This is a genomic window from Spirosoma sp., assembly GCF_026391055.1.
Lineage (GTDB): Bacteria > Bacteroidota > Bacteroidia > Cytophagales > Spirosomataceae > Spirosoma.
Genome location: NZ_JAPLET010000010.1, coordinates 287,696 through 345,366, shown reverse-complemented (window position 1 = coordinate 345,366; position 57,671 = coordinate 287,696). Strand labels below are relative to the sequence as shown.

Here is a 57,671-nt window from a genome sequence, read left to right as displayed (position 1 = left end):
ATGGCCTACATCCCAGACCAGTTGATCGTCAGGGGTATTGAAAACGTAGTGAAGCGCAACGGTTAACTCAACTACACCCAAACTAGCGCCGAAATGGCCGCCATAAACAGATACATCATCAATGATGAACTGACGTAATTCATCAGCAACCTGGGGTAAACGGGATTTATCTAGTTTACGAAGATCTTCGGGCGTATTGATGGTGGCAAGAAGACTGCCAGGGGTAATCAGCATGGTGGTAGCAGCTAAGCGTCTGTCTTACAACAACACACGTTCAGAATTCATTGTTCTATTGATGACGTGCAAATATATTCGTATAACGAAGCTACTACAAATTTTATGAATTATAAAAAATCTAAGCCTTCGGCTACCTGTATACTTACGTAGGGACCGAAGGCTTAGATTTTTAAAAGAATAGTAAATACCTGCTCTGTGCTCAATAAGGGGCAAAAACAAGATTCTATTTCGGAAAAATCGCTCTAACTAGTTGCGTTGACTAGCCCGGAAAAGTTTTTGTTTCTCTTCACGCGTGAGACTTTCGTAGCCAGACCGTGATATTTTATCGAGAATCATATCGACCTCATCCTGATCGGGCGTTGAGGCCGATGCAGACGATGCACCGGCTGCCGATACATACGAACTGGCTTGTGTGCTGGCGTTGCTTCGCTGCCGATATGACACCTTAACCGCTGGCTTCGGTCTAAGCAGGTTGCTCCAGCCATCCACTAGCCAGTAGATAGGACGTCCGAGATCAGTACCATTCTGAAGTAACTTAACGTACACGAACCCCATCAGCGCACCGCCCAGATGAGCCAGATGACCGCCTGCGTTCGATCCGGCCGTTTGGGCTACCGAAAGAATAATAAAGAAAAAGACAATGTATTTGATGCGTACCGGTCCAAAGAAGAGCAGATGGAAGGTGTAGTTAGGCAGCAAGGTGGCAGCCCCAACCGCTACCGAAAAAGCAGCCGCCGATGCACCCAGCATACGTGCGCCATCCGCCTGGCTCTGGAAGAAAGGTACCAGATTGTACATCGCCAGATAAAGCAACCCACCGGCAAGACCTCCCATAATGTAAAGACCCATGAGCCGCCGATTACCCAGGTATTCGTCAATCAGGCGACCGAACCAGTACAGAAACAGCATGTTATAGAGAATATGAAAAATCTCTTCATGCGAGAAAAAGTACGTGAATAGTGTCCAGGGTTTGCGTAAAAACGCATGTATTTCACCCGGAACCATTAATTGGTTCGTAATGAAAACATAAGCGCCCGTATTTTCGGCCATTGTCAAACTGACTTTCGTCACCAACAGTACCAGAAATATAACGACGTTAACTAATATCAATTGGACCAACGTATTGTTGGGCTTATTGAATTCGCTCCGAAAATCATCGAACAACCCGCTCATTCTTTAATAAAACGTTTTTCGTTGTGAACCCCAGTATTTTATCAGTATAAATGCAAACAGCATGCCGCCAATATGGGCGAAATGAGCAACGTTGTCGGCCTGTGTCCGATACACGCCCGAGTAAAGCTCAAAGGCCCCGTAAAAGATAACGAGATACTTCGCCTTTACTGGTATAGGTGGAAACAATAAAAAGAGTTGAGTGTTCGGAAACAATAATCCAAATCCCATGATAACTCCAAAAATTGCTCCCGAAGCGCCTACCATTGGCTCATCAACCTGATTGGAAAAAATTCGGTTGACAATGGCAACACTGTCCTGTATGTTTTTACTATCGTTTGGAAAACTTTTAAACTTGTCAATAAAAGGCGTTAACCGATCGTAGTATGAAACCGCATGCTGGTCGACAAAGCCAAGAAAGTTATCGTAACCAGGATTATCTCTATAGGCTTGTACTGTTTCATATACATCGTGTACTTCATAATAGTTTATACCCGAAAATAATAGCGCAGCACCCAGCCCGGTAAAGAAGTAAAAGAATGTAAACCGCTGTGCTCCCCAAGTTCGCTCCAGCATAGGGCCAAAAACGACCAGACCAATCATGTTACTGAAAATGTGGTTGAAGCCACCATGCAGAAACATGTGCGTTAATAACTGGATTGGATTGAATTTATCGGATAAAAATGAGTGCAGTCCAAATTGGTCAATGATTGCATCATTTGTAACCAGAAAAACTATTACGTTTAGAATTAATAACGCGCGAACTACTGGAGTGAGTGAAAACATTTTATAATGACAAGTTATGCCGATTAAAGCAAATATCAGCGAAATAGACCTGCAATTTTATCCAACGACAACACAACCGTTACTGGCTCGCCGGTAGGTGTGTAGCTTGGGTTAGCAGATGCGAACAATTGATTGACTAAGGCCTTTCGCTCCGTAGTGCTCAGGCGATTTACATAACGCATAGCCGACCGGCGTGCCAGTGAACGGGCCATGGATTCAATTCGATCTAATTTCAACCGGCCTGTATCGGCCCGGAGTTGTGCCAGCAGGTTAGCAAACAATTCCTCTTCATTTTCGCCCATGATCAGAGCAGGTACACCCCGGATGACAAACGTATTGGCACCCAGTTCATCAAACTCAAAGCCCAAATTCGTCAGATCATCGCGCAGGTCAAGCGCTAACTGAAAATCTACCGGCATTAGCGTTATCGTTTTAGGAAACAACAACTGCTGCGAGGCTCCATTTCGTTTGGTGAGCGATGCATGAAACTGATCGTACAGGATTCGCTCGTGGGCCCGACGTTGGTCGATCAGCAGCATACCAGACTTGATGGGGGCCAGTAAGTATCGATTCTGTATCTGAACAATGTTATCATCATCAACCAGTACAGGAACATCTTGTTCGGGCGATTCCAAACTTACCTGTAACTGATTGGCCCGGCTCCCCAGCGTAATGGGTTCACTTTCTGCTGCTGGCGGCTCGGGAGTAGCCGGTGCTGGTTTCGCCGGTCCCAGCCAATCGCCTTTCTCCTCCGGCTGCGCTACCGAGCCCGGTGAGGGGCCTGCGTTGCCTGCCACGCCTTCGTACAGCGTTTGCCAGTTATTGACAGAAGGCTTATGATCTGCTTTTCGAGGCATATCGAAACTACTGCCCGCAGCTTTGTCCAGCGATTCATTTCGTAAAGACGTTCGCTCATTAACTGGCTGCTGCGTTGCTCCCGATGCCCAGGATGGTGAAATAGGTCGTGCCGAACCCGGTCCGCTTGTGGTGGGCTTACTATCGGCACTACCATTGCGATTGGCATTGATATCAGCCGATGCAGGCTTTGGACGAACACCCGCCAGAAAATTAACATCCGAATCGAAGTCGAGGGAAGGGGAGAGGTTGTAAAGCCCCACCGCTTTCCGAACGGCCGCCATCATGATGGCATACACCGACCGCTCGTCATCGAATTTTATCTCCGTCTTTGTCGGGTGAATATTAATGTCGATATGCGACGGGTCAATATCGATGAACAACACGTAAAAGGGATGGCTACCTTCGGGCAGTGTACCCTCGTAGGCGCCTACTACCGCATGGTGCAGGTAATTGTGCTTGATAAATCGATTGTTAACGAAGAAGAACTGCTCGTTGCGGGCTTTCTTGGCCGATTCGGGTTTGCCAATGTATCCATGCACGGTTACATACGGGGTTTGTTCTTCGCAGAAGTTCAACTGCTCGCGGTAGCTCTTTCCGAACATATCAACAATACGTCGGCTCAGCTTTCCGCTGGGGAGGTTGTAAATCTCCTGGTCATTATGAAACAGAGAAAACGCAACTTCCGGGTTGGCGAGGGCCACTCGCTGAAATTCGTCGATAATATGGCGCATCTCCACCGAATTCGATTTCAGAAAATTGCGCCGGGCGGGTACGTTGAAAAATAAATTCTTGATCAGCAGGTTCGTTCCGGGTAAACACGAAATAGCTTCCTGTGCCTTAATGTCGGAGCCTTCGATTCGGATGAGTGTACCCAACTCTTCTTCAGCCCGACGCGTGCGCATTTCAATTTGAGCAACGGCCGCAATCGACGCCAGCGCTTCACCCCTGAAACCCATTGTCCGAATTCGGAACAGATCGTCCGACGAACGGATTTTAGAGGTGGCGTGGCGCTCGAAACTCATGCGGGCATCGGTTTCAGTCATGCCGACACCGTCGTCCACAATCTGAATCAGGTTACGGCCTGCTTCCCGAACAATGACCTGCACGGATTTCGCTTTCGCATCTACCGAGTTTTCCAGCAACTCTTTCACTACCGAAGCGGGGCGCTGAACAACTTCACCAGCCGCAATCTGGTTAGCAATCGAATCGGGTAGTAGCTGAATAACGTTTAACATAACGAACGGATAGATCTCCTCAAACGGCTAGGTGCCGTATCTACAATATACAAAAATAACCCGTTAAAAGGCCGTATAATTCAACAGAATGAGAGGGAAATTCCCTGAAAACATAAATGCCGCTGGTATGAAACGATTTCGTCCCAAACCAACGGCATTCGAAGCCTTCAACTAAAAATCGTTAGACTTTGATCTCAACGTCAACACCACTGGGTAGTTCGAGCTTCATGAGCGCGTCTACCGTTTTAGCACTGCTGCTGTAAATGTCTACCAGACGCTTGTAGGTGCACAGTTGGAACTGTTCCCGAGCCTTTTTATTGACGTGGGGCGACCGCAGAACGGTATAGATCTCTTTGTTTGTTGGCAGAGGGATGGGGCCGCTTACGATAGCACCCGTCGACTTAACCGCTTTCACGATCTTCTCAGCCGATTTGTCAACCAGCATGTGGTCGAACGACTTTAGCTTAATGCGAATTTTTTGGCTCATTGTGTTTTGGTTCGTTATGTGAATATGCCGCCGAAAGAACCATTTACTCCAGCGACACAAAAAATGGGCAGTTGATCAACCGACCAACTGCCCAATATCCTGAAAAACTTATTTACCTTTTTCTTTTGCTACAACGCTGTCAGCAATGTTCTGCGGAACAACTTCGTAGTGAGCAAAGGTCAGGTTAGCCGTAGCACGACCCGACGACATGGTACGCAGATCCGTTACGTAGCCGAACAGTTCTGAAAGAGGGACGTCAGCCTTGATCACCTGCGATCCAGCTTTCGTATCCATGCCCTTCATTACACCCCGGCGACGGTTGAGGTCACCCGTAATTGGACCGGTATATTCTTCCGGCGTCAATACTTCAACAGCCATGATTGGTTCGAGCAGTTTCGGACCAGCCTGACGGGCAGCTTCACGGAAGCCTAAACGAGCGGCCATTTCGAACGACAGTGAGTCGGAGTCAACGTCGTGGTACGAACCATGGAACAACCGAACTTTCATGCTTTCGAGGGGGAAGCCAGCTAATGGGCCATTTTTCAGCGACTCGTCAAAGCCTTTCTGAACGGCAGGAATAAATTCACGGGGAATTACACCACCTACGATACCATTAACGAACTCCAGACCTGGCTGAACAACACCGGTTTCATCCTGTTCCCGTGGTCCGAGTTCAAATACGATGTCGGCAAACTTACCGCGACCACCCGTTTGTTTCTTATAAACTTCACGGTGTTCAACGTTTTTCGTCAGCTTCTCTTTGTACGCTACCTGTGGCGCACCCTGGTTAACTTCCACCTTGAACTCACGACGCATGCGGTCGATGATAATTTCAAGGTGAAGCTCACCCATACCACGGATAATGGTCTGGCCGGTTTCTTCGTTCGACTCAACTTTAAGGGTTGGGTCTTCTTCGATCAGTTTACCGATAGCTTTCGAGAAGTTATCCTGGTCGGCCGATTTCTTAGGCTCGATGGCGTAACCGATAACGGGATCGGGGAACACCATTGATTCCAGAACGATTGGGTGTTTCTCATCCGACAGGGTATCGCCCGTCTTGATGTCTTTGAAACCAACCACGGCACCGATGTCACCAGCTTCCAGACGCTCGATCTGGTTCTGCTTGTTAGCGTGCATCTGGAAAATCCGGGAAATCCGCTCTTTGTTGCCCGAACGGTTGTTCAGGATATATGAACCAGACTCCAGAACGCCCGAGTACGAACGAACGAAGCAAAGACGACCTACGTAAGGGTCGGTAGCAATTTTGAACGCAAGGGCTGAGAAAGGCTCCGTTGACGAAGGCTTACGAGAAATCTCTTCGCCAGTGTCTGGATTTGTTCCTTTGATGCTTTCCTTGTCCATTGGCGATGGCAACAGAGCCATCACGTAATCGAGCATGGTTTGCACACCTTTGTTCTTGAAAGATGAACCGCAAAGCATCGGAACGATTTTCATGCTGATGGTTGCTTTCCGCAGAGCCGCCAGAATTTCGTCTTCCGAGATCGATTCAGGATCTTCAAAGTATTTCTCCATCAGGGAGTCGTCGAACTCAGCAACGGCTTCCAGAAGTTTTTCGCGCCATTCGGTAGCTTCATCCAGCATATCGGCTGGGATGGGTACCTCCTGGAATGTCATACCTTTATCATCTTCATTCCACTGGATACCGCGGAAGTTAACGAGGTCAACTACACCTTTGAAGTTCTCTTCTTCGCCGATTGGCAACTGAAGGGGAACAGCGTAACTGCCCAGCATTTCCTTAACCTGCTTGCACACGTTCAGGAAGTCGGCACCGGAGCGGTCCATTTTGTTAACGAAGCCTAAACGAGCAACGTTATAGTTGTTGGCCAAACGCCAGTTAGTTTCCGACTGAGGCTCTACACCGTCAACGGCACTGAAAAGGAACACCAGACCATCCAGTACACGCAGCGAACGGTTCACTTCAACCGTGAAGTCAACGTGGCCTGGTGTATCGATGATGTTGATGTGGTACTTATTAGCGCGGTAGGTCCAGTCAACAGTGGTAGCGGCAGAGGTAATTGTAATACCCCGCTCCTGCTCCTGTTCCATCCAGTCCATCGTTGCGGCACCATCGTGTACCTCACCAATCTTGTGGCTTACCCCGGCGTAATAGAGAATTCGTTCGGTTGTTGTCGTCTTACCCGCATCAATGTGGGCAGCGATACCGATGTTTCTCGTGAAATTTAAATCGCGAGCCATTAGCTTGTTATACTGAAAGTTATGTTTTTCTACTATCGAAGAAAGAAGCGCCTGCACATTGCTGGAAGGCCTCTTTGCGAATCAGGACGCAAAATTACTGAAAGTCAACCACAAATCAAATCGAATCGTAAAGAATATACTGTTAACGAACCGCTTGTGTTATAAATAAGCCTTGCCCGTACAATTACAGAGTGCCTAATTGTAGCCACGCCAGTAAGCGTAAAATAATAGGTAGTATCAGGCCACTATAACACAGATTAAAATTTACATTTTGTTAACGATTTTCTTGTTTTGTGAATATATGTCTCTATATTCGTTAGAGTAAATAGACCGTAACTTGAACCTTCATGAAAAACCCGTATGTAGCCCTGCTACGTACTGCCTGGACGTATGCACGATACGAAAAGCGGCAGTATGTGCTCGTGTATCTCCTCTTTATCCTGGCTAATATTGTCAGAGCTGCTTTTCCTCTATTATTTGGCTGGTTTGTTGGTGAACTTCAAAAACAGCAGACGGATATTCCCCGCCTGATCTGGATGTATGCCGGGGCTCATCTGGGTCTGATGTTGCTGGACTGGTCTTTTCATGGTCCGGCCCGCGTCATGGAACGCCGACTGGCTTTCAACCTGAGCCGGAATTTTCTGGATGAATTGTTTCATCAAACGCTGCACTTGCCCGTTAGCTGGCATAAGGAACACCATAGCGGTGATACCATCAGCCGAATCCGGAAAGCTTACGATGCGTTGAGAGGGTTTTTTCAGGGAGGATTCGTCTACCTCAACGCCTTGTTCAAGCTGATATTTTCCTTTGGTGCCATGCTATATTTTTCGCCCCTATTCGGCATTATAGGCTTGGGTCTGGGGGCGTTGACGGTCTGGGTCATTCTCCGTTTTGACCGTCCATTTATTAAGGCCCTCGACGAAACCAACGAACATGAGCACGTCGTTTCGGCCAGCCTCTTCGATAATCTGTCGAACATTATTACAGTTATTACCCTGCGGTTGGAGCAACGTATACAGGTTAGTTTCGGTCAGAAAGTAGACGCCGTTTTCCCGCCTTTCCTAAAGCAGGTCAAGATCAATGAATGGAAGTGGTTTGTGGCGACGCTGCTGGTGACGCTGATCTACATTGTTATGTCAACGGGCTATATCTATCAGCATTACGTGCCGGGCCAGGTGTTCCTGATTGGCGGTCTGGTAACGCTGCTGGGGTATGTAAACCAATTTACGAGTGTATTCAATGACGTTGCGTTTCAGTATACGCAGATCGTTCAGTACAACACCGACGTTCAAACAGCGCGAGGTATTGGCGAGGCTTACGCCCAGCATGTACGCCCTGAAGAGGAAGCCCTGCCCAAAAACTGGAAAACGATCAGCATCAGTGGCCTTAATTTCTCGCACGGCCGCACTTTTGGCACATCGAAAAAAGCGGCTAACCTGAGTGAACTGCAAATCAGTTTGCGCCGGGGCCAGCGCATAGCCTTCATAGGTGAGAGTGGTTCAGGGAAAAGCACCCTGCTAACGCTCCTTCGGGGATTGTACCAGCCGGAGCCGGGAATGTCGGTTTGGGTAGATGGTGAAGAACTGTCAGGTCTGAATGCGGTCACGAATACGGTAACACTGTTTCCGCAGGAACCGGAAATATTCGAAAATACGATTGCTTATAACATCACGCTTGGCCTGCCGTTCGATGATGAAACCATTTCGCGTGTTTGCCAGGTAGCCCGTTTCAACGAGGTGGTGCATCGGCTACCCAATGGGCTGGAAACAAGCATTCAGGAGAAAGGCTTGAATTTGTCCGGGGGACAACGGCAACGGCTGGCACTGGCACGGGGTGTATTGGCCGCCCGCACCAGCGACATTGTACTGCTCGATGAGCCAACCAGTAGCATCGACCCCAAAACGGAACTGGCGATCTACCGTAAACTACTGAATGAGTTTACCGACAAAGCGGTTGTCTCAACGCTTCACCGCCTGCATTTACTACCCCTGTTCGACTACATCTACATCATGCAGGACGGCAAAATCATTGATGAAGGCAGCTTCCAGGAGTTACAGGTGCGGAGTGATGTATTTCAGGAGATGTGGGCGCACCAGAAGGATGTCATGGAACAGCCGGTGCTTGTGTAACGGATTGATGGGATAAACTGGAACGACTTCACAAGAGTGGATCGAAAAGCGATGGTAGTTAGTTTGAACGTGCTAACGCCATCCGCTTTTCAATCCGCCGGTGCGGGGTCTCTGCTCTTTCTATGAGGAGCTATGCGGAAATCCATCCGACTGTTCTGCGCCAGGCATCATAGTCTTCCTGCATTTGTTGCCTTTCGTTTACCGTTGGTAGTTTTGCCTGCTCAACGTTCATCCGAGCTGTTAATTCGACCAATTGCTCATCAATTGTGTTTAGCCCTAACTTCTGACGGCGTTGATCAACCTTCTCGACAGAATCATCAAGCTGATAGCACACCAGTCGACCCTGTCCGTCATCTACAAACTGAGTACCATAAAACTGGGGTTGGTTTTCATACATCGCGATTCGGTCGGCCAGAAAAGCTAGATTGGCTGGATCAATCGTCCTTGTTTTTGCTTGCTCGTTCATCAAGGCAAGCGAGCGTTTCATGAATGAAGGCAGGCTGATCGCATGCTGGACAATTAACCAGGCTGCCTGACTCGCTTCCTCGCCAACTTGTTCCTGAGCCGGCCAGCCAATCTGAGTAATCATTTCCTGAAGTCGCCGGGCATTGTCAAGATGCACGTCCTCCATTTCCGGATTATACCCACCAGTTAGCTTTCCTTCTTCAGCAAGGCGTTGTCTAACGTCAAGGTCGTTTCTCTGCCGTTCTATCAACTCTTGTGCAATGTCAGGATACAACATCTTTATCAGATAGAATGGACAGTTTCTGGACGGGCTATTTAGTTAATTTATCAATATGATTAATAATCATCTTGACCTGCTTCTCTTCACTTCTTTGAGAAAGAATCTTCTTCAAAATTTCATGTCTCTCCTCTTCCGGCATCTTTTCAAATGATTTGAGAACGTCTGCTTCTTTAAAAGTGTCTAAAACCTGTTCTTCTGTTATCTGTTCTTTTATATTCAGTAAATAAAGTGTCACAGTTACCGTATCGCCACCAGTTTTATTAATTGCACTCCTTATTTCCTGATTTATAGAAATAAGTTTGTCTTGACCTGTGATTGTAAACAGGTTTTTAGTTTCCAGTTTGTATTCGTCAATATAGCCTGAGACTTTAAGATCTCCCCACTTTCCTGCGATGTGTTTGGTGTTTGGAATTTGAATGTGATACGTCCAGGCACCTTTCCCTGACTCATATTTCAATTCAAGTTTTTCGTCCTTTACCAGATAGTCCATTTTTGTCGCTTTCGTCTTTTCGCCTTTATATCCAACGACTTTGTTTACTAGGGCCAACCAGAATGAATGAAATCCGTGGGGTATTTCCTATGTCGCACGAATACTGAGTTGGAAAGCTTAAAACCTGCCTTAATAAGTACTTAATGGATTATTAGCCAACGACCACGGGTGTTGATGGCCCACAAGATGGTTGAAAAGAGCGAACGACTCGCCTACCTTTACACTCCCTGCCTTTAGAAGCCTGCATCCTGTTAGCGGTAAGTTACCAATGTAGAGCAAACACGATGCTGAGTTAAAGTTGCTATATCTATGCAGCAACCAATTTTAACTTTACAGTTTATTCTGCCCTATATTATTTGTCCCGCAGTTTTCTAGAGACAAAGCTTATTATTTTGGGCAACGTTTGGTTTATAAAAGTCAGATCACTATATTCTGGAATTGCCTTCGATGGATTTATTCTTTTCCAAACACGGTCTGCTAATTTCGATGAACGAACAATGTAGTTTTCTTTTCTTTCCGCAAGAGCAATGCCATATTCAAAAGGCATCCAAGGTGAAATACTGTATTTGCCATCACCTACAGGCATTTGTTCTTCGTGATGCCAAATAGCTAGAAAAAAATCACACGCTTTAATTTTTCTCATAACCTCATCAAGGATAATCTCACCTCCAGCATCTTGATATTCATCTAGGTGATATTCATGTTTTAAAGCGTCTTGAATTAATTTGACGTGAGCTGTAGCACTGTATGGATAGGAAAGAAAAATTCTCTGTTTAAAGTCTTTTTTATTTCTAATTTTTACTATTTTTAGTAATTCTAATGTTAATTTATTGTAATATTCTTGATCAACGTTTTGCTGTAATTTATTTATTCCTTCATCTATCCTCGATTCATAATTAAGTTTATCATCATTACCTTTCATTGTTTTTGCTTCAGTCAATAACGGGATAGCATTATAATTTTTTTTGGGATATAAAGGTGCACCAATTTTGAAGTCATAACGTGATATATCATAATCTATGTCGCTAGATATTTTTATTTTTTCTCTCACCCATAAATATAAATCTTTCGAATCAATAGTCTCATTCCCTTTATATTCCAGAAGGCCCTCCCAAATGTTAGTATCTTGTGTATTTTTTCTCAGCAAACCAGTTATAATGTTGAAGTTTGCATTCGCAATCAAGTCAAAAATTGACGATAAGGCACCTGGTATGTCTTTATGGTAAATCCCGATATGAACTAACTTTTCCCATGACTCCACCTTGGGGAAGTAAATTCTTAATGTTCTCTCTTTTGTATCTGAGAAAAGAAGATATTTTAACTTCATTTTCTCTAAGGAATTAGGATACAAATTTGTTTGTATTCTGTTTAATAAATTAGGTGGTAGACTTATTTTTACTCTATTTTTAGAATTTTCTGAAACCACAGTTACGGTTTCCTGATAATGTATGATTTTTTTCTCAAGTGGAGTCATATAGAGCTGAAGCCTATATTCCCCATTTTGTTTCTCCCAAAATATTGATTCTCCACAATAAGCAATAACTCTCTCAAAAATTTTCAAAAATCTATAATCACTTACAGGAAAAACGTAATCGTATATTCTGTATTTTTGTTTTGCCCATTCGTATGTTTTGTCTTCTCGTAGATTTGATGTTGATAAATCTAGCAGAAGGTTAACAGTATGCTGGCTTTGATGATTAATAGATGAAGATTCCTGCGTAACTATATTGATTTTCAAGGATGATAATGCACTCACTAGTTTCCTCACAACCCCTACGCCGTCCTTCATTGTGCAGCGTAAAATAGCTAGCTCCGTGCTCGGATCATAAGGCGTAACAATTACTTCACAATGAGATGCCTCTTCGACGAATGGAGAAATTAACCCTATTCTAACTGTTGTATTCGGTATAAATCCTAGATGACCTGTATGAAATGGTGGAACGATTATTTCATTGTTGTCTAATTCTCTTAAGTAATCAAGTACAATCATGGTTTAGCAGTGTGGCTAGTTAATAAGATCAAATTGCGACTTTATACTTTCATGCTGCAAGCAATTTAGCATGCTTCTGCCCATAATAAAATTATTCGCATAAAAATGTGAAACCTTTAAAAATTGGTCAGAGCGCGAAGCTTGGCTATGCTGCTAATCCGCCTTTCGCTGATGTTCAGACTGCCAATCATAACTTCATACTTCGTCAAGCTGTTCCTGTTGGGGCGGTTAGCTTGTCTATCGAAGCCGCCATGCACACACTACTTTGGCAATTCACCCAACACCACCATGAGTGTTGATGTTAGGCTGAAAACCCTTCTTCGGGCCGTGCGGCCTGTCGCCCGATAGCCGCCCACGTGGAGCGTTTTTCTGGTTGCTTACCTACTTTATTCCTTCTCTTTTCTCAATGCTTGGAAGTTGTTTTTTATACTCATCTACATTCCATTTGATACCCCACTGCTTCACATAATCGGCCAAAGGGCCTAAACCAACCTCAGCCCGTCTTCTATCAACGTTATCAGGGTCTTCCAACGGTAAAATGTAAGAAGCACCAGTACTATCCTCGCCGATTTGACTTCCATAGGTCTGCTGCCTTTTCTCACCTAAGGCAACTCGGTCTTCCAGCAATGCTAACGCACTTGGCTCTGCCTTTTTATTTTTTACAGCCTCGCGCATCATAGGTAAATACTTCTGTTGAGTAGTCAAATCCGCGTGTTGGATTACCAAAAATAAAGTGCTGTTGGCCTGCGGCCCAACCTTGTCTGCTCCAACCCAGCCGTACTGGTCCAGTACATCTTTAACTTTTAGAAGATTTATGCTGTCTTTATATTCTATAGTCTTCCACAACTCACTAACTTCTTTGGAGTCGAAGCCGAATTTTTGGCCCAATTCGTTTATTTTCAAACGGCCTTTTTGGTCGTCGTCATAAATAGTTAACAACTTAGCTTGAAGAGGTTTATCATAGTTAGCTTCAATTCGGTCAACTTTAGTTTGCATTTTAGCTAGCAATGACTTCCAGCCTTTTGTGTTATGAAGAGAGTTCAGGTCACTATCCGCTTTCATGTGCCTGATATTCACGTACCCTTTATCAAAGGCTATATTCAGCCAATTGAGAGCTAACCCAACATCTCCTGCTAAAGCGGCTGAACACCCCGCATTATATAAATCAGAACGTATATTTTGCTCTTTCGTAAATGCCAACTTATAAAGCTCAACTGATTTTTTATAATCTTTTTGGATATACTGCTCATTGGCTTCATTGACTAAATGGTTATAATTCTGTCCATACACGAACGAGCAAAGAAGGCAGGTAATCAGAAAGAAGACAGGTTTCATGGCGAAACAAAGTTTAGATTATGTGGATAACTATGTTTATAGTTAAATGTTGCGTTCGCCAAGCAATTTTATCAATTGATTTCTGTATTACTTTTCTAAATGTAAAAGGTAGTCTAACCAAGACGTTTTGCTTGTCGGCCACAGCCAGAAAATGGATACCTAAAAGCTGCCCAAATGAGCCGGGCTCCCTGTCGCATGAGGCCAACAAACACGCATTTTTAATTGTTTGACCTCCACCCAATGCCTCCAAGGGCTGATGATGAGGAAATTACTCTGGACAACAAACGTTGCGTCAACCTTTACACCCTTTACTTATTGGGCTGAAAACCGTCCGACGGGACGTGCTCCCTGGCGCCCGGAGGCCGCCAAACACAAATAAAAAATAATACTGAACTACTGATTAAACTAGCTACTAGAAAAATCAGAAAATACAGCTCCCAATCTTCATTAAAATCCCCAATCAGAAAAAGTATAAAGGCGTTCATAAAGACCATTGAAAAAATGGCTGCACTAACCCTTATACTTTCAATTTCAGTTTTATATAGGAGAAATAAGAAGATTAAAGAAGGAGGTAGGTTTGCCAACAAATTGGCAGTAAAGATATGCCCTGGCTTATCTGATAAAATTACTTTATTGATGAAAGCAACCAGATAACCATCAAAGGTCAGAATATATATCTGTAGGATTGGGGCAAACGAAGAAGCCACAAACACAGCAGTCAATATTAAGGGTAGAAGCAGACGTCTTTTTGAATTCTTCTTCATTCAAAACTGATTACTAAACAAGCCGAAAGGTTTACTTGTCAGAGCGGTTGACTTATCGCACGCTACGTCGCAAACCACTTTTTTGCCTCCCAATCGGTGCGTTTCCGCTGTCACACGCTACGTGACAAATGTACTTTTTATCGGCCTCAACTGGGGCGATTCTCGTGTCGACTGAAGCTGACCAACGAGCCACAAAGCGCCCTACTGAAACGGGTCCCTTTTCGCACGCAATCCCACCGCTACGTTATCTGCTGTTCTATCAAACCAACGACCCCATATGTTGATGGCGACCGTAGGGAGCCTTTACACACATGGCCGGTTGGGCTGAAAACGCCGGCTTTGCGGCCTGCTGCCTGTCGCAGGAAACTCACCCACGCGGAGCGAACCAATTAAGCACCCAAACGAACAAGCCGGGTTTATTATCAAAAAGCTTCTTTTTTGCCTCCGCAAAGCTTTATCAGATGTGTAAAGGCTTTTTTACAACGATCTTCCAAATTTATGTCAGAGGTAAAACATAAGAGAACTTCTGTATGCATGTAAGAATCGAAGCTACTGGGGCCTTGGTTTTGTTGCGTTATACATTTGCCGCTGCTACAAGTAGCATAAAAGTATATATCACCACCTATCTTTTCTGTACGAACAGAGTTTGGGTTTAAATTTTTGAAATGCCCACTAAACAAAGTTTTACGCGCGTAGTTCTGCATGTCGGGAAGAACTACACTTAGAAAGTACGAGTAACTTTGAATGGAATAACTACCATCTTGTTTTATAGTCAAAAATCTTGTGAATTGATCTATCTTGTTTATGGCAACAGGGCTATTTTCAAATTTAGTATTTAACCAATCAATAGTCTCTTTTTTAGTCTGGCCATAAGCAGATAGGCTAAAAATAACCCCAAACATTATAATAAAAATTTTCATAACTTCGGTTGCTTGCAAAAATGCTGTTTTGAGAGTGTTCAAAAAAAAGTAAGAGCAAAATATTGGTCAATAAAATATTATTCCAAAGTAGTAATGATTGTTGCACCATTACCTTGTACAATCTCATTAATCTTAAGGCCATTACTTACAAGTATAGATTTTACTTTTTCTAAATCAAATTCAGAGGAAGCATTATGACTAAAATTCCAGACATATTGTCCCTCTACAGGTTCAGAGGGTAAAGTGTCTACATTTATAAGTCTCATATCCTTGAAAGCATGATAAATTGTTGTGTAAATGTCCATCGTGTTTGTTTGTAATAATGAGGTAATGTGCTAATTACTGAATACACGAGCAAATAACCTGCCTTGCTGAGACGTGCAGATTGTCGCCCGAGACCCGGAAATGGAAACTCAAAGCTACTCAACCAAGGCGTTTCTTGTGTCAACCAGAACACGCCGAACGAACCAAAACCCTGACCTCTGGAACGTTCGGCCTATCAGCCGGAACCCAGAAATGGAAGCCTGGCATTGCCCACGAGGGGCGTTCAACTTGTCGCATGAAACCCGAAAATGGAAGCCCAAAAGACCGCCTGTCGGGACGTGCAAGTTGTCGCCGAAAGGTTGGCAAACACGCTTTTTTTTATACCTGTCTGGAACACCCAACGCCTTGAAGTGTGATGCTACGGGGCATAAGCCAACTGAACGTACACAAGCTGTTCCGTAGTTTACACACTTGATCTTGTTGGGTGACACCAACCCCGCATTCGCTCAAGCTGGCTGCTGGATTTAACCCGCAGATAGACCATCAGCTAGATACCCCTCACCAAGTACCCTGTAAGAAACAACCCGCTAACGGAGCATGACTACGCAACAAGAAGAAGACGCAATAAAAGAACTGGAAACCATGATGCTCAGCTACTGCACCCCTATGACGCGGGAAGAGTGGGAACGTAACATGGCGATATATAATAGGGTGTGGGATGAAGTGGTGGGGAATGTAAAAAGCCCCTCCGAGTGAAGGGGCTTTTTTTATGTTAATGTATTGGGTATAAATTTTTTTCGAAGATTGTAAATATTGTTAAACTCTTCCCTAGATGCTACCCTAACAAAGTCAATAACGCCAAGGCACTCACCTTTGTCATCTTCATCTGCCTCTATTTCAAGTAGACAATCAATAGAAGAGGCACTATTCCCAAGAATACAACAAGGATATACGGCGTATATAATCCTAATTTCCGGCTTTCTATTGAAGTGATAACTTTTATACCCCTTCCAATTTCCAGTTAATGATTCCCCACTAGTAGGATCATTAATTATTTCATTAATAGAGTCCTTAATTGATTCAATTAAATTTTTTGCCTTTTTAAAGCTCTTTATATCCTTATCAAATGCAGTACGCCTAGAAATTCTATGCCCCATTTATTTAATCAAATAAAGCCATAAGCGACTTTTTACCAGCAATACTTTTCCCTTGTGACATTGACTCAACAACAACTTCTGATAAGAATTTTTTAAATTCAATAGAATTTTCGTCTGGCTCATCGGCGGTTGCTAAATAATGTGCATCCTGAGCAATTTCACGAATTTGCACAAAGAGCTTCTCAAGTTGAATTCTATAATTTATTTCCCGAAAATCAACATTGGGCATTCCCTTCAATTCGCTTTCGGCTGAACTTAAGATTTCGTTCAATTCCTTATGGACACTTAGTAACATGCCCTTGTTTAACTTTACAATCTTTTTATGGAAGTCTGCCATTTTTATTTGACAGGCTATAATGTCACTAACAACCGGCTCCCAAAGAATAACCTCCCCTTGTGATTTATTTCGCAGACACATTACATTACGGATTTCACTGTAGGGCGATTCCATAGCATACTGAGTATTTTGATTTATAGCTGCCATTTTATCAAGGTTAGGTGTTGATATAATCCTTTAAATGCCTATTGAACTAATCGATTAATTAATATTAATATATCAATTAATCGAGTCAATCAATCGTACCCCTCGTTAAGGAGCGCAAAGGTAGGTAATACTATTAATAAAACACAATAAAAGGGACTGGCGTTCTTGCTTTTACGGCATAATGTAGTATTTTATTCAATACTATCAGCAAAATGGTATTTTATATAGCAAAAAGTGGTACGTCATAATAGGATGAACTTTAACAATCTTTACTTTTTATGTTCAATAATGTTTGATGTTGTTCATAAATGTGCGATATTAGGGTAAGTTAAATCACTAAATATCAGCACAATGAAACGAGTTATTTCTTTTTTTGGCTTTGTTCAGTCTCCCCTTTGGCTTTCTGGCTTTGCGACTGGACTCTCAATTGCGAGTATAGCATATCAACTTTTACATGCAATGCGTTAACCAATGAGTCCGATTGACTACCCTCTTTATCATTTAAAAGTGGCGGCAATGCAAAGGCAATTATTGCCGCAATAGCAGAAACTATTGCGGCATACTTTGACCACTTAGCGGATTCAGCCGCATCTACTGTTGCTTTTGAACTATCTATCGTTGCTTTGTGTAACTCCTTCTCGCGCTGGTCATTGGCAGCTTTCCATTTATCAAATCCACCCATATAATATGCCTCATATCCCCTTTCTGTAGCTTTGTTAAATTGCTGAAAACCAGTAGGCTCAATTAACTTATAGGCTTTCAATTTTTGAATAACAGCATTGTGCATTTTTCGATTACTGTTATCTACTTTGAAATTTAAATCGTCTGGCCTTAGTATGTAAAACTCAAGCATTAAGGCAGTCATTTCAGATTCTGTCATTACATTCTTAGTCTATATTGATCTCCCTAATTCACTGTTAGAATGTGGTTAATTCAGTACCCCATTAGGCATAGAGCAACCCCATACATATTACACTATACGCTCTCGACTACGCTTAACGCCGACTAAGCACACACATTGCCCCCTGCCGGATTTAGCTGGGATTAGGCACAAAAGCTAACAAAGCGGCATACTCATTGGCTGGCTGCTGGATTTAAGCAGCAGATAGACACACATCGCGTAGCAAAGCTGTTTCAACACCCAACATACTATTGTACGCAACATCACTTAATGTTAATATTCTGATAATCAGTGACTTACTATTAAGTGTAAGCTGTACCGTACGGCCCATTTACTAGCTTTATCGACTTTGTACAAGGGTACACGTTTAAAGTGAACAGCGCAACAGGAGTATACGAAAGCTATCGTTTTTTTGCCCCAATTGATTATACGGTGGTCATTTGCTGAAGATGCTGTAATCCGACAAACGGATGGAGCCAGGAAGGGGCAATCGGTGTGCTCAACAAGCTTTCGCTGGCGTAGCGGCTTAGATAAAAAACCACAGAGACACAAAGCGCACAGAGGGTTTCAGTACCAGGCAACGGCCTTACTACTTGAAATCTCTGTGCGCTTTGTGCCTCTGTGGTTTATAAAAAACTTTCCGTCGGGAATTAACAGCAACCTTACGCCAGGCTTTACTCCACCGGCGCTTCTACGATCGCTACAATCTTCCAAAGGCCGCGAATGTCCTGCAAGGGCACCGTCACGTTGCCACCGTTGGGGTTGTCGGAGTGGAGAGTCAGGTATTTGCGGGTTAACAGCTCGTTGTCGCGGATACGCTTCACCACAAAGTAATCCCGGTACATGACTGCATAAACACCCCCCGACTGGTATTCCCAGTTGTTTTCACTAACGGGTATTGCCAGTACTTTGGCACCATGCGCCAGCTGCGGACTCATGCTGTTTCCCGAAATCTCCAGCACAACCGAGTTCTTATGTCCCTTTACAATGGGCTTCCGTACCCGAAAGGAATCTACATCGGTCGAGTGAATGCCTTCGGCGAAGCTCTCGACGAAGGTGGCGTAAAATTTTACCGGTATGAATGGCACTTCGATAGTATCATCATCGGCCGAGAGAAGCCGTGCGTTTGCTTGTGGGGAGTTCAAGACGGGCATGATACCGCGAATCAGGTAATCGGCGCTGATTTGCGGATAACAAGCCAGCAAACTCATGATTGTGTCATAAGAAGGTTTGGCCCGGCCATTCAAAATATTGTAAAACTTCGATGGATTTTCACCTAACTCCTTCGCTATCTGGTAGATAGTTATGCCAAGGGCATCAAAAACCTGCTTCAGTCTGTCCTGGATTGTCACGGGGGATGATATTTTTTTTAAACAATTCTCGGCCATTGCCGTAAGGATAGCTAGTGATTATAATACAAGTCAAATATATTGCGCTTGTATTACAACAAACATAGTCAAAATATAAACGACTAACTGCACCAAAAGTCACTTTCTTACCCAAAAACCATGAATCGTAACCGGCTTTTTACCCAAAGGCAACCCACAGTTCTCTTTGTGGATATGAACAGTTTCTTCGCTTCCTGTGAGCAGCAGGACAACTATTGGCTGCGGGGAAGGCCGGTTGGCGTTTGCGTATACACCGGGCGGAACGGCTGTGTAATCGCCCCGTCTGTCGAGGCCAAGTTACGGGGCGTAAAGACCGGTATGCGCCTGGATCAGGCAATTGTGCTGTGTCCGGAACTGGTGCCCATAGAAACCCACCCCGCTCGATATCGGGAATACCACGTAAAGATCATTGACGTGTTGCGAACCTTCTCGGATGATGTTGTGCCGAAAAGTATTGACGAAGCCGTTGTCGACCTGACAAACTATCAACTGGTGTACAAGGATATGTCGCAAACGGCCGTGGCGATTAAACAGGCCATCCGGCAGAAAGTGGGCGACTGGCTCCGCTGTTCCATTGGTATTGCTCCGAACGTTTTTTTGGCCAAACTGGCCTCCAATGTTCAAAAGCCGGATGGTCTGACCACTATTACCCCCGAAACGATTGACAGCGTGTTACAAACCATGACGCTTACCGATCTGCCCGGTATTGGTCACCGCATGGCCGCCCGGCTGGAAGCGGGTGGGGTTCGTACACCTCTTGAACTCCGCTATGCTACCCCCGATCACCTCCGGGCGGTTTGTAAGAGCATTATTGGCTGGCACTGGCACCTCCGGCTCAACTTTGGGGGCGAAGTGGATCTGGACGCCAATCCGGATAATAAGAGTATGTCGGCGATGCGTACCATTTCGCAGGAGCAACGAAGCACGTCCGAACGCCTGGATGAACTCCTGCAATCGCTCTGCCTGACGCTCGAACGACGAATGGTACAGCGAGGAGTGTTTTGTCAGGACATGTCGTTCTCCTGCCGCTATCATAATGGCAAAACCTATAATTATGAAGCCCGATTCAACGAGCCGAAACAAGATGGGTTGGAGCTATACGGCATTATCCGCGAGCGTCTGGAGAAATTCCGGCTGGCTCACCGCTGCGAACCGGTACTAAATGAACACATACGTAGTATGTGCGTAGCTGTATTTCGCTTTATCCCGGCCGAAGTGGTTCCATTAAGTCTGTTCGGAAATGACGACCGCAAGGGGAAATTTCGCCAGACGCTCTACGACCTCAAGGCAAAATTCGGTACTGACAAGCTGATCCGGGCTACCGAACTGCGTGACAACCCGGTTTATAAAGACGTTATCGGGTTCGGAAATATCAAGGATTTGTAATGAGTTGTCGCGCAGACGGCCACCGGCCGGGCCGCTGATCCGGAATGGCACCGTCCACGCGCCAAAAACAAGTTTACTTACGTCAGTGACCCCATCCGCCCGTTCTTAAAATCGTCAAAAGCGGCCAGAATTTCTTCGCGGGTGTTCATGACAAAAGGCCCGTATACGGCCAGCGGTTCCTGGATCGGCTCGCCGGCCAATATAAGAACTTTGGCACCTGTTGTGGTCGATACCGTAATTGTGTCACCGTCTGAGTTCGTAAGGGCTATCTGACCCCGGGTTAGGCTGGCATCGTTGAAGGTCACCTGTCCACTCAATACATACACCATCAGGTTGTAACTAGCCGGTATGGAAAGCGTTTCTGATTGACCACCGCCCAAGGCTAAATCGGCGACGACAAGCGGGCTAAATGTATTGGCTGGGCCGTGTAAACCAGCCAGATCGCCCGCAATTATCCGGAATGCGCCACCACCGGGTAAGGTGGATGTGGTAATTTGGGAGGAGGCAATGTCCTGATAACGCGGTGGACTCATTTTGTCTTTGGCAGGTAAATTAACCCACAATTGCACAAAGTCGAGCCGACCACCCTGACGCGAGAATTCACGTTCGTGTTTCTCTTCGTGAATAATTCCCGAAGCCGCCGTCATCCATTGCACATCGCCCGAGAAGAGTTTGCCTTTGTTACCAGCGGAGTCCCGGTGTTCGAGGGCCCCTTCATAAACAATCGTTACCGTTTCGAAGCCGCGGTGCGGGTGTTGATCAACACCTTTAGGTCGTTCCGACGGCTGAACCTGCATGGGGCCGTGGTGATCCAGTAATAAAAACGGATTGAACGGACGCGACCCTTGTGGATGGAAAGCATTTAACCCAATGAAGCCGTCACCCACGCTGTTCGGGGTGGCCGTTCGTATAGTTGAAATTGTACGTTGCGTGCTCATAATACGTGTAGATACATGTATTAGGAAAACCAACTAGTTTGCCGAGTAGTTCATTGGGGCGTCCAGCCTACACACATTGCTCTTTCGGACAAAAGAACGTAGTTCGGCCACCGACAACAGAACGTTCAATACGGGTTTTGCAACGGGGGCAGTACTTGTGCGCTTCCACATCATCGTAAGGAGAATCATCCCATTCACGAACATGTATTAGAAAACCAATGGGGAAGTCCCGGTACGTGGCTTCGTAGCGAATGGCCGTTTCCAGTACCAGCCGAATGGCTATGTGGAGGCTGGCCATCTGGTCATCGGTCAGTGTGTCAGCACGTTGTTCAGGATGGATCAATGCCTGAAACAATACCTCATCGACAATCCAGTTTCCTAAACCGGCAACTACGCTCTGGTCAAGCAGAACAGGTTTGATAAAGGCCTTTTTCCGGCGAACGCGGTCGCTTAGGGTTTCCAGCGAAATGTCGAGTCCGTCATCACCAATCTTTTTACGCAGCAGAAAGGCGTCGACATCTGTAACGAGGCCAACACGTTCAAATTTTCGGGGGCACAGAAAGCCAAGGTTGAAACCCGACGTAAATTCGAACACGATTCGGGCAAAGCGGGGCCGGTCGAGAGTAGCATGGTAGTACTCCAGATCGCCAGTCATGCCAAAATGCATATGAACAATTACATCGGGCGCATCGGTAAAAACGAACAAATTTTTACCAACCCGTCTGGTACCAGTAAATTGCCGCCCGGTAAGAGCCTGCTGCAGCGTAGCCAGATCGGTTGTAAGAAGTTTTTTGTCTTCTACTTCAATATGGCTAACCGACTGATAAAGAGAGGATGTTTCGAGATACTGGCGTCTTATTTCGACCTCCGGAAGTTCTGGCATTACTAGTGATTTTTAAAGCACAACATCCTGTTTGTACGAGATGTTATAGTGAGTATAAATGGCCGTTCAGGAAGTTTTCTGAGCAGTCTAAGAAAAACTTATTTATTTTGCGGTACATTCGGTTGATTATCAGATGCTGGTTTTCATGCAATTAGGTATTGGATTAGAAACATTTTCAAAATCCTGCCTGTTGTATGTGGCAATAGTGAGTATAGCGATAACGTTGAACTAACAGTCAGTCAGGTAATTCTGCCAGTAGATTTATCAAAACAATATCAGATGTAACAACCTCTACACATCCGCGAAAGCGGCTTTTTTTACAAAGTTTGTGCATGTTCAATCGTTAAACTGAAAATTCTAAATGGAAAATAATCCGCAAAAGTCAAGAACTAACGGCGCGCTGCTAGCTGCCCTCATTATCATGACGGGTCTGGCTGGTGTATCCAGTTATCTGTACTTCGACCAGAAAAAAGTTTCTGAAAATCAGGAAGTAACAATTTCGGAGCGCGTAGAGGAGTTGTCAACAACACGGGTTAAACTGGACTCTATCTCGACAGCACTGGATGCTAAAATTGCTGAAGTACAGAAATTAGGTGGCGATGTTACGGAGCTGGAAAAAATGAAGGTACAACTGGAGCAGGACAAAGCTTCGCTGCGGAAAGGAAACCGAATCTCCATTGCCAAATACGAGGAGAAGATAAAGCAATACGAAGCTTTTCTGGTTGAAAAGGACACACTCATTTCGAACCTGCAACGCGAAAACGTAACCTTAGCGTCGAACGTTAAAGTGCTCGATGAAGAAAATACGGGCCTGAAAACGGAACGCCAGCGGTTATCCGATTCCGTAACGACGGTAGTTTCTCAGAATCAGGAGCTATCTACGAAAGTGACCCGCGCTGCTGCACTGAAAGCACAAAACGTGAAAGTGTTCGCCGTGAACGCCAAAGGAAAGGTGAAAGACGACGACTCGTATAAAGCTAAGCGGCTGGATAAAATCAAGCTGGTTTACACCTTACTGGATAATCCGCTGACGAAAGAAGAGCCTAAAGATGTGTTTGTGCGGGTGCTGGACCCAACCGGTGCCGTTGTATCGGACATGGCCAACGGTTCAGGAACATTTACGGTAGATGGTAATGAAACCATCTACACTACCAAGCAAACGGTTAATTACACAAACAACGGGCAAAACGTTGAACTGATGTACACACGGGGTATTCCTTATAAACCCGGTAAGTACACGGTTGAACTTTATTCGGAAGGGTTCCGGATTGGTTCGGGTGAGTTTGCTGTTCGGTAAAAGTCTTATTTGATCGACATTCATAAAAAAAGCGTGATGCCGTCGGGCATCACGCTTTTTTTATGAATGTATTTTTGATCTATTGTCTGGCACCGGAAAAGTTGAGCGCGCTTTCGGAGCTATCCTGTAGTGTAATTCGTAACAGTTGCCCTTCTTTTTCCATTCCGTTATCGGTAAATACCCGGTCGGTCTGTAAGGTGGCAATGGTCGAGCTGCCAACATTGAGCTGTATGCTGTTTGCCCGACGGCTCAGACTGACGTGCTGGACAACCCGGTCTTTTTGAGCCAGTGCGGGTTGATGAAAGACCAGCGTGACCTTGTTGTTTGATTCGGCCTTTACTTCTGCATACGGCAACTGGCCCGCCGAGAGAGCAACGGAGGGGTCGATGTAAAAATTGGTGCGGTAGGTTCCGACTACTTCACCTGTCAGGGTTGTAGAGGTTGGTTGAATATCCCCTTCACGCTGGCACGCTGTCAGTATTCCTACAAACGAGCAGAAAAGCAGTCGTTTTTTCATGGTCAGTTCATTGTTTTATTCGTAGACCCCACTGAGCTTGAAAGGGTTGGCGCATCATGTGCTTTTTTTTCGCTCTCGTTCGAATCGGTATCAGCCGCTTCAACCCATACCTTCATTTCGTCGAGCGTCATAGCACCAAACTGGGTTGTAAATGCCACATCAGCGGCATCCCGCCCGTAGGCAACCGTAATGCGGTTGCCTAGCGGCCTGACCTGGGTGGCGTCAAAGGTAAACCAGCGGCCGTCTACGTAGGCTTCAAACCAGGCGTGGAGGTCCATTGGGTCGAGTTGATATAAATAGCCAACGACCATTCGGGCCGGAATATTTAGTGCCCGGCATAAAGAAATGCCCAGGTGAGTGAAGTCCCGGCAAACGCCAATCCGGCTGGAAGCTGTGTCCACTGCCGATGTACTGGCATCGCTGGTGCCGTATTGGTACGTGACCGATTCCTGAATCCACTTCCGAATCGCTTCGGCCTGGTCGTAACCGGGCTCCACATTTTCTGTGATTTGTGCCGCTAGCTGGCCCAATTGGTCGGATTGACAATAGCGGCTCGGGAGCGTATAATGGAGTACGTCATCTGGTAACTCTTCAACAGGTGTATAGGGCGCGCCGGGGGCTATGTCAATCGCGTCGGCGGTTTGCACTGTCGCCGAAAAATGAATGGAAAAAGGCCCTTCCGGTGCAACAACCCGTTGACAAAGGTTGCCGTACATATCGGTAAACTCGGTAACATTAACGGCGGGCGTGATTTGATATTCCTCCCGGATGATCCACTGACCGGCCCCGGAACGGGGTCGGAGCATTAGAATAAGGGGAGTTGGCGTTTGAGCATGAAACGAGAGTTCGCAGCCAGCATTGAGTTGCATCGCTTAATTTGTAGTGAAATGAGAGGTTTTATTTGCTAGAATACTAACACAAATAAATGCGTATAGTTGGATAACAAAGGTAGTTTTCACTAAAAAGAGGCCAGGAATCAGCTTACTTTTTCACGATAACAAATTCCACCCGCCTGTTCTGCTGACGACCTTCATCGGTGTCGTTAGTAGCCGTTGGTTTCGCTTCACCAAATCCTTTGCTGGCAATGCGGTCGGGTTCGATGCCTTTGCTGATGAAATACTCCCGGACGGCGTCGGCCCGGTCCTGCGACAGCTTGGCATTTATTTCGTTAGAGCCCGTGTTATCGGTATGCCCGCGCACTTCAATGGTCATTTTGGGGGCGTCGTTCAGCGTTGTTACGAGTCGGTCGAGTTCGGGGCCGGATTCGGGGCGTAGTTCAGATTTACCCGTGTCGAAGAAAATGTTATTCAGGCGAACGATACTACCCACTTCAATCGGAATTAGTTTTAATTGTTTATCCGTAATCTGCTGATAGCCCTTAGGCTGGGTTAAATCAATATTAGCACCTTCAGCGATGAAGTCTTTGGCTACGGCCCGCATGGTGTAGCGCTGGCCGTAAGGGAGCACAATTTTATATTCGCCCGTGATAGGATCGGAAGTTGCTTCGCCCGCTTCGGCACCGTCGGGCAGAGTTTGGTAAATGATCCGGGCTTCGATGGGCTTGCCGGTAATCTGATCAACTACTTTACCGCTGATGAGGGCCACCGGATCGGGTCGGGTAGCAGCGGTGTTATCTGCTACATCTGTACTGCCTCCTACTTTGCCGGGTTGATTTGCGGGGGTATCATCCGTTAGTTTTACCCGAACGATATCGCCTTTACCGAGGGTGTTCTTGAACGTAGTTAGATAGGCATAATCACCTGTTGCACTTAAGGTAAAATAGGCGTCGTAGCCATCAGTATTAACTTTGGAGCCAAGGTTAACCGGCTTCGACCAGTGTTTCCAAGTTTTATCGACCCGCTTGCATACATAAATGTCGTTGCTGCCCTGTCCCCCCTCCCGGTCGCTGGAGAAATACAGCGTAGCCCCATCGGGAGCCAGAAAAGGTGTTGTTTCAGTAAACTTCGTGTTGACTTCCACGCCCAGATTCATCGGCTTGCTCCAGGAACCGTCTTTCTGTCGGAAACTCACATAAATATCGTCTTCCTTGCTGTTTTTCTTTTCGCTGAACGCCATCAGTAGCACTTTGCCATCTGCCGACATAAACCCGCAGTCAAACTGTCCCTTACTCATGCTTACGTAGCCGGGAATGTCCATTTTCTGCGGGGGTGACCAGCCCGAAGCTGTTTTTTTGCTCAGCGAGAACCCGCGTGTTTCGTAGTTGCCGTTGTTGTACTGGCCTTTGATTAGCATGGTGTTGCCATCGGGCGTGATGCTGTAAGCACAGTTGTACTCGTCTTTATTAAGTGGGAAGCCCATACGCCGGGCGGGGCCCCACTTGCCGCTGGCCGCGTCGAGATCGGAGTACCAGATGTCCTGGCTGCCTTTGGTGCCATGCGTATTGTTGGGATGGCTGATACGGGCAAAATACAGCGTCTTCCCATCCGGCGAAATCATTGGGTTAATCTCGTTGTATTCTGAGTTGACCTGATTACCGAGGTTCTCAACGCTGGTCGAATCGGCTTTGGACTGGCCGTTGGTTGTTAACGAGGCAAGGAGTAAAAAACTGGCCGCAACGGCACCGGAAACGTTCATGGATGTTACGAAGGATTGTGGAGCTTGTAAGAGAACGTTAAGGATAGGCAGTATTGTATTTCCTGTTAATCCAGATTCGTTGCATCAATACCTGCATCTTTCAGAATACCTAAAGGTCAGGCCTCAGGCCACCACCCGTAGCTTCGCGAAACTCAGTAGCAGCACTTTCTCGCCCGCTTTCTCGAAGGCGATCGTTGCTTTGCGCTCCGTTCCATTCACATCTACAGCTTTAACTGTGCCAAATCCAAATTTCGCGTGCTCAACCCGCTGGCCCGCTGCTAGTTCGGCCGTGCTGGTAGGCGCAAAATCGGCGGAGGGTGTGTGCGAAACCGTTGGCTGGGGTGCCTGCGAACGGGCCGTTTTCTGCGCCAGCGACCGCACAAAACTCATCGATCCCGTCGATGTGCTTTCACTACGATCGCGTTCGGGCCGGTCGAAGTCTGTCCGGCTCGGTGCCGACCGAAGTTTGGACATTTTCATGTACTTCTGGTCGATTTCCATCAGAAACCGGCTTGGTTCGCACATTTTTAATCGGCCGTAATGGTAACGCGTTTCGGCGTACGATACCGTCAGCCGTTTTTCGGCGCGGGTAATGGCTACGTAAAACAGACGCCGTTCTTCTTCCAGATCGCTGCGGCTTTCGAGCATCATCTGGCTCGGGAATAAATCCTCTTCCAAGCCAACAATGTGGACGTTCTTGAACTCAAGTCCTTTGGCTGCGTGGATGGTCATCAGCGTCACCTTATCATTGTCGCCATCGTCCTCTTTTTCGTCGGCGGTGGTGAGCAGCGAAACGGACTGAAGAAATGCACTCAGACTCTTTTCTTCGTTATCCGGATTGTCGACAAATTCCTTGATGGCGTTCAGCAATTCCTGCACGTTTTCGTACCGGGCTAGTCCTTCAACGGTTTTGTCGTCGTACAGTTCTTTGAGCAGACCCGACGTTTTGGCAATGTGCGAGGCTACTTCAAACGCATCTTTCTGATCGAGCAGGAGTTTATAGCTCTTGATCAAATTCGCGAAGCCTTCAATTGGAATCGCCGAGCGACCGGCCACATGCTGACCAATATTAGCAACAATCTCCCAGATGGATTCCTGCTTCTCGGCTGCAATAACACTGATTTTTGCAACAGTTGTGTCGCCGATACCGCGCTTGGGGAGGTTAATGATCCGCTTGAACGCTTCCTCGTCCTGCTGATTGACCGTAAAACGCAGGTACCCAATTAAGTCCTTGATTTCTTTCCGCTGGTAGAACGACAGACCGCCGATAATGCGGTACTTGATGCTCACTTTACGCAGAGCTTCTTCAAAGGCCCGCGACTGGGCGTTGGTTCGGTACAGAATAGCGAAATCGTTGTTCGTCAGCGACTCGTTCATCTTCGCTTCAAAAATAGACGAGGCTACCAGTCGCCCTTCTTCGTTATCCGACGAGGCTTTGATCAGGTCGATGAGTGATCCGTCTTCATTAGCCGTAAAGACTGATTTCTCCAGTTGGTTTTTATTCCGGGAAATAATGGAGTTTGCGGCTTCTACAATCGTCTTGGTAGAACGGTAATTCTGTTCCAGCTTTACGATTTTGACGTTCTCTTTGCCATAATCGCGCTGGAAATTGAGGATGTTCTCTATGTTAGCACCCCGGAAGGCGTAAATACTCTGGGCATCGTCGCCTACGATACAGATGTTCTGATGAACGGCTGCAAGTTTACGGGTGATGAGGTATTGGGAAACGTTCGTATCCTGAAACTCATCGACCATCACATGCTGAAACTTGTGCTGGTACTTGTGCAGGATGTCCAGATGATCACGGAACAGCACGTTGGTGTTGAAGAGCAGATCGTCGAAATCCATGGCATTAGCCGCAAAACACCGCAACGCGTACTGTTTGTAAATTTTGCCAATGTGCGGCATCCGGGCAGATTCATCGTCGGCCTGGATAACCGCGTTATTGATATAATCTTCCGGTCCGATCAGGCGGTTTTTAGCACCGGATATACGGCTAAAAACGCTGTTGACCCGGTACACTTTATCATCCAGCGCCATCTCTTTCACAATACTGCGCAGAAGCGACTTGGAGTCGTCGGTATCGTAAATGGAGAAATTGCTGGTATAGCCAATGGCTTTGGCTTCGATGCGTAAGATCTTGGCAAAAACGGAGTGGAACGTGCCCATCCAGATGTTGCGGGCTTCGGTGCCGACCACCTTTTCGATTCGATTACGCATCTCGCCGGCGGCTTTGTTCGTAAACGTCAGCGACAGAATGCGGAACGGGTCAACGCCGTTTTCGATAAGGTGAGCAATGCGGTACGTCAATACGCGGGTTTTCCCCGAACCCGCTCCGGCTATAATCATCAGCGGGCCGCTGCCGTGCATCACGGCTTCCCGCTGGGGGTCATTTAATCCTGAAATATAATCAACCATTCGGCTCGTTTCTCTTCCTTCTATAACAAGTAAAAGTACGAAAAAATTTGGTTGGGGTGGAGGAGGAAATCGGCTGAACGCTATACAAACTCCCCCGGATCAATGCCCATCACGTCTGAAACAGACGGGGCTGTGGCGGCCCCGCCGTCGCCTTTCCGATAGCGAAACCACTCGCGGCTTTTATAGTTGTAGACAAAGCCTTTGAGAATGCCGTAATTATCGTTTTCAGTGAAGTGAATAATCTTTTTTAAGTCGTGCTGGACGGTTCGTGGTTGCGCGACCTCAATAACAATCAATACGGGTTAATTGATCATTGTTATCGAACAATAATACGTCAGGTTCCTGATGTCCTGGCCCCTCACCCAATGGCGTTTCGGGTAACGGCTCAAGGGTGATGGATTTTTCCCGATAAAATACCCAGACCGACGGTCAGCTTACTGATTACACGCTGGTGTTCGAGTGGGAAATTGGTGCCATCATCATGAACCAGAAAGGGCGAATTATAATTTTGTTTGTACATAGCCATTAGATGAAGTTGATGCTCTAAGTTACAGAAAAACAGACCTTAAGCAGAGCGGTGGCAAAAACGTTGACTTTTTCTGAATTATTGTGCAACATTTCAGAAATTCATACCTCTTTCTATCGATAACAACCTAAAAACCACCCCGAGACGCTGAATCTGTTGGAATCGAACCGAAATCGCGACGGTGCACCGGTCGGACCGCCTTACCCGGACCGTCATGCCGACTTGGTCAAACGCTGCCAACAGGGTGAGCGACGAGCACAGTATGACCTGTACCAGCAATACGTAAAGGCAATGTATAATGTTTGCCTACGTATTGTGAACCACGAGGCCGAGGCTGAAGATGTATTGCAGGAGGCTTTCATGGACGCTTTCAGTCATATTAATTCGTTTCGGGGGCAAAGTACGTTTGGCGCATGGCTGAAACAGATTGTCGTGCATCGGGCCATCAACCATTTGCGTACTAGGCGGTTGGAACTGGTAGACATGGAGTCGCACCGGCTGGGAGAGGATGATGGACTCGACTATGCCGACCCTGATCCGTACGACGAAGAAGGTACACAACTGGAAGTTGAGCGGGTTAAGCGGGCGATGCAGCAACTACCGGAAGGGTACCGAGTGGTGTTATCACTGTACTTATTTGAAGGATACGACCACGAAGAAATCGGGAATGTCCTGAACATAAGTGAAACTACCTCGCGAACACAGTACTTACGCGGCAAAAAACGATTGCTGGAGTTATTGTAAGGACTGTACCAGACGAGGGCAGCAACCGAAGAGTACAACGAACAAATACGAACGACGAGTCAATAGATTCGACACCATAAAGATGAAAAAAGATAATCTGGAACGCTTCGTCCGCGATAACCGCGAGGCTTTTGACGACAAGGAGCCACCCAATAACTTGTGGCAAAAACTAGAACAGGGGCTGGATAAACAGCAACCTGAACGGGATACGCCATTCCGTCAGATTCATATTAACTCCACTCAAGCCGGTGAGGGAAGCACAACTGGACAATCGCCGACCCGATTGGCAAGTCGGCAAATAGGCTGGCCTGCGCTCGACTGGCGAGTGGCGGCTTCCATTGCAGTGCTACTGCTGGCCGGCGTATTTGTGTACATGAATCACGAATACGGCGTTGCGCATCAGCCGGAAGTGGTAGCGGCCAGCCCGATGTATGCCAAAGAGGTGGTGCATTACACCGAACTGATCGACGTGAAACGGGCTGAGTTAAAGCAAATGACACAAGACGACCCGGAACTGTATGCCGAATTTGCCACCGACCTCGACCGGCTTGAGAAATCATACCAATCATTGAAATCCGACTTGCCCAAAAACCCGAATCAGGAAGTGCTTATTCAGGCCATGATCCAGAATCTGCAACTTCAGATTAACCTGCTCAATGAACAGTTGCGTGTTATTCAGCGCATTAAACAACAAACTCATGAAAATCCTGTGTAGTATAGTACTGTGCCTCTTGCCGATGCTCACCTGGGCCGGAGAGCATGAAGGGTTTGGCACGATCGAAAAGAAGAAGACCATTATCAAACTGTTCGATGTGAGCAGCAACGATAATCTTGTTGTTGACAACCAGTTCGGGCAGGTAACGGTTGGTTTGTGGGACAAAAGCGAAATCCGGGTGCAAATCACCATCATCGCCAATTCTGATTCCGAAGAGCGGGTACAAAAGTTTATGGATGCGGTATCCATCGAAGAGAAGCGCTCCGGCAACCAGATCACGGTTCGCACAAATTTTAGCCAGAGCAGCATCTCAAACTGGAGTCTGGGCAAATGGAAAGACGGCGGTGAACGGAACTTCGTTAAGATCAATTACGAAGTGATGATGCCCCGTCAGAACGCGCTGTCTGTTCGGAACCGATTCGGCGATACCAACATTCCGGCTTTTCAGGCCCCTTTAACAGTCTACAGTCGATACGGCAACTTCAATGCGGATGATCTAACCAGCCGCCAGAACGACATTGATGTGGCCTACGGTAAAGCAGACATCGGTACTATGGGTCAGGGAAAAGTGGATATGGCCTATGGTAATCTGGAACTGTCGAAAGCCAATGTACTGGTGCTGACCAATAAATTTGGGAAGATGAATATTGGCGATGTAGGTAAGCTGGATGCAGATATCAATTACTCGGGAGCTAAAATTGGCACTATCCGCGAATCGGGTAAGATTAAAATTGAGTTTTCGAACGGCTTTCGGATCGACCAGCTACCCAAAACCGCCGATAACCTGAACATTCAGGCGGCTTATTCATCAATAGGGCTGCCGTTAGACAATAGCAATGATTGCGACTTCGATGTAACGGTGAGTTATGGCAACTTCAATTACGGGTCTGGGGCAACAATGCATTTCACATCCCAACCCAACGACAATGATAATCATCGTGGCCCCCGGCTTACCAAACAGTACATTGGCAAAGTTGGTAGTGGATCGGGCACCAAAGTGCGGGTAGTGTCGAAGTTCGGGAATGTGAGTTTTAGGTAGTCAGGGCCGGGATTTAAAGGATTAGACAACATTTTAGACAAGATTACTGAATGTTAACATCCCGAATACTTGTCAGCAACAATCTTGTCTAATCCTTTCCATCTGGTCGAAATCCCGGTTCTGACAGTTTCTCAATTACTTCTCTATACTCCGGAAACTGGTTTAGTAACGTCTCGCGGCTGGCCAGTTCGAAGTCAGCGAAGTCGAAACCGGGGGCTACAGTGCAGCCAACCAGCGAGAAGTCAATACCGGTGGCAGGCTTCGAGCCGAACCAGCAACCCGCCGGTACGACGGCCTGAAATACTTCGCCTTTTTCTGGATTGTTGCCTAGCCGAATAACCGTTAATTCGCCGGTTGGGGTAATGACAAAAATTTCCAGCGCCCCACCCGCGTAAAAATGCCAGACTTCGTCCGACGCAATCCGGTGCAGGGCCGAAACATGATGGCTTTCGAGCAGAAAATAGATTGCTGTACTGAAGGCCCGATCTCCGCCAAATCGCTCCGGTAAATCCGTCTGCCGAATTGTCTCGGCTGCCCGGTACGTCTCCGCAAAATAGCCCCCTTCAGGATGAGGCTGCATGTTGTAAGCGTGGACGTAATCGGCAGCAGTCATTGTTAATTTTGAATGATAGAATGTGTGAATGCCTTAATAAGTGGCGGACTTGTGCTTATCATTGAGGCATTCGCACATTCCATTATTCGCTCACTGAAGTTTATTGCGCTGCTTTTACAACGGTCAGGAAGTCGCGGGATTTGAGCGATGCGCCACCAATCAGGCCACCGTCAACGTCGGGGCGGGCGAACAGCTCTTCGGCGTTCTGCGCGTTGGCACTGCCACCGTAAAGGATGGTTGTATCCTGCGCTACCGCGTCGCCGTATTGACCGGCAATGTGCTGGCGGAGTTCGAAGTGCATATCCTGTGCCTGTGCCGACGAAGCCGTCAGGCCGGTACCAATCGCCCAGATGGGTTCGTAAGCGATCACAACATTGGCAAACGACTCGGCTGACAGATGAAAAAGGCTTTCCGTAATCTGATCTTTTACGAAGGCAACATAATCACCGTTTTCGCGAAGATCGCGCGATTCTCCGCAGCAGAAGATAGGCTTCAGTCCGTTTTCGAGCGCGATATTTACTTTTTCGGCTAGTTGAGCGTTGGTTTCGCCGAAATACTGCCGCCGTTCGCTGTGGCCCAGTATAACATACTCAACGCCGATTGACTGGAGCATAGGGGCCGAAATCTCGCCCGTATAAGCACCGGATGCTTTCTCGTGGCAGTTTTGGGCACCCAACGCAACCTTGCCTCCATCGGTTACGTATTGCCGGGCGGTAGCCAGATAGAGCGCGGGTGGGCAAAGGACTACTTCAACATCACCCGTTACTTCATCCTTAACCATATTAATTACCTCCGATAGCAGGGCTTTTGCTTCTTCGGCTGTCTTGTTCATTTTCCAGTTTCCAGCAACGATTTTCTTCCGCATAATCAATTAATAATGAGTTCAGAACCAATAAATAAACCCCTTGAAACAGTCGTTTCTTTGTCAATTCGGGGCGAAATTAGAACATTTAAGCCGAACACTTGGTCCGTGCAGTTACTAAAATTTGTCTGAACCCCTATAGAGCAGCTAAACCGTTCGTAATCAGAAAAAACCAATACGTAAATTCTTGTGTTATTCGGATAAAAAAATGCGTAATTTTAATGTAAGACAACTTCTATATGAAAACGCTGGTATTGATAATCGGGCTACTGTGCACCTACGCGGTTACGCGGGGCGACGATCACCAGCAGGGAATACCTGACAAGGAGCGTTATGGATTTTTTATCACCGGAAACCGGACATGGACCCGCATTCCGTTCCAACTGCACTCGAACCTGATCATCGTTCCGGTACGCGTCAACGATTCCGACACGCTGCGCTTCATTCTCGATACGGGGGTAAGCAATACCATTATTACCGATCCGAGCGCCTTCGCCAAAAAGCCGCTTACCCTGACCCGTAAGGTGAAAATCAGCGGAGCTGGTGAAGGAGGTAGTCTAACAGCCTCTATAGCCATCGATAACACGTTGAGCATGGGCGGACTTAGGGCCGCACACCATAATCTGGTTATTCTGGACGAGGATGTTTTGAAACTGTCGGAGTATGTAGGTACGCCAGTACATGGCATTTTTGGTTACGAAATCTTTGCCAACTTCGTTGTAAACGTTGATTTCCAGCGCCGGGAAATAACACTGGTGAAGCCCGAGAAATATACATACCGGAAACGCAAAGGTGATCGATACCCTATTACCATTCAGGATACCAAAGCCTATACCGATGCCCTGTCGGTGTTTGACGGCGAAAAAAGTCTGCCTTTGCGCGTGGTTCTAGATACTGGTGCCGGCCATGCGTTGTTGCTCGACCGTTCGCGAAGTACGGCCGCTATGCCTATGCCTGCTAAAAGCATTCGGGCACAGTTGGGCCGGGGCCTCAACGGCGTTATAAACGGCGTTATGGGTCGAATCCAGAAGGTGCGGTTTGGTAAGTATGAACTGGATAATATCCTGGCCTCTTTTCCGGACAGCATGGCCTTTGGTATGAAACTGGTCGATATGCCCGAGCGGCAGGGCAACGTAGGCTGTGAGTTACTGCGTCGCTTCAACGTTACCTTCAATTATACCGACCGGTACATTGTCATGAAGCCAATTAAGCGGCTTATGCGCGAGAGTTTTGAGCATGACATGAGCGGTATGGAGCTTCGTGCCAAAGGCGAGCGGCTTCGTAACTATTATGTCGACAAAGTCGTTGACGGCTCCCCAGCCGATATGGCCGGTTTAATGGAAGGAGATGAAGTTTTATTCGTTAATAATAATTCAGCCAATGATTTGACGGTTAGCGATATATACAAGATTCTTCAAAAGGGGGAAGGGAAAGAAGTCTCTATCCTGGTCCGGCGAAACGGACAAATCATTGTAACTAGCTTTGTACTAAAACGACTTATCTGATCGGTAGCGAGGGTGGTGTGTCGCAGCAGCGTACCACCCTCGCTATTAATCAACTCGCTCCAGTTTGAACCGGAAAGTGGTTCCTTTATCAACTTTGCTCATTACGGATATCTTCGACTTATGGGCGTTCAGGATGTGCTTCACGATGGCTAATCCCAGGCCTGTGCCGCCCCGGTCTTTAGAGCGGCTTTTTTCTACCCGATAAAAACGCTCGAAAATCCGGCTTAAATGTTCGGGAGGAATGCCGGGTCCATCGTCGCGAATGGAGACGAGAATGAATTTTTTGTCTTCTTCCAGATTGACCTGCACATGCCCGTTTTCATTGCCGTATTTAACTGCATTTTCGATAAGGTTGGTCATCACCTGTAGAATACGCTGGGCATCGGCCTTTACCCAAACAGGGCCAGGGGGTGTACTTTTCAGCACAAGCGACGTTCGCTTGGCGTGGGCAATTTTTTCCAGCTGTTCAAAAATTTCGTGCGTAACGTGGGCCAGGTCGACCCGGTCGAAGTTCATTTTCACTTCGCCCGTTTCCAGTTGCGAGAGCGCTACCAGATCTTTCACCAGCGCATCGAGCCCGTCGAGACTTTTGGCGGCTTTGGAGAGAAATTTGTCCCGAACCCGTTCGTCGTCAACTGCTCCGTCAATCAGGGTATGAATAAAGCCCTGAGCGGCAAAAATGGGCGTTTTTAATTCATGCGATACATCGGCCAGAAACTCCCGCCGGAAAAGCTCCAGGCGTTTCAACTCATCGATTTCCTTCTGCTTTTTGGCGACATAGACGAAAATCTCGTCGTTCAGCTTTTTAAACGGGTTCGTGTTTTTGATGATTGCCTTCCGCGAGATGTTGAAGTCGCGGATTTTCAGTTTGTGAATAGTCTTGTACATCTTGTTCACTTCGCGAAATACAAGCAACTCAATAGCGTACAAAACCAGAAAAAACGAGATGGCAAACGATGAAAGACCCGCTACAAAAAGAATGTTGATGGTAGCCCCGTCGACAAACGACAGAAAGATGAGCGTCATAGCCGAAATCAGGCAGGCCAGCAGAAGCGCAATAATACGGGGGCTTAAGGACATGTGTAAACGGTAGAAAGGTGAAAGAGCGAAAGGGTGAAAGAGCGAAAGAGTGAAAACTAGCTTAAGCCGATTTCACCCTTTCGCTCTTTCACCCTTTCGCCTTTTATTCTGGCTGGTCGGTAAACATATACCCCACACCCTTTAGCGTACGGATGTGCGTATCGCCAATTTTTTCGCGGAGCTTGCGGATGTGTACGTCTACCGTGCGTTCGAGTACGTAAATATCCGCCCCCCATATTTTTTGCAGTAACTCCTCGCGGCTGCACACCTTGTTTGGGTGCTGAGCGAGGAAAAATAACAGTTCAAATTCTTTTTTGGGCAGAATGACCTGTTTGTCGTTTTGGCTAACCGAATAATTTTTGCGGTTAATGAGCAGGTCAGCAATCTGAATTTGCTCGCCGGGATCGGCTTTCTGAGCTTCCCGACGGAACAGAGCGTTGATACGGCTCATCAGCGCACGGGGCTTGATGGGCTTGGTAATGTAGTCGTCGGCGCCAACGTCGAACGCGGCTACTTCGGAGTACTCTTCCGAGCGGGCTGTCAGGTACAGAATATAGGTCTGGCGCAGTTCGGGAATGTCGCGAAGCTGTCGGCCAGCCTCAATGCCATCCAGATGCGGCATCATGATATCCAGCAGGACTAATTCGGGCATATACGTTCTGGCGACCTCAAGGGCTTTTCGGCCGTCGGTTGCTGTGCGAACATCGTAACCCTCCTTAGATAAGTTATATTCGAGCATCTCTAGGATGTCGGCGTCATCGTCAACGACGAGAACGCGGTGTAAAGGTTGAGCAGCTTTAGCAGCACTCATACGAAGTGAAGTTGGTAAGAATCGTTTATCCGTTGGTACGTTTATCCCATATCGGCAGGCCGAAGTTACGTGGCTTATCCGCAACGTTATCAATCAGGAATGCATACTTAACAAAAACTTAACAGCTATTTCCTAATTCGAACCCTCGCCTGACGGTTGATTTTGAGTTCATTAATTCCTCATTAAGCTAAGTAAACGATCTAAACAAAGCGAAAGATTACGGGTTGGTTACATCGGTAAGCTATCCAAATTTAAACGAAAATTACAATTAAACTACTGAGTTGTTTTTACTTGCATTATGAATATTCGCTCCCGGGAAATTGAGCTCCCATCGTACGCAAAACTTGTTTGCGTACTGCTGTCGCTGGTTATTATTATATATGGCTTACATGAGTTGCAGGGTCTGCTGATTCCACTGGTTTTTGCTATCCTGTTTTCTGTTTTACTGTTTCCGCTGGTGCAGCGGCTCGAAAACTGGGGCGTTCCAAGAATATTAGCCATTGTTATGTGCCTGTTACTGGCTCTGGGGGCGCTAACGGCCTTATTCTGGGGTGTATCCGTCCAAATCAGTAGCTTCTCGGAAGTGATTCCGCAGTTTGTAAAGCGCGGAAGTCAATATATTGATAGTATTCAGACCTTTGCCGACGAACAACTGAATATCGACCGGAAGCGGCAGGTAGCCGAAATTAAAAAGTACCTGAATCAGGCTCTAGCCGAGGGCGGCACCATTCTAACGACCACGCTGCTGGCCACCACCAGTATTCTGACGAACCTGTTTCTGGTTTTGCTATTTGCCTTCTTTTTCTTGCTTTACCGCGACTTCTTTCGCTCGTTCTTCTACAAAGTGTTCGACGATACCCGCCGGTCGAAGATCGACGACGTTATGAGTGGTATTTATGAAGTCGTTAAAGATTATCTAGCCGGTCTGGTACTGGTAATCCTGATTATCGGCACGTTAATGACGGTTGGACTGCTTATTCTGGGCGTAGATTATGCGGTGTTCTTCGGGTTCTTCGGGGCCTGTCTGGTGCTGATTCCGTACTTCGGTATTTCGATGGGGTCGTTATTGCCGGCGGCTTATACGCTCGTCACGCAGGATAACCCACTAAAGGCACTGGGCGTTATTGGTGTTTTCCTGTTCGTGCAAACGCTGGAGGGAAACTTCATCACACCTTACATCGTCGGCTCCAAAGTGAGTATCAATCCACTGGCAGCCATTGTTGTGCTGATTTTGTGGGAAAACGTATGGGGGTTGCCGGGCCTGATTTTAGCCTTGCCCATGACAGCCATTATAAAAGTTATTTTCGATTCTGTAGAGGCCCTCAAGCCATATGGCTTTGTTATTGGCGAAGCCGAGAAGCCGCGTCCACCCATCAAAAACCTCCAGGAGCTAGCTGACCAATTACCCAAACGAGCGAAAAAAGTCGGGAAAGTGGAGGAGAAAAATTAGGTTTTGGTGAAGTACGTGAAATGAGTGGAGTAGGTATAATAAGTGAAACAGTCAACAGAGGAAGTTGCCAACTACTGCACTCACTCCACCCATTTCACGTACTTCACTACTCCACCAACATCTAAAAATTCAACGGGTCCAGGTTCTTAAAATGGCCGTTCATGCGGATTCGCTGCTTGGTGCGCTCCATGTCCGATACCACCGGAAGTACGTTGTTGAGGTGCTGGATGAGAAAAAGCTGGCGTTCGGCTTCCGTTTCGAGGGTTAGCAGTTCGTATTCCTGCTCAATAGATAGCCCCACTTTATGCGCCACCTTATAAGATAGGTTCTCCGATGAAGCTGAGTAATCTGTTTCGATTTGTAGGAGGTTATACAATCGTTCAAGCCGTTCGACCAGGGCCGATGCGTGGGCGCTGTAGCTGTCGCCGGGTGGAAGTAGCTCCACGTCACCACCGGCATACAGTTTGCCGGGTATCGGATTCTCGAAGTTTACCAGCTTAAAAACGCCCAGGCCTTTCGATTTAATGTCCATTCGGCCATCGGGATAGCGTTTATGCAGCGTGGTTACGTGCATCTCGGTCCCGTAGCCGGGGAGCTTATTGTTTATGAAAGCCGGAATACCAAATGTCCGCTCTTCTTCCAGGCATTCGTTTATGAGCTGACGGTAGCGTGGTTCAAAAATATGCAGATTCAAATCCTCGCCAGGATAAACAATCAGGTTGAGCGGAAACAAAGAGAGCGTCTTTTCCATAGCGACAAAAAGGTAAGAGTTTTTAGTTAAAAACGGCGTCCGCTTTCAGAAAACGAACGTTTCTCGATTGAGCTTCGGCGTAAATCGGATCGGCAAGATAGCCAAGACCCGTTACATCCGACATGCAGTCGGTCACGATAACGAGTTTGGGGATGAGTTCCGGGGCAAAGTCCAGAATTTGTTTCAGGCTGTTGGCTACGCAGTGCGATTTTGCTTCTCCCAGTAGATAGACTGTATCGAAACGAGCCAGATCTGCAATAAGTGACGTGTTCAGCTGTGTTTCGGGTACGTTGGCATCCGGCACTTGCGCCCGAAAAATACCGAAGTGTTCCGACAGCGGATACAGTCCTTTTTGTACCGCTACGTAATCGAGGTCCCGCTTCCGCGACCAATTCTTGAGCGCGTCGAGCAATGTATCGTGCAGCGCTGCCCCACGCGAGCCAATCAAACAATGTTCGGGCCAGATAAAGTGGGCAAACTGACCATCGGCTTCGAGGTTGTGAATATAGTTGATCGCTTTTTCGGGTGAGAAGCGGGGAATCCATCGGCCTGCATCGACCTCGTCGCCCGAAATACGGGTGAAGGGGGCCGGGTGATTGCCCGACGCATCATGCCAGAAAAGCGGGTGCGAAATGTCGAGTACCTGGTGCGTGTCGAGCGTAACGACAATGTGGTCGATCTGATCGGCATGATTCCGGATCAGCGCCGACATGCGCTCAACATCCTGTTCTGCTCCGGGCACAAACAGAGCACCCTGTGGGTGGCAGAAATCGAACTGCGTATCAATTATCAGAAAGGCATTTCTCATGATTGGCAAAGGTATGGCGCACGCTAGTTTATGACCAGATACTGAAACTGAATTTTAATAGAAATAAACAGTTGTTAACTAATTGATAAGTTTTAGGCCGTCTTTGCTGGTATTTAAAGAAGATGGTTAGTTTAGCGTTATAAATTGCTGCCTCTGGTCGCATGATTTGTGTTGTCGTATGTCTTGTTTGTATACGGTCATCTTTGTTCTGTCTGCGTATGAAATTACTCTATCCATTCCTGGTTGTACTGGCGTTGATGCCAGGCGCTTTATCTGCTCAAGGCATCGTTTTTGAGGCAGGCAGTTGGGCTGATGCCGTAAAGAAAGCCAAAAAAGAGAAAAAACTGTTGTTCCTTCACCTCGATAATCCCGGGTGTGGAGGGTGTGGCGAAGTGGCATCGATAGCCTTTAAAAGTCCGTTGGTACGGGAGAAGTTCGCCCTTCATTTTGTGAGTTTCCGGACAAACGGAACAACGGGTATTGGTAAAGAACTGGTTGAAAAACTGCAGGTAGAGTGCACCCCTTCATCTGTTTACCTGGACGCCGATGAAAATCCGCTGGCTCGCTATTGTGGGACCACCACGTTAGACCGGGCGTACCTTGAAAAAGCCGAAGAAGCGCTTACCCGAAATAAGGAACGCCCGCTCAAAGCCATGACAGAGACCTACGCTAAAGGGGAGCGGTCATCCGCATTTATGCGTAATTACATTAACCGGTTGCGCGAATTGGGTTTATCGAACACAGAGCCTTTAGATGCGTATATAGTTAGTTTGCCGACCGATTCCCTGGACTCCGGATCGTTACTTCGGTTTGTTTTTGAACAGGCACCGGTAGTAGGCAGTATAGCTGATCGTATTTTTCGTCGGAACTATATGAGAACTGATAGTCTATACAAAGCAGTGGGCTGGAATAAAGCGGTTGAGCTCAATGGGCAGATAACCAACAATTCGCTGCGAAAAGCAATCAAGGATCACAATATCGACTTAGCCACCCAAACCGCCATTTTTAGACTAAGAACTTATCAAAACGACTATAAGAACGGAAGGGCTGCCCACGACTGGGTTTTGATGCGCTATTTTCGGGGTATTCAGGATACGCTTCAATATTTGCAAATGGCATCCAGCTATTTCGACAGGCAGTTCATGACTGCCCGGGTCGACTCCATTCAGAAACTGGACGAACTGGATAGTCAGCGCCGGATGCGGGGCGAGTTTACAGGACCGAATGGACAGGTTATCCGCCCCACCGCCCCCGGCCAGATGGTTCAGGTGATGGCCTTTCCAAACACTCAGCGATATGTGAGCGCACTCAATCAGGCTGCCTGGGAGTTTCAGGAATTAACGCGCGACCCGGTCTATCTCAACAAAGCCCTGAGCTGGTCGAAGCGAACGCTGGAGTACCGCGAAGATGGTAGCCTGCTGGATACCTACGCGCATATTTTGTACTGGCTGGGCCGCAAAGAAGAGGCTCTGGAATGGCAAACGAAAGCCGTCAAAAAAGAAAAAGAACGTAACTCCCCAATGGTAGGGTCGCTCGAAGAATCGCTGAAAAAGATGAAAGCCGGAACGTTGTGACAAAACCACATCGGTAGTTTCTAAAGGGGTAAGCCAAACAGCTTGCCCTTTTTCGTTACTTTGATGTATGAACTACATTGAACTACAACTCCGCCTGTCGCCCGACTATACCGATATCCTCACTGCCGAACTCGCCGAACTTGGGTATGAGTCATTTGTCGAAACCGACGAAGGGCTGAATGCGTACATTATAGAGCCTGATTACATAGAAGAGGCCGTTCTGGAATTGATTGCGAAATACGCCGGTCAGACTGCAATAGCCTACGAAGTCAATTCGTTAGAAAAGCGAAACTGGAACGCCGAGTGGGAAAGGGATTATGAGCCGATAGAAGTTGCCGACCAGGTCCGGGTCCGGGCGTCCTTCCACGAGTCGGATGCCCGGTTTCGTTACGACATTGTCATTAACCCGAAAATGTCGTTCGGAACGGGCCACCACGAAACCACCGCCATGATGATGGAACAGCAGCTTGGCCTTGATTTTTCGGGTAAGTCGGTGCTCGATGTGGGAAGTGGAACGGGTATTCTGGCGATTCTGGCCGCGAAGATGGGGGCTGACAACGTACTGGCATTTGATATTGAAGAGTGGGCCGTTGAGAACGCCCGCGAAAATGCTGAGCTAAACAGTTGCCCGCAAGTCACGGTGTTTCAGGGGACGATTGCTGATGTCGACTCCACAAATCAATATGAGATTGTGCTGGCCAATATCAACCGAAACGTTCTACTGGCCGAAATTCCCACCTATACAAACTTGTTAACACGAAACGGCCAGTTGGTCGTCAGTGGGTTTTATGAACACGATGCTGCCGATATTGAGCAAAAAGCCGCCGAGTCCGGACTGGCATTGACAAATCGGCTAACAACGAATCAATGGACTTCTTTGTCATTTAATAAACGCTGATGGGAAGGTAAACCTGTAAGGTCTCTGAGACCTTATAGGTTTACCTTCCCATCAGCTATGAGCTATATGAATCGGATACAGTACAGCCTTATTGTTGCTTTCATGAGCATCACCACCTCCTTTGGGCAGGCGGTTCGGCTTTCGGATAAGCCTGATCAGTTTATGCCCGAGGTGCAAAAACTGATGGCTACGGGCGGGCCGGTGGCGGTGCGGGCGGGTACGAACCTGCAATCGCTCTGGTCGGAGAACAAATTGTCGGCGCAGCAACAGGAGCGCGTGATGGCACTCAGCCGGAAAATGAACCAGAAACGGCTTCCGGCAGCGACCCACTTTACGCCCTTCTTCGAGTCTGTTTATCTGGCTGCTCAACAGCCGTCGGGTGGTAATATCGATGGGATTCTCACCATTGCCGAAAAACTGTTCGACGCCAACGATCCTAAGACCTTCGCCCGAAGCCTCGAAACGACCCGCCGGTTTATGGAGCGCCAGGAGTTGTACGCCGGTTCGTATAACAAGCTCTACGCGCTCGGTGGCTCATACCAGTTCCGGTATGTCGACAATGTACAGATAGCCAACAAACCCGACGCCATCAAAACCCCCACCGATTCGATTGCTGCCGCCAAAGCAGCCGCCGAACGGTCCCGCTTCGACGGCTGGGACACGCCCGCTGTTGATTCCACCATGCCGCGCCAACTGGGGCCGCAATACATTCCGCAGCGTCGGCCCATTCCGTCGGTTTCGGGGGCTGTTATTAGCCTGAAAGATGTATCCTTGGCCATAATTGCCAATGGCGATTCGGCTGTGCTGGCGAATACAAGTGGCGATCTGATGTTGAAAGATGGCACGCTGATAGGGCAGGGGGGCAAGTTCACCTGGGCCACCGCCGGTCGGCCGGATATTTTCGTGACCCTGAGCGATTATGCGCTCATCACCATGAATCCGCGTCTACAGGCCGACGATGTAATACTGACCTACGGTAACAGCAAGCCTATTAAAGGTGTTTTTGAATACGTCAGTAAGAAGAAAGGCGGTCCTGTTACATATCCGCGCTTTATGTCGTGGCAAAACGATGTTAAACTGCCCGATCTAGGGCCTGATATTGAGTACCGGGGCGGTTTGGCGCTGTCGGGCACGCAAATGGTAGGGGCTTCGGCCAGTGGACAACCCGCTCAGATTACGGTAAAATACAATGGTAAACCGGCGTTTAAAGCCAGCAGCCGCCGTTTCGATTTTAACGTGAGCGATACGACCTCTTCCGTAACGGCCGGTGGCCGACCGGATTCAACACAGGCTGGACTGGCCTCGTCGGGCTTCAACACCACACCCGAACCGGCGAAATCGCCAACGGGAAAATCGCTCCCCATGATTTCGGCTAACTCGGCCTCGTTTATCGGTTATGTCGATACCGATTCCGTTTCGCATCCGTCAGTGAGGTTTCGGTACGATAAAAATCAAAAGATCGCCTGGCTCGACCGTGAGCAGCGCACCGACTACGCCCGGGTTCCCTACGCCGATTCGTACCACAAATTTTACATCATGCCCGAAGTGGTGCGCTGGGATCTGCCACGCCGGAAAGTGGATTTTTACCAGGTAGGTGCCAAACGCGAAATACCCGTTCGGTTCGAGTCATTCGATTACTTCCACCCGCAACGCTACGCCGACCTGACCGTCGATTACGGGTTTCACCCGCTGCAAATTGTGGCGAATTACATCTCAACTACAAAACAGCAGTCTTTTCTGGACGATGACATTACCCGGTTTGCCAAAAATGTAAACCCGACCTCTCTGCGAGGGGCTTTGGGACGTATGGTGCTGGAAGGCTATATCGACCGCAATCCCAATACACAAGAGATGCGCCTGAGCCGGAAAGGGTATCTGTACGTACTGGCCTATACACAGAAACGTGACTACGACAATTTTCAGGTGCAATCGCTGTTTTCGTCGAACGACAGCACCAAAAATGCAACGATCAATCTGGACGATAAAGTCCTGACCATTCGTGGCGTTAAGCAGTTCACACTATCCGATTCGCTGAAAATTTTTGGCTATCCCTTCGATAAAACCCTTCGGATAGGCAAGAACCGGGCTTTTACCCTGAATGGTCAGGTAAAAGCCGGTAACCTTCGCTATGCCGGTCGCGACCTCAAATTCGACTACGAGAAGTTTGGAATGACACTCAATAAAATCGACTCCATCACCTTCTCGTCGCAGAAACTGGCGGCTCAGGGAAAAGAAGGCGAAATAGGGGGCGATATCAAATATGAGAATCCGGGAATGGTTTATCTGGGTGGGGCTGATAATAAATCGGGCCGTATCGCGGGCAAGAAGACAACCCAACGGCTGGTCATGCCCGAGGGAATGACCGTTTACTTTAACCAGCCCGTTCGTGGAAACACCACTTATAATCAGAAAGTATATTTCAAGATTCCGGCCATCGACAACGACAGTTTAGGAAAAGGGGATATCTCCTTCATGGGTACTTTTTACTCTGATGGTATTTTCCCTCCGTTCAAGGCCGAGCTGAAAACCATGCCCGACAATACACTAGGCTTTGTCCACAAAGCACCGGCTGCGGGTTATCCGGTGTACAGTGGCAAGAAAGGAGCTGCTCCGTCGACGGTGAAGTTCACGGGCGAGCTGACGATGGATAAGAGCGGGCTTCGGGCGGAGGGCATTCTGAATCACCTTACCGCCAGTCTGGATACCAAGGGTATCTTGTTTATGACCGACTCACTGCTGGCATCGGGTGAGAAAGGCGAAATTAAAGAAGGGTTGATCGGTAAGCCCGGGGGGGCGTCTGCCTACTTCCCGCAGGTTCAACTGAATAATTACAGTCTGAAGTGGTGGCCTAAAGCAGACAGCATGGTTATCACAACTCAGAAGAATAACTTCAACTTCTACAGCGCGACCACCAATCTCGAAGGGGGACTTGCCTTACGGTCGACGGGTTTGTTTGGCAATGGAACCCTGCGCCGGAAAGACTCGGAAGCCGTTTCGGGGAGCATCAAGTTCAACAAAGAAGGCTTTATTGCCACCAACGCTCAGTTCAAGATTCTTCAGGACAAAGAAACACCCGGTACACCCGTCGGCAAACCCGTTCTGCTGGGTAACGGCATCGATGTTGATTTCAATCAGACAAAAGGTATTGTTGGACTGGCCATCAACAAGCGCGAAAGTCTGGACGATACCGTAAGTGCCAGCATGGAATTCCCATTTGCGGCCTATAAAACCAGCATCAACCGGGCGCAGTGGAACATCAACGCCAAAACGATTGCGATGAAAGGCGATGTGAAAACCTCTACGTTTACGGCTACAGCCGAAGAGCAGGAGGGCCTTACCTTCAACGCGTCGGGGGGGCTGTATGATGTGGAAAAGCGAACGCTGAATATTAGTGGGGTGCCTTATGTAACATCGGCCGACGCCCGCATTTATCCCGACAAAGGGCAGGTGGCTATCCGGCGTAACGGCGAAATGATAGCCCTCAAAAACGCCCGGCTCGAACTGGACACAATCAGCCGATTCCACCGGCTCAAGAACGGAAATATTCAGATACTCTCCCGGACCAAATTTGCGGGCGATGCTACCTACCAGTTCGCGACCGCCAAAGGCGATACGGCCAGTATTAAAATGGGAAGCTTTGAGCTTAAAGAAGCCCCCGCTGGAGCCGTTACCAAACCAGATGCCCCATCGCTGACCGCCGATACGAAGAAAGCCGGCCGGACAGCTACGCGTAGCAAACGAAATGCTAACGCTAAGCCCGTAACGACTTATTTCACCGTAGCCCGCGCCGAAGTGGAGGAAGAAGACAACCTGCAACTGGCCCCGAAAATGCTCTTCAAAGGGGCGATTACCATGCAGGCTCCCTCGCCTGACCTGGCCATGGATGGGTTTATTAAACCGGCGCTCAAAAAACGTCAGGACTTGGTTGGCGGCTGGATTCCGTTCAAGGAAAAAGTGGAGGAACGGCTGGAAGTGAAGGTAGATAAGAACCTGAAAAATGAAGGTGGGCAGCAGCTGGTAGCCGGTATTCATTTCCGACTGGGAAACGCGGGTCTGTATCCAACCTTCCTCTCACCCAAAGAAGACTCGAAAGATGATGACCTGTTTACGGCAACGGGTATCATGCGATACGATGAAAAGGACAAAGTATACCGGATAGCCTCCAAAGGCAGTGATTTGTCCGTCGAATCGTCTGTAAGCACCGCGCCTGTTGTTGATAGCACGAAAACAGATAGCACGGCTACAGTAGCGGCTGTCGAAGATGAAGTCGAGAACGCCTTTACGTTCAATGATGCTCGTGGTCTGATGACCTTTAAGGGGAAGATGAACCTCATGAATTCGGGGCCGCGTGAGTATTTATTGTCGTCGGGTTCGGCTCGGGTCAACATCGACAGTAGCCTGTACCGTTTCAATACGTTGCTGGCTTTTGCCTTCCCGGTTCCTGATCCGATTACGGCGCTTATTTCGGACAAGCTGGTCAAGACAAATCTGGAAGAGAAGAACGATGAAGCGGCCGATGATGACCTGAATCGGTTGTCGGATAAGCTAGTGCCCTTAATTGGTCAGCAGGCGGTGGATGCTTATCGGCTTAAAGCGCAGAACCAGCACGTGCCACTTGGTCAGGCATCGCCCAAATTAAATGCCATGCTGGTACTGGCCAATGCGAACCTGCGCTGGTCTACCAAATACAATGCGTTCTACAGCGTAGGGAAGCTGGGCGTATCGAACATGATGGCCACCGACGTAAACGCCCAGATGGACGGCTTTATAGAAATCAGAAAGACGGGCAACGGCGACGAAGCCAGCATTTACCTCGAATCGTCGCCCGATGTATGGGTGTTTTACGATTATAAACCAGCCAGTACACCAACGGGGCTGGGTCAGTTGGCCATTGTCACATCCGAGCAGGATATTAACGATCGCTTACTGGCCGGGTCTAAAAACTCGGGGAAAGCGACTATTGAGGTCGTGGCGGCAACGGCCGACGAGAAAGCTTTATTTGTAGACCGGTATCTGGATCAATACAAGACGAAAACCAAACCAGTACCGAAACCAAAGCCACAACCTGGCCAGAAAGTAGCGAAGGAAGAGAAGAAGAAAGACGAGAAGAAAAAAGATAAAGAGGCTGAAAAGGAAGGGTTCTAATTCTTTTCCTCATCTCAGGCAAGAGCCACCTTGCTGCTCATTCCCTAAGTTTGTGTCCTTACTACAGACAGTTCTTGTTGTAGCAAGCGCTTACTAACGTGAAATAAGTCTGTGAGGACACAAACCGGGCGGGTAAGGGAATCGCTCCCCCTTCCCGAGGTTGTGTCCTCGCAGATCGTTTAACCGGATGGTTTCTGAGCGGTAAGTCTTTACCTCAGCAGGGTAAATGGCCCGTACCGCTCAGGTCAATCTTTCGACTGTATGGCCTGATAGCCTACATCTTTGCCGGGTACGACGGCCCCATTGAAAAGTTTGTAATGCTCAGCACCCTGTTTAGGACCGTACATCTTCTTAATGAGCGATTCAATATCATAGTCACCGCCTTTAATGTAAGGGTCCATGATAAACAGGTAAGTGAAAGTGCCGTCGGCGTTGGCTTTCGTTGGGTGCATCACCCGTGTTTGCTTAAACACCCGTTGCTCACCTGCCGATAGTTTTTTTGCGCCCGGCCAGAAGATGTCGTGTACGAAGTGCTCATACTGCTTTTGTTTACCGGCTTTAACCGGATAAGCCCAAACATGAACCTCTTCGCCGGGCTTAGCCATTGCGCGTGGAGTAGTCTGTGCATAAACGAATGGAGAGATCAATAAGGTAATCAGGGCAAGCAAGGCAGTGGGTTTTTTCATGGTAAATTGAATCGGTAAGAGTTTTGGTAAAGGACTGTACTAAATTCATGTTGAAACAAGGGGAAATATCCCGTATTTACATGGGTGATTTCCCTCTTAATCCATGTGACAAAAAATCGGCTGTCTAACCCTGATAAACGAATAAAGTCTTGTTACCTGGCTTTGGCAGGGAAAGTCGAACGCCTATCGTATGATTAGTACATGAAAGCCCTCTGGCGCGACCTGCGCGATCATATCCGCACCGACTTTCGTCTCGATCTCTACGCGGTCACCGCACTCTGGGTGGCACTACTCCTTGCCGTCAATTACTACTTCGACTTCGAAGACCACTACATCAACGCGCATCAGGGCAAGCCAATATGGCCGGTTCTGTATTTTTGCCTGTACACTACGGCCTATTACGTCAGCGTCTGGCTCTGGACTTACTTTCATGACCGAACCGATATCTGGCGCAGCCGCGAGTTCTGGCTGCGAAGCGGAACGGCTCTGGTTTGCTACTCGATCTACGCGGGATTTTATGCACACAGCAACTGGAGCCGACAGCTGTTTGATGGGCAGATCTATGTGTTTGCTTATTACTGTCTGCATAATTTACAATCTGTGCTGACGATTGTGCTGCCACTATACCTGTTTTATGCGTTGGCAGACCGTTACCGATCAGGTTTTTACGGCATGGTACCGAAGCGAGAGGGACTGGTTCTTTATGCAGTCATGCTGGCGCTGATGATTCCGCTCATTACGCTGGCATCCTTCCAGCCCGATTTCCTGCAATCGTACCCAACGTACCACGATACCAGCGCCAACGAGTTTTTCGGCGTGCCCGAGTGGGTAACCGCGCTCGTCTACGAGCTTTGTTATGGTTGGGACTTCGTGCCAACGGAACTGCTCTTCCGGGGCTTTCTCGTGATTGGTATGAGCAGAATACTGGGAAACGGAGCCGTTTTGCCGATGGTGATCTGGTATTGTTGCATTCATTTCGGGCGGCCGTTGGGCGAAGCGGTATCGTCGTTATTCGGTGGCTATTTGCTGGGTGTTCTGGCGTTAAGCACGCGCAGTATCTGGGGCGGGCTGCTCCTTCACATAGGTATTGCGTGGGGCATGGAAATTGCCGCATTTTTGCAAAGTTGGTAAGCCGGTCGTCCTGGTGGGGCGAAGCACCAGTTACTTACTATACACCCGACCGGGACGGTCAGCACTACAATAGCACCAAATACGTTCTATACTAACCATAACGTTGACATCATGACCCATTCACGCAAATCGCCCCAACCGCCCATTCCGCCCGGCAAGAAATTCGATGCAATTGTTGTTGGGTCTGGCATTAGTGGCGGCTGGTCGGCGAAGGAGCTTTGTGAGAAAGGAATGAACGTGTTGCTGCTCGAACGGGGACGGATGATTGAGCACGTGTCGGATTATCACACCGCCACGATGAATCCGTGGGATTTTCCGCACCATAATCAGGCGATGCCACTGGATGAACTGAAAAAATACCCTGTACAGAACCGAACCGGCTTTACCATTACAGAAGCTACCCACCAGCACTTTGTCAACGACCTGGACAATCCATACGTCGAAGAAAAACCCTTCGACTGGATTCGGGGGTATCATGTCGGGGGGAAGTCGCTTATGTGGGGGCGTTACTCGTTTCGCTTCTCTGACCTCGATTTCGAAGCCAACGCCAGAGAAGGTATTGCAACAGACTGGCCTATTCGCTACAAAGACATAGCTCCCTGGTACGATTATGTCGAGAAGTTTGCCGGTATTGCCGGAGATCGGGACGGCCTGCCACATCTGCCCGACGGCCAATTTCAACCCGCCCTGCCCGACAATTGCGTCGAAGCGCATCTGCGTAAAGCCGTGAATGGAATGTTTCCCGACCGGAGGGTGATTTCGGCGCGGGCTGCTCACCTGACTGCCCCTACCAAAGAGCAAACAAGTCTGGGACGTGCCAAATGCCAGTTCAGGAACCTGTGCATACGCGGCTGTCCGTATGGTGCCTATTTTAGTACGCAGTCGGCTACGTTACCTGCTGCCCGCCGAACAAAACGCCTTACCGTTCGGCCGCATTCCATTGTCAACTCCATTATTTATGACGAAAAAACGGGTTATGCGACGGGCGTGCGGGTTATCGACGAGCAAACGCACGAATGGCACGAATTTAAGGCCAGTATTATTTTTCTGAACGCATCGGCGCTGGGGTCGACGTATATCCTGATGAACTCCCGATCGAACCGCTTTCCGAACGGAATGGACGACAGCGGGCAACTGGGCCGGAACCTGATGGACCACCATTTTCACGTAGGTGCCACGGCCGATTACGAACATGATCTGGATAAATACTACTACGGTCGGCATCCGGCGGGGCTGTATATTCCGCGTTTCCGGAATCTGCCAGGACACGAAAAACAGCCGTTTAAGCGTGGTTACGGGTTTGAAGTGTATACCAACCGTGAGAACTGGGACCACGCTTACCACGACGAAGGATTCGGGGCTGATTTTAAAGAAAAAGCCACACAGTTTGGCAACTGGAAAATAACGCTCGACGCCTTCGGCGAATGCATGCCGTACGAAGACAATCGCGTTTACCTGACAAATGACGTCACCGATAAATGGGGGCAGCCCGTCCTGAAAATGGATGTTCACTATCGTGAAAACGAAACGCTCATGCGGAAAGACGCCAAAGAGCAAGCCGTTCAGATGCTTGAAAGATCAGGCTTCTCGAACATTAACGGCTTCGACGCTCAGGCTCATCCGGGGCTGAGCATCCATGAGATGGGTACCGCCCGGATGGGAACATCACCTAAAAATTCGGTCTTTAACAAGTTCAACCAGCACCATCTTGTCAAAAACGTATTTTGCACCGATGGGGCTTCCATGACTTCATCCCCCTGTCAGAACCCATCACTCACGTATATGGCTTTATCCGCGCGAGCGGCTGACTACGCAGTAAAAGCATTGAAACGAGGTGATATAAAACGATGATCAGTAACTTTATCTTAAAATACTTTGATTATAATATATATAACTATGCTATATTTATAAACGTATATACTATTTGTGGATATATACCTAAGCTTGATTAACCCTGTTGTTGCTCTTAAAGCGTGTAGTTGGTGTTGAAGAGCGTGTAAACCAAGACTAGGGTCTCATAAAGAATAAATTGGCCATACAGGACAAAAATGGTCAACAGAGAGTATACAGATCATCTCTGGTAGAGTATGGAAAGACGCTTACAACCACACTATCTATAGCCGATTTAAGTAATGAAAGCAACGCTTACTGCCGCTGTCATTTGGTTGTGCATTAGTAGTTTGAATGTGTTCAGGCTACAAGCACAAGGGCTGACCTTTAGCCATTTAACGACAAATCAGGGGCTTTCTCAAAGCCATGTCTGCGCCATTCTTAAAGATAAAAAGGGGTTTATGTGGTTCGGTACTGAAGACGGTCTGAATAAATACGATGGGTATACGTTTACGCATTACAAAGAGGAGCTCGACAATAAAAGCAGTATCTGTAACAGCTATGTATTGGCCATGCTGGAAGATAAGGCCGGAAACCTCTGGATTGGTACTTCGGGTGGTTTAGATCGGTTCGACGGGGTAAAGAATAAATTTGTTCATCACCCGGATGGTACGCTGAGTTATAGTATTAATGATATTTTCCAGGATAGTAAAGACAGATTGTGGCTGGGTACCGATCAGGGTTTATTCCTGTTCAATTCGCAAACGGGGACTTATAAACCACATCAACAGATCAATCGGGAATTACGTAAATATACTACCTATGTCAGCCGGGTTTTAGAAGATAACAACGGTAATTTATGGGTTGGAACCGAAAAAGGCCTGTATCGGTACACTGCTGCCACTAACCAGATTGTCCGTTATTCCAAAAAGGCGTCGTCGACAACCAGTATACAGTCCGATTGGATCAAGGAATTATATAAAGATGGTACCGGCGCTATCTGGATAGGAACGGATGGGGGCGGGCTATCGGTTTACGATCAAAAAAGCAATTCGTTTCGCAGCTTCCTGCATAACCCACTAAACAGCCGTAGTATCACCCATAACGATATTCTCTCCGTGATGGAAGATCGGAGCGGTAACTTGTGGATAGGTACTGAAAACGGGGGCATTAGTATATACGACAAACGAACAGATCTATTCACAACCTATCAGAACAATCCCGATGACAATGGTACGCTGAATAACAATTCGGTCTATTGCATTTATCGGGATAATGCAGATAACATCTGGATTGGCACCTATGCCGGGGGCGTAAATTTTGTGCCCAGATTTGGTAGAAAGTTTGACTCTTACCGGCAGATTGCCAACGATCCCCGAAGCCTGAGTAATAATGTTGTATTAGCTATTTGTGGTGATCCGTCGGGAAACGAAAATTACATCTGGATCGGCACCGATGGCGGAGGACTAAACCTGTTTGACCGAAAGACAAAACGCTTCACGCAATACAGACACTCCTATAAAGATCGGAATTCGATTAGCAACAACCATGTCATATCCGTAATTCGTGTTGCACCCGATGTGCTGGGGCTTGGGTTTCATAATGGCGGCTTTGACTTTTTTAATGTTAAAACCGGTATTTCCAAGCATCATTTACCCAAAGCAAATGATAGCCGGAGTCTGTCTATTTCCGATGTAAACAACCTGTTTAAAGACCGGGACGGGAATATCTGGGTAGGTACCTGGAAGGGCGGACTTAACTTCTACAACGTCAAGGATGGTACGTTTACTCATTATCGTACAAATCCTGATGATAAAACAAGTATTAGTGATAATATAGTAACGGCTGTTTTTCAGGATACTAACGGCGACATTTGGGTAGGTACGTACAAAGGGTTAAATCGGCTTGATCGTGCGCGTAAACGATTCACGCGGTATCAGCACGATCCGCAAAACAAACACAGCCTGTCCAATGATAATGTGCAGTCCATTCTCGGAGCCGATCATGGTAACTTGTGGATAGGTACCGTGGGTGGTGGTGTAAATTATTTTGACACAAGTAAGCAGACGTTCAAAGCCTACACCGAAAAAGAAGGACTGGCCAGCAATATTGTTTTTGCTATCCAGAAAGATCGCAAAAATATTCTTTGGCTTAGTACGAATAACGGCCTCTCCCGGTTCGATCCCCGAACGAAGACGTTTCAGAATTTTGGGCACTCCGACGGATTACAGGGAAACGAGTTCAGGGATAATTCCAGTTTCCAGACCACGGATGGCCAACTCTTTTTCGGCGGTGTGAACGGGTTCAGTACGTTTCATCCGGATAGCCTGAAAAAGAATACATTTATTCCGCCGGTCTACATTACCGATTTCCTTGTTTTTAACAAACCGGTTTCGGTTGGCGATAAGCACGAGCTGATTCACAGTCACATCAGCGAAACAGACCTGATTACCCTATCGTATAAAGAATCCGTATTTACCTTCGAATTCGCTGCCCTCAATTATACCGTCCCCGAAAAAAATCAATACGCTTACAAGCTGGAGGGGTTTGATGCAGCATGGAATTATATCGGTACAAAACGGACCGCAACCTATACGAACCTCGATCCCGGCACCTACACGTTCCGGGTGAAAGCCTCCAATAATGATGGGCTGTGGAATAGCAAAGGAACATCACTAACAGTTGTTATTATGCCCCCTTTTTGGCTTACCTGGTGGTTTAAAACGCTCATGACCTTGTTCTTGCTGGGAACACTCTACGGCGTATACCGTCTGCGGGTCAACCGGATAAAAGCGCAACAGGTTTATTTGCAAAAAGAGGTACAGGCACGTACCAGTGAGGTATTGCAACAGAAGCAGGAGTTGCAGGATCAGGCACTCCACATGCAGTTGCTCCAGCCAAAGGTAGAACAGCAGGCTGCCCAGCAGCAATTGCAGGAAAGTGAACAGCGCTTTCAGGAAATTGCTGAAAATGTTGACGAAGTATTCTGGATCCATTCGGCCAAGCCGTTTCGATTGCTGTATGTAAACACGGCCTTTGAACGAGTTTGGAACACGACCCTTGAGCAATTAAAGGAGAGGCCGCTTTCGTTTATGGAAACCGTTCTCGCCGAAGATGTACCGGCGGTACGGGCATTTATGGAACAATATAAGGCGGGTATAGATGGAGAGTTATATTGTAGATTACAGACTAACGATGCGCCTTTACGCTGGCTGTTGATTCGTAGCTTCACCATCCGTGATGAAGCGGGTAATGCGCTGCGTCATATTGGAATTGCCAGCGATGTGACCGTCCAGAAAGAAAAAGAGTTCGTTCTTCAGAAGTCGCTCCTGCGGGAGCAGGAGTTAAACCAGCTCAAGTCTCAGTTTGTCTCAACGGCTTCTCATGAGTTCCGTACGCCGATGACTACTATTCAGTCTAGTGTGGAACTGATCAAGCTGTATCTCGACGCGCCTGCTGCTACTGCCCGGGCCTCCATCCAGAAGCACCTGGGGGTAATTGAAAAGCAGATCGCCCAGTTTAGCTCGCTCCTGACCGATGTATTAACCATTGGTCAGATTGAAGCCGGAAAGATAACATATGCTCCCCGCGCAGAAGATGTCGTTGGTCTTTGTGAGACCCTGATCGACACGCACTTCAGTGAACGGGCCGATCACCGAAGCGTTCGATTGCTTATTGAAGGAACGCCCCGGTGGGTGAATCTTGATGCCAAACTAATGACGCATGTGCTGATGAATCTGCTGTCGAATGCCTTTAAATTCTCGGTTACTACATCTCCTATCCTTCGTGTCATCTTTTCGCCCGACAACCTGATCTTACAAGTGATCGATGCTGGTATAGGCATCCCGGTTAAAGAACAGACTTCTCTGTTTCAGGCTTTCTTCCGGGGGAGCAACACCAACGGCATACAGGGTACCGGCCTGGGCCTTGTTATTGCCCGCCAATTTGTGGAATGTCATGGTGGGACTTTAGACGTCGAGAGTAAGGAAAAAGTAGGAACTACGTTCACCATAACGTTGCCACTGGCAGTTGGGGAGCCGGTACGTCAGGAAAATGCACCAGAGGCATTGACGAGTTAAGTGTGGATCTAATCAGGCAGATACAGCTAAGCCTGTCCGTTTTCTTCATAGCCGCAGGAGGCAGTAATCGGCCAGAAGATTATTTTTTGCACATCTTTCGATTAAACTATAAGAATTACACGATAAGCTAACCGGTTATGGAGTAAGAGTCCTGCAGAGCCATCTTTTGAGGTTGATTTAAACTCGTGCGTATGAATTAAGGAATGTGCGCCCGGCGCCGAAATTTCCGTGTCTTTGTGTTCAATAAATTACTCCTTATCATGAACCTCCGATTGCTTGTCAGTTCATACGTTTTAAGTACAGTAACCGCTTTTGCGCAACCCAATCCGGCCCGACCGGATTTATGTCAGGGGGCGTATTTCACCGAAGCGGAAGGGGCGGCTGCATTAAAGACTTTCGCCCAGACTCACCACGACCGCGCCAGTTGGGAGGCTCGGGCCAAGCTCATTCGGCAGGGGATACGCGAGGGAATGCAACTGCCCGACAAACCAAAGTTTGCTCCGTTGCAGCCCGTCCGCCACAGTCTGAAAAAGATGAATGGCTACACGGTCGAAAATGTGTATTTCGAAAGTATTCCGGGCGTTTTTGTAACGGGTAACTTATATAAACCCCTCACTATAACCGGGAAAATACCGGCCGTTCTCTGCCCGCATGGTCACGCAGCAAAAGAAGATGCCCGCTTTGTTGAACAAACCCAGCAACGGTGCGCCACGATGGCCCGTATGGGTGCGGTGGTCTTTGTGTATGACATGCTGGGTTACGGCGATTCGAAGCAGACATCCCATAAGGTCCCTGAAGCCCTGAAACTGCAAACCCTGAACGGCATGCGGTCGCTTGACTTCCTGACTAGCCTGCCCGAGGTAGATAAAAACCGGGTGGCCATGTCGGGTGAATCGGGTGGGGGTACGCAAACCTTTCTGCTCACCGCCCTTGACCAGCGGATTAAAGTGTCGGTACCCGTAGTGATGGTGTCGGCGCACTTCTTTGGCGGATGTACCTGCGAGAGCGGCATGCCCATTCACAAACGACCTACACACCAGACAAGCAATGTCGAACTAGCTGCTTTAGCCGCTCCACGCCCCATGATTCTGATTTCGGATGGGAAAGACTGGACAAAAAACACGCCGGATGTCGAGTTTCCGTACATCCAGGCCATCTACGGTTATTATGGGGCTAAAGACCGGGTCGAAAACGTGCACTTGCCAATGGAAGGCCACGATTACGGCCCCAGCAAGCGTACTGCCGCTTACCGGTTTCTGGCGAAAGAGCTAAAGCTGGATCTGAACCGGGTGATGAAAGATGGGCAGATTGACGAGTCGCCAAACAAGCTGCTTGAACCGTCGGATTTAGCGGTTTTCAATGCGGCCCACCCCCGCCCGGCCCGCGCCGTTATGGGCGATGAGGCTGTAATGGCATTGGTGAAATAGATTGTAGCCTTTAGCCCGGCTGTTAGAGAGCACAAATTAGGTTCAACGTCGGTCGCGTAGCGACGAAATGTTTGTAGAAGCCGATCCAGTACTCTTTATCTCGTACCGTCGGGTACGCAACTTTTGAGTCGCTGTACAACAAACGCAATCCTAATTAAAGTAATAAATGTGTCTGTCTGTGTTTAGTGTTTGTGCTTGTTACGAACCAATAATCCTGATCAGGCATGTAAACCATTAATCTCCTATAACCCCGGCTCTGCCGTCTGAAAAACCTTAATTCGCATGGATATTTTCAATATCAACCGTCGTCGTTTTATACAGGGCACTACTGCCTCACTTGCTCTTTCGGCCTTTGGGGCGAGGGGGATGGATCTGATCAATCCGCCCAAAGCCTATCGGGTTGGCC

Annotated in this window: 50 protein-coding genes (2 of these 50 running past the window's edge); 18 read left to right on the top strand and 32 right to left on the bottom strand. The window is 47.6% G+C overall.

Features of this window, described 5'->3' with window-relative positions:
* The 6 genes from dxs to fusA all read right to left on the bottom strand — a co-directional run.
* A protein-coding gene (gene dxs, locus NT073_RS03845) for a 1-deoxy-D-xylulose-5-phosphate synthase (RefSeq protein WP_297369025.1) crosses the window boundary here: on the bottom strand, window positions 1–234 show its 5' portion. Its footprint begins 1,701 nt before the window's first position; the window shows 234 of its 1,935 coding nt (coding positions 1–234); it begins with the start codon at window positions 232–234; the stop codon falls past the left edge of the window.
* Between the two features lie 249 nt (window positions 235–483).
* Window positions 484–1,410 (bottom strand): rhomboid family intramembrane serine protease, encoded by a 927-nt coding sequence (locus tag NT073_RS03840; protein WP_297369022.1) that lies wholly within the window; start codon window positions 1,408–1,410, stop codon window positions 484–486.
* 3 nt (window positions 1,411–1,413) lie between these two features.
* The gene (locus tag NT073_RS03835; RefSeq protein ID WP_297369019.1) at window positions 1,414–2,193 is read right to left on the bottom strand and encodes a rhomboid family intramembrane serine protease; all 780 of its coding nucleotides are present in this window, start codon (window positions 2,191–2,193) and stop codon (window positions 1,414–1,416) included.
* A 35-nt stretch (window positions 2,194–2,228) separates the two neighbouring features.
* On the bottom strand, window positions 2,229–4,286 hold the full coding sequence (mutL, locus tag NT073_RS03830) for a DNA mismatch repair endonuclease MutL (protein WP_297369016.1): 2,058 nt from the start codon (window positions 4,284–4,286) through the stop codon (window positions 2,229–2,231).
* A 181-nt stretch (window positions 4,287–4,467) separates the two neighbouring features.
* The gene (gene rpsJ / locus NT073_RS03825; protein ID WP_012930032.1) at window positions 4,468–4,773 is read right to left on the bottom strand and encodes a 30S ribosomal protein S10; all 306 of its coding nucleotides are present in this window, start codon (window positions 4,771–4,773) and stop codon (window positions 4,468–4,470) included.
* Between the two features lie 108 nt (window positions 4,774–4,881).
* Complete coding sequence (gene fusA, locus NT073_RS03820; protein WP_297369011.1) at window positions 4,882–6,990, bottom strand: elongation factor G; 2,109 nt, start codon at window positions 6,988–6,990, stop codon at window positions 4,882–4,884.
* A 347-nt stretch (window positions 6,991–7,337) separates the two neighbouring features.
* Between fusA and NT073_RS03815 the strand changes: the two genes are divergently transcribed.
* Window positions 7,338–9,119, top strand: a complete 1,782-nt coding sequence (locus NT073_RS03815; RefSeq protein ID WP_297369009.1) for an ABC transporter ATP-binding protein — start codon at window positions 7,338–7,340, stop codon at window positions 9,117–9,119.
* Window positions 9,120–9,249: 130 nt separating this feature from the next.
* On the opposite strand, the gene NT073_RS03810 is transcribed toward NT073_RS03815, so the two are convergent.
* From NT073_RS03810 to NT073_RS03780, 7 genes are all read right to left on the bottom strand, one after another.
* Window positions 9,250–9,861, bottom strand: a complete 612-nt coding sequence (locus tag NT073_RS03810) for a DUF6624 domain-containing protein (RefSeq protein WP_297369007.1) — start codon at window positions 9,859–9,861, stop codon at window positions 9,250–9,252.
* 34 nt (window positions 9,862–9,895) lie between these two features.
* Window positions 9,896–10,354: a DUF1905 domain-containing protein gene (locus NT073_RS03805; protein ID WP_297369005.1), complete on the bottom strand. Its 459-nt coding sequence runs from the start codon at window positions 10,352–10,354 to the stop codon at window positions 9,896–9,898.
* Window positions 10,355–10,706: 352 nt separating this feature from the next.
* Complete coding sequence (locus NT073_RS03800) at window positions 10,707–12,344, bottom strand: hypothetical protein (protein ID WP_297369003.1); 1,638 nt, start codon at window positions 12,342–12,344, stop codon at window positions 10,707–10,709.
* A 381-nt stretch (window positions 12,345–12,725) separates the two neighbouring features.
* Window positions 12,726–13,679, bottom strand: coding sequence for a DUF6624 domain-containing protein (locus NT073_RS03795; protein WP_297369001.1), 954 nt, complete (start codon window positions 13,677–13,679; stop codon window positions 12,726–12,728).
* Window positions 13,680–13,987: 308 nt separating this feature from the next.
* A complete protein-coding gene (locus NT073_RS03790) occupies window positions 13,988–14,443 on the bottom strand; it encodes a hypothetical protein (RefSeq protein WP_297368999.1) in 456 nt (151 codons plus the stop codon).
* A gap of 422 nt (window positions 14,444–14,865) precedes the next feature.
* Window positions 14,866–15,405 carry a hypothetical protein gene (locus NT073_RS03785; protein ID WP_297368997.1) on the bottom strand — a complete coding sequence of 180 codons (540 nt, stop codon included), beginning with the start codon at window positions 15,403–15,405 and terminating at the stop codon, window positions 14,866–14,868.
* A gap of 35 nt (window positions 15,406–15,440) precedes the next feature.
* Window positions 15,441–15,668, bottom strand: coding sequence for a hypothetical protein (locus tag NT073_RS03780; RefSeq protein WP_297368995.1), 228 nt, complete (start codon window positions 15,666–15,668; stop codon window positions 15,441–15,443).
* Window positions 15,669–15,802: 134 nt separating this feature from the next.
* Between NT073_RS03780 and NT073_RS03775 the strand changes: the two genes are divergently transcribed.
* Window positions 15,803–16,036 (top strand): hypothetical protein, encoded by a 234-nt coding sequence (locus tag NT073_RS03775; protein ID WP_297368993.1) that lies wholly within the window; start codon window positions 15,803–15,805, stop codon window positions 16,034–16,036.
* 188 nt (window positions 16,037–16,224) lie between these two features.
* Window positions 16,225–16,383: a hypothetical protein gene (locus NT073_RS03770; protein ID WP_297368991.1), complete on the top strand. Its 159-nt coding sequence runs from the start codon at window positions 16,225–16,227 to the stop codon at window positions 16,381–16,383.
* 11 nt (window positions 16,384–16,394) lie between these two features.
* Here the strand turns inward: NT073_RS03770 and NT073_RS03765 are convergent, their stop codons facing one another.
* The 4 genes from NT073_RS03765 to NT073_RS03750 form a co-directional block, all read right to left on the bottom strand.
* Complete coding sequence (locus tag NT073_RS03765; RefSeq protein ID WP_297368989.1) at window positions 16,395–16,784, bottom strand: hypothetical protein; 390 nt, start codon at window positions 16,782–16,784, stop codon at window positions 16,395–16,397.
* 4 nt (window positions 16,785–16,788) lie between these two features.
* On the bottom strand, window positions 16,789–17,268 hold the full coding sequence (locus tag NT073_RS03760; RefSeq protein ID WP_297368987.1) for a hypothetical protein: 480 nt from the start codon (window positions 17,266–17,268) through the stop codon (window positions 16,789–16,791).
* Window positions 17,269–17,629: 361 nt separating this feature from the next.
* Window positions 17,630–18,148 (bottom strand): hypothetical protein, encoded by a 519-nt coding sequence (locus tag NT073_RS03755; RefSeq protein WP_297368985.1) that lies wholly within the window; start codon window positions 18,146–18,148, stop codon window positions 17,630–17,632.
* 695 nt (window positions 18,149–18,843) lie between these two features.
* A complete protein-coding gene (locus tag NT073_RS03750) occupies window positions 18,844–19,557 on the bottom strand; it encodes an XRE family transcriptional regulator (RefSeq protein ID WP_179830282.1) in 714 nt (237 codons plus the stop codon).
* A 120-nt stretch (window positions 19,558–19,677) separates the two neighbouring features.
* On the opposite strand from NT073_RS03750, the gene NT073_RS03745 reads away from it, so the two are divergent.
* Window positions 19,678–20,943, top strand: coding sequence for a DNA polymerase IV (locus NT073_RS03745; RefSeq protein WP_297368981.1), 1,266 nt, complete (start codon window positions 19,678–19,680; stop codon window positions 20,941–20,943).
* A gap of 77 nt (window positions 20,944–21,020) precedes the next feature.
* On the opposite strand, the gene NT073_RS03740 is transcribed toward NT073_RS03745, so the two are convergent.
* Together NT073_RS03740 and NT073_RS03735 are read right to left on the bottom strand one after the other, a co-directional pair.
* Complete coding sequence (locus tag NT073_RS03740; protein ID WP_297368979.1) at window positions 21,021–21,881, bottom strand: pirin family protein; 861 nt, start codon at window positions 21,879–21,881, stop codon at window positions 21,021–21,023.
* Between the two features lie 67 nt (window positions 21,882–21,948).
* On the bottom strand, window positions 21,949–22,764 hold the full coding sequence (locus NT073_RS03735) for a DNA-formamidopyrimidine glycosylase family protein (RefSeq protein WP_297368977.1): 816 nt from the start codon (window positions 22,762–22,764) through the stop codon (window positions 21,949–21,951).
* A gap of 361 nt (window positions 22,765–23,125) precedes the next feature.
* On the opposite strand from NT073_RS03735, the gene NT073_RS03730 reads away from it, so the two are divergent.
* Window positions 23,126–24,061, top strand: coding sequence for a hypothetical protein (locus NT073_RS03730; protein WP_297368975.1), 936 nt, complete (start codon window positions 23,126–23,128; stop codon window positions 24,059–24,061).
* Between the two features lie 79 nt (window positions 24,062–24,140).
* Here the strand turns inward: NT073_RS03730 and NT073_RS03725 are convergent, their stop codons facing one another.
* The 6 genes from NT073_RS03725 to NT073_RS03700 form a co-directional block, all read right to left on the bottom strand.
* Window positions 24,141–24,578 carry a hypothetical protein gene (locus tag NT073_RS03725; protein ID WP_297368973.1) on the bottom strand — a complete coding sequence of 146 codons (438 nt, stop codon included), beginning with the start codon at window positions 24,576–24,578 and terminating at the stop codon, window positions 24,141–24,143.
* 2 nt (window positions 24,579–24,580) lie between these two features.
* Window positions 24,581–25,447 (bottom strand): transglutaminase family protein, encoded by an 867-nt coding sequence (locus tag NT073_RS03720; RefSeq protein WP_297368971.1) that lies wholly within the window; start codon window positions 25,445–25,447, stop codon window positions 24,581–24,583.
* 112 nt (window positions 25,448–25,559) lie between these two features.
* A complete protein-coding gene (locus NT073_RS03715) occupies window positions 25,560–27,173 on the bottom strand; it encodes an OmpA family protein (RefSeq protein ID WP_297368969.1) in 1,614 nt (537 codons plus the stop codon).
* Window positions 27,174–27,296: 123 nt separating this feature from the next.
* Window positions 27,297–29,591, bottom strand: a complete 2,295-nt coding sequence (locus NT073_RS03710) for a UvrD-helicase domain-containing protein (RefSeq protein WP_297368967.1) — start codon at window positions 29,589–29,591, stop codon at window positions 27,297–27,299.
* Window positions 29,592–29,671: 80 nt separating this feature from the next.
* On the bottom strand, window positions 29,672–29,887 hold the full coding sequence (locus tag NT073_RS03705; RefSeq protein ID WP_297368965.1) for a hypothetical protein: 216 nt from the start codon (window positions 29,885–29,887) through the stop codon (window positions 29,672–29,674).
* Window positions 29,888–29,976: 89 nt separating this feature from the next.
* Window positions 29,977–30,111, bottom strand: coding sequence for a hypothetical protein (locus NT073_RS03700; RefSeq protein WP_297368963.1), 135 nt, complete (start codon window positions 30,109–30,111; stop codon window positions 29,977–29,979).
* A 162-nt stretch (window positions 30,112–30,273) separates the two neighbouring features.
* Here NT073_RS03700 and NT073_RS03695 point away from each other — a divergent pair, with 162 nt between their 5' ends.
* The 3 genes from NT073_RS03695 to NT073_RS03685 all read left to right on the top strand — a co-directional run bounded on the left by NT073_RS03695 (window position 30,274) and on the right by NT073_RS03685 (window position 32,615).
* Window positions 30,274–30,861 carry an RNA polymerase sigma factor gene (locus NT073_RS03695; RefSeq protein ID WP_297368960.1) on the top strand — a complete coding sequence of 196 codons (588 nt, stop codon included), beginning with the start codon at window positions 30,274–30,276 and terminating at the stop codon, window positions 30,859–30,861.
* 82 nt (window positions 30,862–30,943) lie between these two features.
* The gene (locus NT073_RS03690) at window positions 30,944–31,576 is read left to right on the top strand and encodes a hypothetical protein (protein WP_297368958.1); all 633 of its coding nucleotides are present in this window, start codon (window positions 30,944–30,946) and stop codon (window positions 31,574–31,576) included.
* Window positions 31,560–32,615: a DUF4097 family beta strand repeat-containing protein gene (locus tag NT073_RS03685; protein WP_297368956.1), complete on the top strand. Its 1,056-nt coding sequence runs from the start codon at window positions 31,560–31,562 to the stop codon at window positions 32,613–32,615. The genes NT073_RS03690 and NT073_RS03685 overlap by 17 nt, the downstream gene beginning before the upstream one ends.
* Window positions 32,616–32,703: 88 nt before the next feature.
* Here NT073_RS03685 and NT073_RS03680 read toward each other — a convergent pair whose 3' ends face one another.
* Together NT073_RS03680 and tpiA are read right to left on the bottom strand one after the other, a co-directional pair.
* Window positions 32,704–33,228, bottom strand: coding sequence for a cupin domain-containing protein (locus tag NT073_RS03680; protein ID WP_297368954.1), 525 nt, complete (start codon window positions 33,226–33,228; stop codon window positions 32,704–32,706).
* Window positions 33,229–33,328: 100 nt separating this feature from the next.
* Entirely contained in the window at window positions 33,329–34,093 is a 765-nt protein-coding gene (tpiA, locus tag NT073_RS03675; RefSeq protein ID WP_297368952.1) for a triose-phosphate isomerase, read from the bottom strand.
* Between the two features lie 236 nt (window positions 34,094–34,329).
* Between tpiA and NT073_RS03670 the strand changes: the two genes are divergently transcribed.
* On the top strand, window positions 34,330–35,595 hold the full coding sequence (locus NT073_RS03670; protein ID WP_297368950.1) for an aspartyl protease family protein: 1,266 nt from the start codon (window positions 34,330–34,332) through the stop codon (window positions 35,593–35,595).
* A 45-nt stretch (window positions 35,596–35,640) separates the two neighbouring features.
* Here the strand turns inward: NT073_RS03670 and NT073_RS03665 are convergent, their stop codons facing one another.
* Window positions 35,641–36,675, bottom strand: a complete 1,035-nt coding sequence (locus NT073_RS03665) for an ATP-binding protein (RefSeq protein ID WP_297368946.1) — start codon at window positions 36,673–36,675, stop codon at window positions 35,641–35,643.
* Between the two features lie 103 nt (window positions 36,676–36,778).
* On the bottom strand, window positions 36,779–37,486 hold the full coding sequence (locus tag NT073_RS03660) for a response regulator transcription factor (RefSeq protein ID WP_012930069.1): 708 nt from the start codon (window positions 37,484–37,486) through the stop codon (window positions 36,779–36,781).
* 298 nt (window positions 37,487–37,784) lie between these two features.
* On the opposite strand from NT073_RS03660, the gene NT073_RS03655 reads away from it, so the two are divergent.
* A complete protein-coding gene (locus NT073_RS03655) occupies window positions 37,785–38,936 on the top strand; it encodes an AI-2E family transporter (protein WP_297368939.1) in 1,152 nt (383 codons plus the stop codon).
* A 121-nt stretch (window positions 38,937–39,057) separates the two neighbouring features.
* On the opposite strand, the gene NT073_RS03650 is transcribed toward NT073_RS03655, so the two are convergent.
* Window positions 39,058–39,687 (bottom strand): LON peptidase substrate-binding domain-containing protein, encoded by a 630-nt coding sequence (locus tag NT073_RS03650; RefSeq protein ID WP_297368937.1) that lies wholly within the window; start codon window positions 39,685–39,687, stop codon window positions 39,058–39,060.
* 22 nt (window positions 39,688–39,709) lie between these two features.
* The gene (locus NT073_RS03645) at window positions 39,710–40,495 is read right to left on the bottom strand and encodes a nicotinamidase (protein WP_297368934.1); all 786 of its coding nucleotides are present in this window, start codon (window positions 40,493–40,495) and stop codon (window positions 39,710–39,712) included.
* Between the two features lie 218 nt (window positions 40,496–40,713).
* Here NT073_RS03645 and NT073_RS03640 point away from each other — a divergent pair, with 218 nt between their 5' ends.
* The 3 genes from NT073_RS03640 to NT073_RS03630 all read left to right on the top strand — a co-directional run bounded on the left by NT073_RS03640 (window position 40,714) and on the right by NT073_RS03630 (window position 48,112).
* A complete protein-coding gene (locus tag NT073_RS03640) occupies window positions 40,714–42,069 on the top strand; it encodes a hypothetical protein (protein ID WP_297368931.1) in 1,356 nt (451 codons plus the stop codon).
* Window positions 42,070–42,136: 67 nt separating this feature from the next.
* A complete protein-coding gene (gene prmA, locus NT073_RS03635; protein ID WP_297368928.1) occupies window positions 42,137–42,967 on the top strand; it encodes a 50S ribosomal protein L11 methyltransferase in 831 nt (276 codons plus the stop codon).
* Window positions 42,968–43,024: 57 nt separating this feature from the next.
* Window positions 43,025–48,112, top strand: a complete 5,088-nt coding sequence (locus tag NT073_RS03630) for a hypothetical protein (RefSeq protein ID WP_297368925.1) — start codon at window positions 43,025–43,027, stop codon at window positions 48,110–48,112.
* 245 nt (window positions 48,113–48,357) lie between these two features.
* On the opposite strand, the gene NT073_RS03625 is transcribed toward NT073_RS03630, so the two are convergent.
* Window positions 48,358–48,798: a hypothetical protein gene (locus NT073_RS03625; RefSeq protein WP_297368922.1), complete on the bottom strand. Its 441-nt coding sequence runs from the start codon at window positions 48,796–48,798 to the stop codon at window positions 48,358–48,360.
* 201 nt (window positions 48,799–48,999) lie between these two features.
* Between NT073_RS03625 and NT073_RS03620 the strand changes: the two genes are divergently transcribed.
* The 5 genes from NT073_RS03620 to NT073_RS03600 form a co-directional block, all read left to right on the top strand.
* The gene (locus NT073_RS03620) at window positions 49,000–49,929 is read left to right on the top strand and encodes a CPBP family intramembrane glutamic endopeptidase (RefSeq protein WP_297368919.1); all 930 of its coding nucleotides are present in this window, start codon (window positions 49,000–49,002) and stop codon (window positions 49,927–49,929) included.
* Window positions 49,930–50,040: 111 nt separating this feature from the next.
* A complete protein-coding gene (locus NT073_RS03615; RefSeq protein ID WP_297368917.1) occupies window positions 50,041–51,780 on the top strand; it encodes a GMC family oxidoreductase in 1,740 nt (579 codons plus the stop codon).
* 281 nt (window positions 51,781–52,061) lie between these two features.
* A complete protein-coding gene (locus tag NT073_RS03610; protein ID WP_297368914.1) occupies window positions 52,062–55,838 on the top strand; it encodes a two-component regulator propeller domain-containing protein in 3,777 nt (1,258 codons plus the stop codon).
* A gap of 260 nt (window positions 55,839–56,098) precedes the next feature.
* On the top strand, window positions 56,099–57,265 hold the full coding sequence (locus NT073_RS03605; protein ID WP_297368910.1) for an acetylxylan esterase: 1,167 nt from the start codon (window positions 56,099–56,101) through the stop codon (window positions 57,263–57,265).
* A gap of 282 nt (window positions 57,266–57,547) precedes the next feature.
* Window positions 57,548–57,671, top strand: partial view of a Gfo/Idh/MocA family oxidoreductase gene (locus tag NT073_RS03600; RefSeq protein WP_297368907.1) — the start only. Its footprint extends 1,253 nt past the window's final position; the window shows 124 of its 1,377 coding nt (coding positions 1–124); it begins with the start codon at window positions 57,548–57,550; the stop codon falls past the right edge of the window.

Coding starts and splice junctions, on each gene's coding strand:
- NT073_RS03615 (WP_297368917.1), top strand. CDS start 50,041: ATGACCCATTCACGCAAATCGCCCCAACCGCCCATTCCGCCCGGCAAG.
- NT073_RS03795 (WP_297369001.1), bottom strand. CDS start 13,679: ATGAAACCTGTCTTCTTTCTGATTACCTGCCTTCTTTGCTCGTTCGTG.
- mutL (WP_297369016.1), bottom strand. CDS start 4,286: ATGTTAAACGTTATTCAGCTACTACCCGATTCGATTGCTAACCAGATT.
- NT073_RS03805 (WP_297369005.1), bottom strand. CDS start 10,354: ATGGACTATCTGGTAAAGGACGAAAAACTTGAATTGAAATATGAGTCA.
- NT073_RS03710 (WP_297368967.1), bottom strand. CDS start 29,591: ATGGTTGATTATATTTCAGGATTAAATGACCCCCAGCGGGAAGCCGTG.
- NT073_RS03690 (WP_297368958.1), top strand. CDS start 30,944: ATGAAAAAAGATAATCTGGAACGCTTCGTCCGCGATAACCGCGAGGCT.
- NT073_RS03840 (WP_297369022.1), bottom strand. CDS start 1,410: ATGAGCGGGTTGTTCGATGATTTTCGGAGCGAATTCAATAAGCCCAAC.
- NT073_RS03640 (WP_297368931.1), top strand. CDS start 40,714: ATGAAATTACTCTATCCATTCCTGGTTGTACTGGCGTTGATGCCAGGC.
- NT073_RS03700 (WP_297368963.1), bottom strand. CDS start 30,111: ATGTACAAACAAAATTATAATTCGCCCTTTCTGGTTCATGATGATGGC.
- NT073_RS03665 (WP_297368946.1), bottom strand. CDS start 36,675: ATGTCCTTAAGCCCCCGTATTATTGCGCTTCTGCTGGCCTGCCTGATT.
- NT073_RS03800 (WP_297369003.1), bottom strand. CDS start 12,344: ATGATTGTACTTGATTACTTAAGAGAATTAGACAACAATGAAATAATC.
- NT073_RS03645 (WP_297368934.1), bottom strand. CDS start 40,495: ATGAGAAATGCCTTTCTGATAATTGATACGCAGTTCGATTTCTGCCAC.
- rpsJ (WP_012930032.1), bottom strand. CDS start 4,773: ATGAGCCAAAAAATTCGCATTAAGCTAAAGTCGTTCGACCACATGCTG.
- NT073_RS03605 (WP_297368910.1), top strand. CDS start 56,099: ATGAACCTCCGATTGCTTGTCAGTTCATACGTTTTAAGTACAGTAACC.
- NT073_RS03715 (WP_297368969.1), bottom strand. CDS start 27,173: ATGAACGTTTCCGGTGCCGTTGCGGCCAGTTTTTTACTCCTTGCCTCG.
- NT073_RS03760 (WP_297368987.1), bottom strand. CDS start 17,268: ATGGCAGCTATAAATCAAAATACTCAGTATGCTATGGAATCGCCCTAC.
- NT073_RS03740 (WP_297368979.1), bottom strand. CDS start 21,881: ATGAGCACGCAACGTACAATTTCAACTATACGAACGGCCACCCCGAAC.
- NT073_RS03720 (WP_297368971.1), bottom strand. CDS start 25,447: ATGCAACTCAATGCTGGCTGCGAACTCTCGTTTCATGCTCAAACGCCA.
- NT073_RS03670 (WP_297368950.1), top strand. CDS start 34,330: ATGAAAACGCTGGTATTGATAATCGGGCTACTGTGCACCTACGCGGTT.
- NT073_RS03745 (WP_297368981.1), top strand. CDS start 19,678: ATGAATCGTAACCGGCTTTTTACCCAAAGGCAACCCACAGTTCTCTTT.
- NT073_RS03625 (WP_297368922.1), bottom strand. CDS start 48,798: ATGAAAAAACCCACTGCCTTGCTTGCCCTGATTACCTTATTGATCTCT.
- NT073_RS03725 (WP_297368973.1), bottom strand. CDS start 24,578: ATGAAAAAACGACTGCTTTTCTGCTCGTTTGTAGGAATACTGACAGCG.
- NT073_RS03755 (WP_297368985.1), bottom strand. CDS start 18,148: ATGACAGAATCTGAAATGACTGCCTTAATGCTTGAGTTTTACATACTA.
- NT073_RS03630 (WP_297368925.1), top strand. CDS start 43,025: ATGAGCTATATGAATCGGATACAGTACAGCCTTATTGTTGCTTTCATG.
- NT073_RS03765 (WP_297368989.1), bottom strand. CDS start 16,784: ATGGGGCATAGAATTTCTAGGCGTACTGCATTTGATAAGGATATAAAG.
- NT073_RS03610 (WP_297368914.1), top strand. CDS start 52,062: ATGAAAGCAACGCTTACTGCCGCTGTCATTTGGTTGTGCATTAGTAGT.
- NT073_RS03655 (WP_297368939.1), top strand. CDS start 37,785: ATGAATATTCGCTCCCGGGAAATTGAGCTCCCATCGTACGCAAAACTT.
- tpiA (WP_297368952.1), bottom strand. CDS start 34,093: ATGCGGAAGAAAATCGTTGCTGGAAACTGGAAAATGAACAAGACAGCC.
- NT073_RS03790 (WP_297368999.1), bottom strand. CDS start 14,443: ATGAAGAAGAATTCAAAAAGACGTCTGCTTCTACCCTTAATATTGACT.
- NT073_RS03735 (WP_297368977.1), bottom strand. CDS start 22,764: ATGCCAGAACTTCCGGAGGTCGAAATAAGACGCCAGTATCTCGAAACA.
- prmA (WP_297368928.1), top strand. CDS start 42,137: ATGAACTACATTGAACTACAACTCCGCCTGTCGCCCGACTATACCGAT.
- NT073_RS03810 (WP_297369007.1), bottom strand. CDS start 9,861: ATGTTGTATCCTGACATTGCACAAGAGTTGATAGAACGGCAGAGAAAC.
- NT073_RS03770 (WP_297368991.1), top strand. CDS start 16,225: ATGACTACGCAACAAGAAGAAGACGCAATAAAAGAACTGGAAACCATG.
- NT073_RS03660 (WP_012930069.1), bottom strand. CDS start 37,486: ATGAGTGCTGCTAAAGCTGCTCAACCTTTACACCGCGTTCTCGTCGTT.
- NT073_RS03680 (WP_297368954.1), bottom strand. CDS start 33,228: ATGACTGCTGCCGATTACGTCCACGCTTACAACATGCAGCCTCATCCT.
- NT073_RS03730 (WP_297368975.1), top strand. CDS start 23,126: ATGGAAAATAATCCGCAAAAGTCAAGAACTAACGGCGCGCTGCTAGCT.
- NT073_RS03620 (WP_297368919.1), top strand. CDS start 49,000: ATGAAAGCCCTCTGGCGCGACCTGCGCGATCATATCCGCACCGACTTT.
- NT073_RS03685 (WP_297368956.1), top strand. CDS start 31,560: ATGAAAATCCTGTGTAGTATAGTACTGTGCCTCTTGCCGATGCTCACC.
- NT073_RS03835 (WP_297369019.1), bottom strand. CDS start 2,193: ATGTTTTCACTCACTCCAGTAGTTCGCGCGTTATTAATTCTAAACGTA.
- NT073_RS03780 (WP_297368995.1), bottom strand. CDS start 15,668: ATGGACATTTACACAACAATTTATCATGCTTTCAAGGATATGAGACTT.
- NT073_RS03750 (WP_179830282.1), bottom strand. CDS start 19,557: ATGGCCGAGAATTGTTTAAAAAAAATATCATCCCCCGTGACAATCCAG.
- NT073_RS03815 (WP_297369009.1), top strand. CDS start 7,338: ATGAAAAACCCGTATGTAGCCCTGCTACGTACTGCCTGGACGTATGCA.
- NT073_RS03650 (WP_297368937.1), bottom strand. CDS start 39,687: ATGGAAAAGACGCTCTCTTTGTTTCCGCTCAACCTGATTGTTTATCCT.
- fusA (WP_297369011.1), bottom strand. CDS start 6,990: ATGGCTCGCGATTTAAATTTCACGAGAAACATCGGTATCGCTGCCCAC.